46 protein-coding genes, 1 tRNA gene and 1 rRNA gene (1 of these 48 running past the window's edge) are annotated in these 50,795 nt (G+C 67.2%); 26 read left to right on the forward strand and 22 right to left on the reverse strand.

Annotation, left to right across the window (positions count from 1 at the left end; all coding sequences use genetic code 11):
• The 6 genes from ACE3QC_RS11765 to ACE3QC_RS11790 all read right to left on the reverse strand — a co-directional run.
• A protein-coding gene (locus ACE3QC_RS11765) for a PP2C family serine/threonine-protein phosphatase (protein WP_374408446.1) crosses the window boundary here: on the reverse strand, positions 1–123 show its 5' portion. 648 nt of this gene lie to the left of the window's left edge; only the first 123 of its 771 coding nucleotides appear in the window; its start codon is at positions 121–123; its stop codon lies beyond the left edge, outside the window.
• On the reverse strand, positions 120–1,130 hold the full coding sequence (locus ACE3QC_RS11770; RefSeq protein WP_374408448.1) for a type VI secretion system-associated FHA domain protein: 1,011 nt from the start codon (positions 1,128–1,130) through the stop codon (positions 120–122). Before ACE3QC_RS11770 ends, ACE3QC_RS11765 begins: the two co-directional genes overlap by 4 nt.
• A gap of 17 nt (positions 1,131–1,147) precedes the next feature.
• Positions 1,148–2,800, reverse strand: a complete 1,653-nt coding sequence (locus tag ACE3QC_RS11775) for a protein kinase (RefSeq protein ID WP_374408450.1) — start codon at positions 2,798–2,800, stop codon at positions 1,148–1,150.
• 65 nt (positions 2,801–2,865) lie between these two features.
• Entirely contained in the window at positions 2,866–3,597 is a 732-nt protein-coding gene (locus tag ACE3QC_RS11780) for a LysM domain-containing protein (RefSeq protein ID WP_374408452.1), read from the reverse strand.
• Positions 3,594–5,102, reverse strand: coding sequence for a putative bifunctional diguanylate cyclase/phosphodiesterase (locus ACE3QC_RS11785; protein WP_374408454.1), 1,509 nt, complete (start codon positions 5,100–5,102; stop codon positions 3,594–3,596). Before ACE3QC_RS11785 ends, ACE3QC_RS11780 begins: the two co-directional genes overlap by 4 nt.
• A 316-nt stretch (positions 5,103–5,418) precedes the next feature.
• The gene (locus tag ACE3QC_RS11790; protein WP_374408456.1) at positions 5,419–6,231 is read right to left on the reverse strand and encodes a 2-keto-4-pentenoate hydratase; all 813 of its coding nucleotides are present in this window, start codon (positions 6,229–6,231) and stop codon (positions 5,419–5,421) included.
• Positions 6,232–6,388: 157 nt separating this feature from the next.
• Between ACE3QC_RS11790 and ACE3QC_RS11795 the strand changes: the two genes are divergently transcribed.
• The 5 genes from ACE3QC_RS11795 (at position 6,389) to ACE3QC_RS11815 (ending at position 11,555) form a co-directional block, all read left to right on the forward strand.
• Positions 6,389–7,414, forward strand: coding sequence for a LacI family DNA-binding transcriptional regulator (locus ACE3QC_RS11795; protein ID WP_374408458.1), 1,026 nt, complete (start codon positions 6,389–6,391; stop codon positions 7,412–7,414).
• Between the two features lie 96 nt (positions 7,415–7,510).
• The gene (locus ACE3QC_RS11800; protein WP_374408460.1) at positions 7,511–8,188 is read left to right on the forward strand and encodes an RpiB/LacA/LacB family sugar-phosphate isomerase; all 678 of its coding nucleotides are present in this window, start codon (positions 7,511–7,513) and stop codon (positions 8,186–8,188) included.
• A gap of 36 nt (positions 8,189–8,224) precedes the next feature.
• Positions 8,225–8,998 carry a 2-dehydro-3-deoxy-D-gluconate 5-dehydrogenase KduD gene (gene kduD / locus ACE3QC_RS11805; RefSeq protein ID WP_374408461.1) on the forward strand — a complete coding sequence of 258 codons (774 nt, stop codon included), beginning with the start codon at positions 8,225–8,227 and terminating at the stop codon, positions 8,996–8,998.
• Positions 8,995–10,014 (forward strand): sugar kinase, encoded by a 1,020-nt coding sequence (locus ACE3QC_RS11810; RefSeq protein ID WP_374408463.1) that lies wholly within the window; start codon positions 8,995–8,997, stop codon positions 10,012–10,014. Before kduD ends, ACE3QC_RS11810 begins: the two co-directional genes overlap by 4 nt.
• Positions 10,015–10,016: 2 nt before the next feature.
• The gene (locus ACE3QC_RS11815; protein WP_374408465.1) at positions 10,017–11,555 is read left to right on the forward strand and encodes a carboxylesterase/lipase family protein; all 1,539 of its coding nucleotides are present in this window, start codon (positions 10,017–10,019) and stop codon (positions 11,553–11,555) included.
• 140 nt (positions 11,556–11,695) lie between these two features.
• On the opposite strand, the gene ACE3QC_RS11820 is transcribed toward ACE3QC_RS11815, so the two are convergent.
• Both ACE3QC_RS11820 and ACE3QC_RS11825 read right to left on the reverse strand, forming a co-directional pair.
• A complete protein-coding gene (locus tag ACE3QC_RS11820) occupies positions 11,696–12,046 on the reverse strand; it encodes a cupin domain-containing protein (RefSeq protein ID WP_374408547.1) in 351 nt (116 codons plus the stop codon).
• An 89-nt stretch (positions 12,047–12,135) separates the two neighbouring features.
• The gene (locus tag ACE3QC_RS11825) at positions 12,136–13,479 is read right to left on the reverse strand and encodes a pectate lyase (RefSeq protein WP_374408467.1); all 1,344 of its coding nucleotides are present in this window, start codon (positions 13,477–13,479) and stop codon (positions 12,136–12,138) included.
• Between the two features lie 175 nt (positions 13,480–13,654).
• Between ACE3QC_RS11825 and ACE3QC_RS11830 the strand changes: the two genes are divergently transcribed.
• The 6 genes from ACE3QC_RS11830 to ACE3QC_RS11855 are packed head-to-tail and all read left to right on the forward strand — an operon-like array spanning position 13,655 to position 21,863.
• Entirely contained in the window at positions 13,655–16,411 is a 2,757-nt protein-coding gene (locus tag ACE3QC_RS11830) for a TonB-dependent receptor (RefSeq protein ID WP_374408469.1), read from the forward strand.
• 36 nt (positions 16,412–16,447) lie between these two features.
• Entirely contained in the window at positions 16,448–17,449 is a 1,002-nt protein-coding gene (locus tag ACE3QC_RS11835; protein ID WP_374408471.1) for an alpha/beta hydrolase, read from the forward strand.
• Positions 17,446–19,071 (forward strand): family 43 glycosylhydrolase, encoded by a 1,626-nt coding sequence (locus ACE3QC_RS11840; RefSeq protein ID WP_374408473.1) that lies wholly within the window; start codon positions 17,446–17,448, stop codon positions 19,069–19,071. Before ACE3QC_RS11835 ends, ACE3QC_RS11840 begins: the two co-directional genes overlap by 4 nt.
• Before the next feature lie 19 nt (positions 19,072–19,090).
• A complete protein-coding gene (locus ACE3QC_RS11845; protein WP_374408475.1) occupies positions 19,091–20,098 on the forward strand; it encodes a TRAP transporter substrate-binding protein in 1,008 nt (335 codons plus the stop codon).
• 2 nt (positions 20,099–20,100) lie between these two features.
• Entirely contained in the window at positions 20,101–20,580 is a 480-nt protein-coding gene (locus tag ACE3QC_RS11850) for a TRAP transporter small permease (protein ID WP_374408476.1), read from the forward strand.
• Entirely contained in the window at positions 20,580–21,863 is a 1,284-nt protein-coding gene (locus ACE3QC_RS11855) for a TRAP transporter large permease (RefSeq protein WP_374408478.1), read from the forward strand. Before ACE3QC_RS11850 ends, ACE3QC_RS11855 begins: the two co-directional genes overlap by 1 nt.
• A gap of 6 nt (positions 21,864–21,869) precedes the next feature.
• On the opposite strand, the gene ACE3QC_RS11860 is transcribed toward ACE3QC_RS11855, so the two are convergent.
• The gene (locus tag ACE3QC_RS11860; protein WP_374408480.1) at positions 21,870–23,348 is read right to left on the reverse strand and encodes a UxaA family hydrolase; all 1,479 of its coding nucleotides are present in this window, start codon (positions 23,346–23,348) and stop codon (positions 21,870–21,872) included.
• A 128-nt stretch (positions 23,349–23,476) separates the two neighbouring features.
• On the opposite strand from ACE3QC_RS11860, the gene uxaC reads away from it, so the two are divergent.
• The gene (uxaC, locus tag ACE3QC_RS11865) at positions 23,477–24,877 is read left to right on the forward strand and encodes a glucuronate isomerase (protein WP_374408482.1); all 1,401 of its coding nucleotides are present in this window, start codon (positions 23,477–23,479) and stop codon (positions 24,875–24,877) included.
• A complete protein-coding gene (locus ACE3QC_RS11870; protein ID WP_374408484.1) occupies positions 24,874–26,223 on the forward strand; it encodes a mannitol dehydrogenase family protein in 1,350 nt (449 codons plus the stop codon). The genes uxaC and ACE3QC_RS11870 overlap by 4 nt, the downstream gene beginning before the upstream one ends.
• Positions 26,224–26,475: 252 nt before the next feature.
• Here the strand turns inward: ACE3QC_RS11870 and ACE3QC_RS11875 are convergent.
• Positions 26,476–26,567, reverse strand: a tRNA-Ser gene (locus tag ACE3QC_RS11875).
• Positions 26,568–26,798: 231 nt separating this feature from the next.
• Between ACE3QC_RS11875 and ACE3QC_RS11880 the strand changes: the two genes are divergently transcribed.
• Together ACE3QC_RS11880 and ACE3QC_RS11885 are read left to right on the forward strand one after the other, a co-directional pair.
• On the forward strand, positions 26,799–27,605 hold the full coding sequence (locus ACE3QC_RS11880) for a DUF1134 domain-containing protein (protein WP_374408486.1): 807 nt from the start codon (positions 26,799–26,801) through the stop codon (positions 27,603–27,605).
• A 90-nt stretch (positions 27,606–27,695) separates the two neighbouring features.
• Entirely contained in the window at positions 27,696–28,871 is a 1,176-nt protein-coding gene (locus tag ACE3QC_RS11885; RefSeq protein ID WP_374408488.1) for an aromatic amino acid transaminase, read from the forward strand.
• 9 nt (positions 28,872–28,880) lie between these two features.
• Here ACE3QC_RS11885 and ACE3QC_RS11890 read toward each other — a convergent pair whose 3' ends face one another.
• The 7 genes from ACE3QC_RS11890 to ACE3QC_RS11920 all read right to left on the reverse strand — a co-directional run bounded on the left by ACE3QC_RS11890 (position 28,881) and on the right by ACE3QC_RS11920 (position 34,173).
• Positions 28,881–30,164 (reverse strand): HD-GYP domain-containing protein, encoded by a 1,284-nt coding sequence (locus ACE3QC_RS11890; RefSeq protein WP_374408489.1) that lies wholly within the window; start codon positions 30,162–30,164, stop codon positions 28,881–28,883.
• A 116-nt stretch (positions 30,165–30,280) separates the two neighbouring features.
• Positions 30,281–30,898 (reverse strand): riboflavin synthase, encoded by a 618-nt coding sequence (locus ACE3QC_RS11895; RefSeq protein WP_374408491.1) that lies wholly within the window; start codon positions 30,896–30,898, stop codon positions 30,281–30,283.
• Positions 30,899–31,897, reverse strand: a complete 999-nt coding sequence (gene ribD / locus ACE3QC_RS11900; RefSeq protein WP_374408493.1) for a bifunctional diaminohydroxyphosphoribosylaminopyrimidine deaminase/5-amino-6-(5-phosphoribosylamino)uracil reductase RibD — start codon at positions 31,895–31,897, stop codon at positions 30,899–30,901.
• Positions 31,878–32,327, reverse strand: a complete 450-nt coding sequence (locus ACE3QC_RS11905) for a hypothetical protein (RefSeq protein ID WP_374408495.1) — start codon at positions 32,325–32,327, stop codon at positions 31,878–31,880. The genes ribD and ACE3QC_RS11905 overlap by 20 nt, the downstream gene beginning before the upstream one ends.
• A gap of 57 nt (positions 32,328–32,384) precedes the next feature.
• Complete coding sequence (locus ACE3QC_RS11910; protein WP_374408496.1) at positions 32,385–33,110, reverse strand: M48 family metallopeptidase; 726 nt, start codon at positions 33,108–33,110, stop codon at positions 32,385–32,387.
• Positions 33,107–33,580 carry a YcgN family cysteine cluster protein gene (locus ACE3QC_RS11915; protein WP_374408498.1) on the reverse strand — a complete coding sequence of 158 codons (474 nt, stop codon included), beginning with the start codon at positions 33,578–33,580 and terminating at the stop codon, positions 33,107–33,109. The genes ACE3QC_RS11910 and ACE3QC_RS11915 overlap by 4 nt, the downstream gene beginning before the upstream one ends.
• Positions 33,568–34,173, reverse strand: a complete 606-nt coding sequence (locus tag ACE3QC_RS11920; protein WP_374408500.1) for an SCO family protein — start codon at positions 34,171–34,173, stop codon at positions 33,568–33,570. Before ACE3QC_RS11920 ends, ACE3QC_RS11915 begins: the two co-directional genes overlap by 13 nt.
• A 101-nt stretch (positions 34,174–34,274) precedes the next feature.
• On the opposite strand from ACE3QC_RS11920, the gene ACE3QC_RS11925 reads away from it, so the two are divergent.
• The 5 genes from ACE3QC_RS11925 to ssb all read left to right on the forward strand — a co-directional run bounded on the left by ACE3QC_RS11925 (position 34,275) and on the right by ssb (position 38,344).
• Positions 34,275–34,886 (forward strand): ankyrin repeat domain-containing protein, encoded by a 612-nt coding sequence (locus tag ACE3QC_RS11925; protein ID WP_374408502.1) that lies wholly within the window; start codon positions 34,275–34,277, stop codon positions 34,884–34,886.
• 1 nt (position 34,887) lies between these two features.
• Positions 34,888–35,547, forward strand: coding sequence for a COQ9 family protein (locus tag ACE3QC_RS11930; RefSeq protein WP_374408504.1), 660 nt, complete (start codon positions 34,888–34,890; stop codon positions 35,545–35,547).
• A 62-nt stretch (positions 35,548–35,609) separates the two neighbouring features.
• A complete protein-coding gene (locus tag ACE3QC_RS11935; RefSeq protein WP_374408509.1) occupies positions 35,610–35,849 on the forward strand; it encodes a ferrous iron transport protein A in 240 nt (79 codons plus the stop codon).
• Entirely contained in the window at positions 35,846–37,699 is a 1,854-nt protein-coding gene (locus ACE3QC_RS11940) for a ferrous iron transporter B (RefSeq protein WP_374408511.1), read from the forward strand. Before ACE3QC_RS11935 ends, ACE3QC_RS11940 begins: the two co-directional genes overlap by 4 nt.
• A gap of 96 nt (positions 37,700–37,795) precedes the next feature.
• On the forward strand, positions 37,796–38,344 hold the full coding sequence (gene ssb, locus ACE3QC_RS11945; RefSeq protein WP_374408513.1) for a single-stranded DNA-binding protein: 549 nt from the start codon (positions 37,796–37,798) through the stop codon (positions 38,342–38,344).
• Between the two features lie 21 nt (positions 38,345–38,365).
• Here ssb and ACE3QC_RS11950 read toward each other — a convergent pair whose 3' ends face one another.
• Together ACE3QC_RS11950 and ACE3QC_RS11955 are read right to left on the reverse strand one after the other, a co-directional pair.
• Positions 38,366–38,827 carry a DUF177 domain-containing protein gene (locus ACE3QC_RS11950; protein WP_374408515.1) on the reverse strand — a complete coding sequence of 154 codons (462 nt, stop codon included), beginning with the start codon at positions 38,825–38,827 and terminating at the stop codon, positions 38,366–38,368.
• A gap of 53 nt (positions 38,828–38,880) precedes the next feature.
• Entirely contained in the window at positions 38,881–39,399 is a 519-nt protein-coding gene (locus tag ACE3QC_RS11955) for a ubiquinol-cytochrome C chaperone family protein (protein WP_374408517.1), read from the reverse strand.
• Between the two features lie 164 nt (positions 39,400–39,563).
• On the opposite strand from ACE3QC_RS11955, the gene ACE3QC_RS11960 reads away from it, so the two are divergent.
• From ACE3QC_RS11960 to ACE3QC_RS11980, 5 genes are all read left to right on the forward strand, one after another.
• Positions 39,564–40,037, forward strand: coding sequence for an outer membrane protein assembly factor BamE (locus ACE3QC_RS11960; protein WP_374408518.1), 474 nt, complete (start codon positions 39,564–39,566; stop codon positions 40,035–40,037).
• Positions 40,038–40,106: 69 nt separating this feature from the next.
• Entirely contained in the window at positions 40,107–40,667 is a 561-nt protein-coding gene (gene hslV / locus ACE3QC_RS11965; protein ID WP_374408520.1) for an ATP-dependent protease subunit HslV, read from the forward strand.
• A 28-nt stretch (positions 40,668–40,695) separates the two neighbouring features.
• On the forward strand, positions 40,696–41,997 hold the full coding sequence (hslU, locus tag ACE3QC_RS11970) for an ATP-dependent protease ATPase subunit HslU (RefSeq protein WP_374408522.1): 1,302 nt from the start codon (positions 40,696–40,698) through the stop codon (positions 41,995–41,997).
• A 49-nt stretch (positions 41,998–42,046) separates the two neighbouring features.
• Positions 42,047–42,445, forward strand: coding sequence for a GFA family protein (locus ACE3QC_RS11975; protein ID WP_374408524.1), 399 nt, complete (start codon positions 42,047–42,049; stop codon positions 42,443–42,445).
• Between the two features lie 103 nt (positions 42,446–42,548).
• A complete protein-coding gene (locus ACE3QC_RS11980) occupies positions 42,549–45,383 on the forward strand; it encodes a M16 family metallopeptidase (protein WP_374408526.1) in 2,835 nt (944 codons plus the stop codon).
• Between the two features lies 1 nt (position 45,384).
• Here the strand turns inward: ACE3QC_RS11980 and ACE3QC_RS11985 are convergent, their stop codons facing one another.
• The 3 genes from ACE3QC_RS11985 to ACE3QC_RS11995 all read right to left on the reverse strand — a co-directional run bounded on the left by ACE3QC_RS11985 (position 45,385) and on the right by ACE3QC_RS11995 (position 49,868).
• On the reverse strand, positions 45,385–47,202 hold the full coding sequence (locus ACE3QC_RS11985; RefSeq protein WP_374408528.1) for an ABC transporter ATP-binding protein/permease: 1,818 nt from the start codon (positions 47,200–47,202) through the stop codon (positions 45,385–45,387).
• Positions 47,203–47,258: 56 nt separating this feature from the next.
• Complete coding sequence (locus tag ACE3QC_RS11990) at positions 47,259–48,251, reverse strand: retroviral-like aspartic protease family protein (protein ID WP_374408530.1); 993 nt, start codon at positions 48,249–48,251, stop codon at positions 47,259–47,261.
• Positions 48,252–48,338: 87 nt separating this feature from the next.
• On the reverse strand, positions 48,339–49,868 hold the full coding sequence (locus tag ACE3QC_RS11995; protein ID WP_374408532.1) for a lipopolysaccharide biosynthesis protein: 1,530 nt from the start codon (positions 49,866–49,868) through the stop codon (positions 48,339–48,341).
• Between the two features lie 640 nt (positions 49,869–50,508).
• On the opposite strand from ACE3QC_RS11995, the gene ACE3QC_RS12000 reads away from it, so the two are divergent.
• Positions 50,509–50,795 (forward strand): 16S ribosomal RNA (locus ACE3QC_RS12000); the annotation flags it as partial.

Below are 50,795 nucleotides of genomic sequence, written 5' to 3' on the forward strand. Positions count from 1 at the left end.
TTCGAGGACACGATCCTCGTTGACCTCGCGCACGCGCCCGACATGGCTGCGAACGGTCGAGTTGCACCGCAACCCGGTTGCTGCCTGGCTGTGCGGGCCGAAGCGCCGAAAGAGCGAATTCATAGGGAATCGCCGCGATTGAGCGCTGCCTCGGTATGATCGTAAGCGGCCGTGAATGCATGATCCAGCGCCCCCGGGGCGCCGCCATCCATTTCGGCGGCAAGGCCGGCGTGGCGCTGCCCGGCCTCTTCCGTGAGCAGCGACGCGCGACTTTTCAGGAGGGTGGGGCGCGCAGCGACCGCATTTTCGATCGCCTCGGGGTCGAAGCGGCCGACGGCGTAGCGCAGGCTGCCCTGCATCCCGGCGAAAGTCGCAACGAGGTGCAGCTTGACGTCGCGAAACGAAGATTGAACCGCCGCCGGGCCGGAGAGGAATCCCGACGAGCCGGCGAGAAGCAGATCGACGGCAAGCCGCTGCGACGGCGCCCATTTGAACGGATTGTTGCCCTCACCCGAAATCGTGGTGCGGTTGAGTTGATATCGCGCGCGTGCGCGATTGCGTTCGGCCATCAGGTCGCCGATTCCGAGCACCATCTGACGGTAGAGCGCACCGGCTCGGCGCATGATCTCCTCGGGATCCTCGCTCGACAGCAGCGACGCATCGAGACCTGCCCCTTCGCAAAACGCCTCGAGCAGGGAGCCTTCTCCAGTGGCTGGTTGAGGGGCTGGTCCGCTCCAATCACTAGGAACATCGATCGATTCGCCAAGCGGGGGGCTCAATACCATGGTCAGATCGCCGTGAACTCCGGCAACGGCCGCGTGCGGCGCCACGGTCGCGACGATGCGGAAGCGCCCCAGGCGCAGCGCACCGGGCAACGAGACCGGGCTCTCGACATCGTCGGGAAACCGCGATCCTGCAATGTCGTCGAATACACCGTTGGCCCCTATCACGCGCAGAGTGAGGCCGTCGCGATCGACGCGCAGTTCGCAATGGGTGCGCGAGAGCGCGCGATCGGGGTCGGCGATCGGCCAATCCGCCTGCGGGTCGCGTCCGATCGTGAGCACGCCGGTCTGCAGCAGCCGCGCATCGATCGGCTGGATCGCATCGTCGGCATCGAACAGTTGGAGCATGTACATCGACGTGCTCCTCAGGCGGCGATTCGGGTGGCCAGCATACTGGCCTCGACGCTTTTATCGGTCGTGGTCATCCGCGCCTCTGCGGCTCCGGCGGCGCGGTTGAAAGCATCGAACACATCGCCGAATTCGTCGCGCCGCTTGTGCGAAATGCGAAATGCGAAGTCGCCGTTCGCTGCATCGTCGAGTGCCCGGCGAAGCCTTCGCAACGGACGCGCGACAAGCGCACCGCTGAGATAGCCGACCAGCAGCACCACCGCCATCACGATGGCCGACACTATCGCGAGCAGGGTCTTGGACGTGGCGATCGCGGCATCGAGCGCATCGCGCCTGAGAACCAGGTCGACCGTTCCGAACCGTGCGCCCGCGTAGGTGATCGGACGAACGAACCGCAGGCCGGCGCCCGCGCCGATGTCCGGTGCGCTGGTAACCCGCCGGCCGGCCTGCTGTATGATCGCCGGTTCCGCTGCTGCCGGGCGATAGGGTGCGCCGATCAGTGTTCCGTCGCTTGCCGCGCGGACAATCCCGTCGACATCGGCGACAACGATGTCGCGCATGCCTTCGTCCTGTGCGGCCGCAGACACGAATGCCTGTAGCGCCGTCCAGTCCTGCTCGTCTGGCGGCAACCCCGCATTGTCTGCCGCTGTGACGGCTGCATTCCCCGTAACGAATGCCGCGATGCTGTTACCCGAAACGGCTGCCATCTGCTCCAGCGCGCGCGTTTCGCGTTCGAGAATGGTATAGACGCACGCCGTGAGGGCGAGCGCCGTCACCGCGCACAGCGCCAGAGGCAGCTTGAACCGCAGCGGCAGCCCGCGCCGGGAAGATGCAGCGTCTTGCTCCGCATTCAGCTCACGCTCCATCGCCGCGACAAGCGCGGCGCCGTCGGCGAAGCGTTGGTCGGGCTTCTTTGCCAGAAGCTTGTCGATAATGAAGCAGAAGCCCGGCGGACAGTCACCGGCGGCATCGCCGATCGGAGCGACTTTCTCCTGCGCGATCTGGATTGCGAGGATGGCCAGACCGGTTCCGGGGAATGCGGGCCTGCCCGTCACCATCTCGTAGAGGACCACGCCGAGCGAGAAGAGGTCCGAGCGTGCATCGACCGGCAAGCCGAGCGCTTGCTCCGGGCTCATGTAGCGCGGCGTGCCGACGAGCTGGCCGACCTGCGTTTTGGCCAAAGCCTCCGGATCTGCCTCTCCCACGCGCGCCACACCGAAATCGAGCAGCTTCGCAGTCCTGCCGTCGGCGGAGATCAGGATATTGGACGGCTTGATGTCCCGGTGGATCACCCCGGAGCGATGGGCATAGGCAAGTGCGTCGGCCAGTTGCACCGCGATGCGCAGGACGCGCTCGTACGGCATGCGGCCATGCGCATGGAGCCATTGATCGAGCGGCTGACCTTCGACCAGTTCCATCGCGATGTAGGCGACGCCCTCAACTTCGCCGACATCGTAAATCGTCGCTATGTTTGCGTGACTCAGCGCCCCGGCCGCGCGCGCTTCGCGGATGAACCGTTCGCCCAGCGCGGGATCGCTGGCATATTGCGGCTTCAGAACCTTAATCGCTACCGTCCGTCCGATATCCGGGTCATGCGCGCGGTAGACGTCGGCCATCGCGCCTTCGCCCAGGCGGCTTTCCAATCGATAGCGGCCAAGTGTCGTCGTCATTCTTCCGCTGCGCCCCTAATCAATCACTGGGCTGCAGCTTTTATCGTCAAGGCCTTAGCAACCAATTACCGCCGCGATCGGACCGTTCTTGCGATGCGCTCCGCACGCGCGAGGTCGCTGGCGATCGTCGCGTTGCCGGGATCGAGCGTGGCGGCACGACGAAGCAACGTGAGGGCCTGCGGGATCTTGCCTTGGTTAAGTGCGGTCAGCCCCGCCGAGCGCGCGCGTTGCGCAGCGGCCGGGTCGGCGGTCGGGCGCGCGGGCGGAGCCGGCTTGGGTTCCAGGGCGACCGCCGCCGGACGCGTCCGCGGGGTTGAGGGGGGCGGCGAAGTTCGCGGCTCCGCAGCTGCACGAGGCAACTGACCGGGAATGCGCAGCTCGCTACCCGCTGCCAGATCGGACGGAACTTCGATGCCATTGTAGCGGGCAAGTTGATACGACTTGAGCCGATTGCCGAGGAACCGCTCGGCGAGTTCGGCCATCGTTTCGCCCGGCTGCACCGTATAGGGATAGTTTTTCGGGCCCAGGTCGGCCTTGGCGTCGCCTTCGATCCCCTGGAGCAGAACCATGAGCGAAGCGTTCATCGGGTCGCGCGCCAGCCCTTTCTCGATCCGCTTTTCAGCCTCGCGGCGTTCGCCCCGATCGAGCAGGGCAGCGATCTCTTCAACCTCGTCGGCACCCGTTGGCATCGCTGCCGATGCCGCCGGAAGATTCTTTGGCCCACTCGAACATCCGGCGAGTGCCAGAGCGACGACAGCCGCGGCAGCGAGGAAGGAGGGACGCCGGTAAACGGTCATGCACGGAGCCTTTCGGAGGGAGCAGAAGCAGCCGGCCGAAGCAACCGGTCGAGCGAGCCCTTATGGTGGACGAAATCGAGGAATGCCGCGCTGTCGAGCGGCCTGGAGAAATAGAACCCCTGGAACAGTTCGCAGCTATGCGCGCGCAGCCAGCCGAACTCCGCCGCGGTCTCGACACCTTCGGCTAGAACCTTGATTCCCAGCCCGCGGCCAAGCGCGAGGATGCTGGCGCAGATCGCCTGGCTGTCACGCCGCGAATCCACATCGGTAACAAAGGCGCGATCGATCTTGATCTTGTCGAACCCGACCGCGGTGAGCGATGCGAAACTCGAATAACCGGTGCCGAAATCGTCGATCGCGATGCGAATTCCGGCTCCGCGCAGCGCTTCGCACAGGCGGGGCGCACGGTCTCCATCGGCAAGCGCGACGCTTTCGGTGAGCTCAATCTCGAGCGCGTCGCCGCCGAGGCCATGCCGCGCGAGCGTTCGCTCGATCAATATCGGCAGCTCCTCGTCATCGAGCTGGTGACCGGATATGTTGACGGCCATCCGAAGATCGGAATGCCCCGCACCGCGCCAGTGCCGCGCTTCTCGCAAAGCATGATTGAGCGCCCAGAGCCCGATCTCGTGCGACAGATTGGCGGCTTCCATTATCGGAATGAAGCGGCCGGGCGGCACGAGACCGCGCTCGGGATGCTGCCACCGGACCAGCGCCTCGGCGCCGCATACCCGGCCGTGCATCGCATCGATTAGCGGTTGGAATTGCATCCGCAACTCGTCCCGCGCGACGGCTTGGCGCAAGTCCTGCTCAACCTGATAGCGCTCCCTAGCCTGGACGCCGGGATCGATACTGGCGATCTCTTCGCGTACGTCGCTAATCAAGGGGACTGAAAAGGATGACAGCGTCTGCGAAAGCAGAGCTTGCGGTGATGTGGCCGAAGGATCGAAACGACCCGTGCGGACTGCGATTTCGGGGAACATGTCCCGATCACCGTCGCTCCAGCGATCGCCCAGTGCATAGGCCATCGCAGCTATTTCGGCTTCGGCTTGAACGGGTTCTTCGTGCCCGAGCCAGATGGCCAAATGCGTGCGATCCGTTTGTGCCAATAGCCGCTCCGGCGGGAGCATCACTCCTAGCCGGTCCACAATTGCCAGCAGAAACCGCTCCGCAAGGGCGGGATCGAACGCGCACAAGCGATCGTAGTCCCTGAGTGCGAGGAGTGCGAGGATACCACTACCGTCGGCAGACATGCGAGATATCAACGGCTCGCGCGTGGGTAATCCGGATAAGGCATGGATGTGAAGGAGCCGCTGTTCCGGAACAGCGGGCCGTTCTGCAAACGCGCGCAGCGCGGCAGCAGCACGGCGAGTAATGCGGCCTTCGGTCGCTTCGCCCAACAGCTCTTCCGCGCGCTCGACCGGCGCGCGGAGACAGTGCTCACGGTAGGTTACGAGAACCGCAAAGCCGATGGAGACCACAACAGCGAGAAGGATGGCCGTCAGCATCGCTCCTCCTCCCGGAGCCCGGCTGCAACCCGCTTTCTGGCCCCGCACATGTAAGGTGATGTAACGTCCAAAGATTGAAAAAGGCTTATGCCATCAGTTCGTTACCGGACACGCGCATTAGGATGCGGAACAGCGCAACGCGACTTCAGCGGGATGAGTTATTTGGAATGCGGGTAGCTACATAAGCATCACGATGAGCCCGAGGATCGCGACGCTGCCTATCCCGTGCCCGGGATTTTCCCAATATCCACCTGGTCGAAGGGCCTGCACACGCAGGAATTCGTCAAGGGCTCGTCGCGGGCTCTAGATCAAGGACCTAAAGCAGGTCGATTTTGGCGCTCACGTGCCCCAGCTTTCCGAAATCCGCGGTGATCGATTGACCCGGCCCGACTTCGTGCACCCCGGTGATTGCTCCGCTCGAAATCCACCAGCCATCGCGCGGTTCGATTTGGCGGCGATGAAGGTTTTCGAGCAGAAAGCGCGCCGCGCCGAATGGGCCGTCCAACATGGAGAGGGTGCTTGCACGCCCCGCTTCCGATCCGTCGATCGAAAGGATCACCTCGACCGAGTCCAGATCGGCCCAGAAGCTCGGATCGACACGTGGACCGAGCACGAGGCCAGCGTTGTTGCCGTGATCGGACACGGTCACGCACGGACCGTCCCGGTTGATCCCGGGATAAGGAGAGGAGGCGATCTCGATTCCGACGCGAATCTCGCCGATCCACTCCATCGCTGCCTGCTTGGTCAAGGGGAGGGCGGCCTCAGCGGGTCGGGCGATGCGCAACATGAATTCGGCTTCGGCTGCAGCAAAACCGCCATCGAAGACCCCCATCGAGCGCGGGCTGCCCAAATCCTCGAAGATGCTGTCGGAGAAGATCGGGCCGGCAAGGCGATCCGCGCCCAATCGCTCGTCGTCGGGCGCGTTGATCCGCCCGACCTTCCACCCGCCGACCGGACGGTCCCACAGCGCGAGCGCGGCATCCTGGATGGCATAGGCCTGGCTGAGGTCGGCGGGCGCCGTCCCCGGATAAGCCGGCAGCGCACGCCCCGATCGCCTGGCATGGACGAAAGCTTCGGCAACCTCCCGAGCGGCCACACCCAAAACGGTATCTCCCCCTGAAATGCTCATTACACGACATGCTTTGGCGCATTGGGAAACCGGTGTCAAAATGTTTGTCCGGCGGCTATGACCGGGCGAGGACGACAGGCGCGCCAAGTGCGCTATACACACGGCGCCGAATCTCTATCGTCGGTCGCCAAGCCATGTTGAGGGGAAATTCGAGCCGATGGCGAAGTCCGAAAAGCAGCCGACGATCAACGATGTCGCGCGGATCGCCGGGGTGTCGAAGAAGACCGTCAGCCGGGTCATCAACCGCTCGGTGCTGCTGAAGCCCGACACGCGCGAGAAGGTCGAGGCGGTGATCGCGCAGCTTGGCTACGTGCCCAATCCACAGGCGCGCGCGCTCGCGCTGCGGCGCAATTTCCTGCTCGGCCTGCTGCACGACAATCCGAACGCGCAGACGGTACTCAACTCTCAGGAAGGCGTGCTCGACGCGATCCGCGACACCGAATTCGCGCTGGTCGTACGCCCGGTCGATCGCCACTCGCCCGACATGCTCGACGACATCCGCCAGTTTCTGGAGAAGCAACGCCTCTACGGCGTGCTGATCCTGCCGCCGGTGTCGGAGAACGACGATCTCGCGGCGCTGTGCCGGGAGATCGGCTGCGGCTACGTGCGGATGGGCTCGGCTGAGCTCGACAGCGGCGAACACATGGTCGAATCGAACGATCGCGAGGCGGTCGAGCGTGCGGTCGACTACCTCGTGGAGATGGGCCACACCCGCATCGCGATGATCCTGGGCCCCGAGGGCTTCCGTTCCGCGTACGAGCGGCGCGAGGGTTTCCTCGCGGCGATGAAGCGCCACGAGCTCGAAATCCGCCCCGAACTGATGGCCCCGGGGGAATATACCTTCGATTCGGGCATGGCCGCGGCGGAAACGCTCCTCGCCATGTTGCCGCGGCCGACTGCGATCTTCGCCAGCAACGACGAGATGGCCGCCGGCGCGCTCCATGTCGCGCGCCGCCACGACCTGCAGGTGCCCGACGACCTTTCGTTGGTCGGGTTCGACGATTCGGCGATCGCGGCGCATATCTGGCCACCGTTCACCACGGTGCGCTGGCCGATCCGGGCGATGGCGAACGCGGCCGCACTCAAGCTCATCAACCCGTCGGAAGCGGCCGAGCAGCCATCGCATTTCTTGTCCGATCTCGTGCGCCGCAGCTCGGTTTCGCGGCCCAATTCGACGGCTTGAGATGCTAGAGGTTGAAATCGAGGGGTGATCGGCGCTAATACGTCTATGACACCGGTTTCCAAATTGGCCCGGCGCGGGCCGGAGAGAGAGGTTCCCATGAAGATCGCCCTTATCACCGAGAACAGCCAGGCCGCGAAGAACGGCGTGATCCACGATGCGCTGACGACCGTCGCCGAACCCCTCGGGCACGAGGTGTTCAACTACGGCATGTACACGCCCGAAGACGCGACATCGCTGACGTACGTCATGAACGGCCTGCTCACCGGCATCTTGCTGAATTCGAAGGCGGCGGATTTCGTCGTCACCGGCTGCGGCACCGGAATGGGCTCGATGCTGGCCTGCAATTCGATGCCGGGCGTCTTCTGCGGGCTGGTGATCGACCCGACCGACGCCTTCCTGTTCGGCCAGATCAACGACGGCAACGCGATTTCGATGCCTTACGCCAAGGGCTTCGGCTGGGCTGCCGAGCTCAACCTGCAGGATGTCTACCGCAAGCTGTTCGATGGCGAGCGCGGCCTCGGCTATCCCAAGGAGCGGGCCGAGATCATGCGCGCCAATCGCGGCATTCTGAAGGACCTCAAGGCGGCATCGTGCCACGACATGCTGACAGTCCTGAAGAACGTCGATCAGGATCTGCTGAAGACGGCGATCGCGGGCGAGCGTTTCGGCGAATACTTCTATGCGAACTCGCAGGACGCCGCGATCAGCGACTATCTCCGCGGTCTCTCGGCCGATGCCGCCACGCAAGGCGTGGCCGAACCCGCCCTTTCCTGATCGCGCCCGAAGGCGGAAAAGTACGAGGGGGAGCCGATGGCAAACAGCCTTTTCGATCTGACGGGGCGCGTCGCGGTGGTGACCGGGGCCAACACCGGCATCGGCCAGGGCATCGCGCTGGCGCTGGCCGAAGCGGGCGCGGACATCGCCGCGGTCGGCCGCAGCGAGGCGGGTGAAACCGCCGAGAAGGTTCGCGCGCTGGGGCGCAAGTGCGAACTGGTTTCGGCCGACCTGTCGTCGATCGCGCCGGTGGGCGATGTCGTCGACACGGTCGTGTCGCGGCTCGGCCGGCTGGACATCCTGGTCAACAACGCCGGGATCATCCGGCGCGACGACGCGCTCGATTTTTCGGAAGTGGACTGGGATGCGGTGATGGACACCAATCTCAAGTCGCTGTTCTTCCTGTGCCAAGCCGCGGCGCGGCACATGGTCGGCTGGTCGAGCCAGGACGGCGAGCGGGCCAAGATCATCAACATCGCCTCGATGCTCACCTTCCAGGGCGGCATCCGCGTGCCGAGCTACACCGCGAGCAAGAGCGGCGTGGGCGGCCTCACCAAGCTGCTCGCGAACGAATGGGCGGCGAAGGGCATCAACGTCAACGCGATCGCGCCGGGCTATATCGCGACCAACAACACCGCCGCGCTCCAGGCGGACGAGACGCGCAACCGCCAGATCGTCGAGCGTATTCCCGAAGGCCGCTGGGGCGACCCTGCGGATATCGGCGGCGCGGCGGTGTTCCTCGCGAGCAGGGCGGCCGACTACGTCCAGGGCCACGTGCTCGCGGTCGACGGCGGTTGGCTGGCGCGATGAACGCCGCTGCCGGCAGCCCGGTCGTCTGCTTCGGCGAACTGCTGCTGCGGTTTTCGACCCGGAACGGCGTGGCGCTCGCCCGCACGCGCGAATGCGGGGTCGACGTCGGCGGGGCCGAAGCGAACGTCGCGGCCGCGCTGGCGAGCCTCGGGCAGCCATGCCGGATGGTGTCCGCGGTGCCCGACAACCCGCTCGGCCGGATGGCGCGAATGGCGCTCGCCTCGGCCGGGGCGGACACCGCGCACGTTGCTTCGCGCGTCGGGCGCATGGGGCTCTATTTCTACGAGCCGCCCGCCGGGCCGATCGCCGGGCGCGTCACTTACGACCGCGCCGGTAGCGCATTCGCGCAGGCGCGGCCGGAAGACTTCGATTTCGCCGGCGCGCTCGAAGGCGCGGCGCTGCTCCACATATCGGGCATTACGCCTGCGCTTGGGCCGGGCGGCGTCGGACTTGCGCGGGCCGCCACGGCAGCGGCAGAGGCCGCCGGGGTGCCGATCTGCTTCGACGGTAACTATCGCGCGAACCTGTGGGATGCGTGGGAGTCAGATCCGCAGGGCATATTGCAGGAACTGGTGGGGCACGCACAGATGCTGATCGGCAACCATCGCGACATCTCGCTCCTGCTCGGCAGAGTATTTTCGGGCGATGGGCCCGACCGGCGTCGCGAGGCGGCGGAGGCGGCGTTCGAAGCCTTTCCGAAGCTCGAACTGATCGCTTCGACCGCGCGGCATGTAGAGACGGGGCAGGTCCATCGCCTCGCCGCGCGCGTAGATCTGCGGGGCGGGCACTGGCAGACCGAAGAGGTGCGGATCGAGGGCATCGTCGATCGCATCGGTACCGGCGACGCCTTCGCCGCGGGGCTACTGCTACGCTACCTCGAAGGCGCGTCGGCGCAAGACATGGCGAAGTCGGCGCTGGCGATGGCGGTGATGAAGCACGGCACGCCCGGCGACATGATCCTGGCGAGCCGGGCGGAACTCGACGGGTTCGATCCCGGTGGCGACGTGAGGCGCTAAGAATGGACAGACGGACCTTCGTGAGATCGGGAGCAGCCGTCGGCGCGCTGCTCGCTTCGCAGGCGACTTTCGCGCAAGGCGACCCGCGCGTCGGGCGATACCGCGGCATGAACGCCAGCGGCGTGGCGGCTTTCCTCGGCATCCGCTACGCGCGCGCCGCCCGCTTCGCGCCGCCGGTGCCCGAGCCTTTCGCCGGCGAGCCGCTGTCCGCGACCGCCTTCGGGCCGATCGCGCCACAGCGAGGGCTCGGCGACTTCGCGCAGAGCGAGGACTGCCTGTTCCTCAACGTCTGGACGCCCGACGCCGACCGCCGCGCGCGCCGCGCGGTGATGGTCTATTTCCACGGCGGGGCCTACAATTCGGGCACGGTCACCGATCCGCTGACACACGGCCAGCATCTCGCGGCGCAAGGCGACGTGGTGGTGGTTTCGGTCAACCAGCGCATCAACGTGTTCGGCTACGGCTGGCTCGCGCCGTTCGGCGAGCGGTTCGCCGACAGCGGCAATCTGGGGCAGCTCGACCTGATCTGCGCGCTGCGCTGGGTGCGCGACAACATCGCCGCGTTCGGCGGCGACCCGTCGCGGGTGATGGTATTCGGCCAATCGGGCGGCGGGGCCAAGATCGCCACGCTGATGGCGATGCCTGCCGCCGACGGACTGTTTCATTCGGCTGCGACGATGAGCGGACAGCAGGTAACCGCCAGCGGGCCGGGCAACGCGCTCAAGCGGACCCGCGCCTTCCTGGCGCAGATCGGGCTGGGCGAGGGCGATATCGAGGCCTTGCTGACGCTGCCGGTCGAACGGCTGGTCGAAGGGCTGGAGGCGACCGATCCGGTGCTGGGCGGCGGCGTCTATTTCGGGCCGGTGCTCGACATGACCAACCTGCCGCGCCATCCGTTTTGGCCCGACGCCGCGCCGCAATCGCTGCGGATCCCCATGATCCTCGGCAACACCGCGCAGGAAACCCGTGCCTTCATCAACCCGCGCGGCCCCGTGCTCGAGGGGATCGACTGGAGCAACCTCGCGCAGCGCATCGCGCCGCAGATAAAGGTCGACCTCGCGCCAGATTGGGTCGTCGCGCAGTATCGCGCGCAGTTCCCCGCATGGTCGCCGGAGGAGGTGTTCTACGCCGCGACCACCGCCGGAAGGAGCTGGCCGGGCCAGGTGATCGAAGCCGACGAGCGGGCGAAGGCGGGCGCGGAGAAGACCTGGGTCTATCAGCTCGATCGCCCGTCGCCCGTCGATCCGTTGCGCGGGGCGGCGCATACCGACGACATTCCCTATGTCTTCGGCACGCTCGCCGCGCCCCGCAGCTATTCCGGCACGGGTTGGCGCGCACGCGACATCAGCAAGACGATGATCGCCGCATTCGCCGGCCTCGCCCGCACCGGCCGCCCGGGGCTGGCGGCGTGGACGCCCTACACCGTGCCGGCACGTGAAACGCTCGTCGTGGGCGAGGATGCCATCGCGATGCGCGACGATCCCCGCCGCTGGCAGCGCGAACTGTGGGCGACCGCGCCTTATATCCAGCCGGGAATCTAGGCCCAATCGACATTCAGCCCTGACGGCCTGCAAATGTCCGTTCTGCGCGCTTCCGGTACTCACGGGCTGAAAGCCCGCTGCGCTCCGGGTCACGCAAAACCGACATTTTCATCACGCCATCATCTGAACGTCGATCGGGCCTAGTCCGGCTTCGAGACCGGATAGGCGATGATGATCGAGAGTGGCTCGGGCCCGACCTGACGCATTCCAACCACCGCGCCGTCATAGAGATAGGCGGCCATGCCGGGGCCGAGTTCGGCCTCGACGCCGTCCGACACGACCACCCCGCGGCCCGAGGTGACGTAATAGACCTCGTCGTGCGCGATCGGATGTTCGCCGATCGCCGCGCCGGGATCGAGCACCCGGCGGCGGAATTCCATCGTGCGCGGCTGGGGCGCGGCGTCGCTGATCCGGTAGGCGGTCGACATGCCGATGGCGCCGTGGGGCGGCGCCTCGCGCACCGCCACCTCGGCTTCGGTTACGACGACCATGGGTGGGGCCGCCCCGGCCGGGGGACTGCCCGACGCGGCGGCGCAGGCGGGCAACGCGGCCACGAGCGCGACCGCGGCGATCGTGCGGGTCATTGCTCGACCTCGCGCATCGCACGGTCGCGCGGCGACAAGTGCTCCTGTGCGCCTTCGCTCTGGCCGGGGTAATGGCCGCTCTTCGGCGTCATCGTGTCGAGGTTCCAGTCCGCTTCGCGGAACGGGGCGCTGGTCGCCTCGATCTCGGGATAGCCGCCGACCTCGTCTTCCGAATCGATCACGTCGCCACGACCTTCGGCGATGAAGAAGAGCACGCGGATCTCCTCCTCTCCGCGATCCCACGGGCGCGCGCCGGCTGTGGCGAGCACCGTCGTCTCGACGTCCTGCACCGGCAGGATGTCGTAGCCCGACAGGTCGGTAAGCGGCTCGTCCGCGCGGATCAGCTCGGCCCTCGTCTCGCCGTAGCGGCCGAACTCGGGAAGCGCGTTGCCGTGCCGATCGACCGCGAGGTTGTCGCGCCCGTAGTAGGCGAGATCGCCCACCCCGCCGAGCATCAGGAACGGCAGCCCCTCGTCGGTGTCGTTGCCGCCGCGCATAACATTGCCGACCGCGGTGATCTCGCCGGTGACGTGCGGATGATCGACCCATTCGAGGTCCATCAGGTTGTAGTGTACCGCGCGGTGCTGCGGATTGTAGATCAGGTTGTTGACCATCAGCACCTGCGCGCCGCCCTTCACCAGCGGATGCCGCTCGACGTTGTGCGCCCAGACATTGCGGTCGAAGACGATGCCGGTGGCGTTGTCGTGGATCAGCGAGCCTTTCGAATGCTCGCCCTTCGGGTGGCTCGAATTCGCGAGGCCTTCGGCCGCGAGGTTGAGGCGGAAGGTCACGTTGTGGCTGGTGCCCGCGCGCCATTCCTCGACCGTGTTGCCGGTAAAGCGCGGGCCGCTGGCGGACATGTTCTCGTCCAGCGCCCACATGAAGGTGTTGTTCTCGATCAGGACGTTCGCCGCCGCTGCCGTGGAGAAGGCGTCCGCCTCCCATCCGCTCATTCGCGGCTGGCCGTCGGCGCCGGTGAGCACGCGCAAGTGGCTGATCTTCACATCGTGCGTCTTGAGGTCGATCCCGCCACGCAGCAGCGTGATACCGGGGGAGGGCGCGGTCTGCCCGGCGATGGTGACGAACGGCTCGTCGATCGACAGCACCGAACGTTCGAGGTCGATCGCGCCGCCGACTTCGAACACGATGATTCGCCGCCCTTCGGCCGCCAGTGCTTCGGCGAGGCTGCCCGGCCCGTCCTTGTCGAGCGTGGTCACGCGGATGATCCGGCCCCCGGCGCCGCCTTGAGTGGGATCGGCCGGCTGGGCCGCGAGCGGTGCGGCAAGGGCGAGCGAAAATGCTGCGATCCCCAGCGTCACGGCGGTGATTTTCTTTTTCATCGGTTCTCCTCTCCAACACAACTTGACAAGCCTTGGACGTATATGCAATGAAAAATGACACCGGTTACCAAACAAGCCGGGATGGGAGTTATCGGATGTCGGATGGGCCGGCGGGGAAGAGCCCCGTCGCATGGCCCGCCCCCAAAAGACACCGGTGCCAATTTGGGGAGGAGCTATGAACAGCCGTTTCGTTTCGCGTCGTGCCAAGGCCCTGCTGCTCGCGAGCGGCGCCGTGCTTTTGCCGAGCGCCGCAGCCGCGCAGGATAGCGCGACACTCGATCCCGCAGAAGTCGGTGAGGAGGCCGTCGCCGACGTCGCCGCCACCGAGAACGTGATCGTCGTGTCCGGTTTTCGCGAATCGCTCAACGCCGCGATCGACGCCAAGCGCGACGCGGTCGGCCAGGTCGACGTGATCGTGGCCGAGGATATCGCCAAGTTCCCCGACACCAACCTGGCCGAATCGCTCCAGCGCATTCCGGGCGTGGCCATCGAACGCGATGCGGGCGAAGGGCGGCAGATCACCGTGCGCGGCCTCGGCGCGCAGTTCACGCGTGTGCGCGTCAACGGAATGGAAACGATCGCGACCTCGGTCGACGGCGCTTCGTTCAACCGCGACCGCGCGTTCGACTTCAACGTCTTCGCGTCCGAACTGTTCAACTCGATCGTGGTCAACAAGACCGCTTCGGCCAAGCTCGACGAGGGTTCGCTCGGCGCGGTGATCGATCTCAACACCGGCAGCCCGCTCGCCTATGGCGCGGGCACCAAGCTCGTCGCTTCGGCGCAGGCGCGCTACAACACGCTGAACGAGGACATTTCGCCGCGTCTCGCCGGCCTCGCCGCGTGGACCAATGCCGACGAAACGTTCGGGGTTTCGGCCTCGGTTGCCTGGTCGAAGTACGAGACGCCCGAACTGGGCAACAATTCGGTGCGCTGGGCGCAGGCCGCATTCCGCTCGGTCGACGGGGTCGACTGCGCCGCGAACCCTGCCGACGCTGGTTGCGCCGAAGTCGCCGACGCCTTCCACCCGCGCATTCCGCGCTACGGCCTGGTCAACCACGAGCGCGAGCGCCTGGGCGCCACCGGCGCGATCCAGTTCCGCCCATCCGACCGCACCAACATCGAGGTCAACGCGCTCTATTCGAACTTCAAGGAAGATCGCGACGAATACTGGGGCGAAGTCTTGCTGCGCTCCGAGGAAGACGGGATCGACGTCACCAACTACACCATCGATGGCGACAACAATCTCATCCGCGCGGATCTGAACAATGCCTATATCCGCAACGAGCGCTATCACCGCGAAAGCGAAACCGATTTCTACCAGATTTCGGGCAAGCTGGAGCAGGGCTTCGGCGATTTCAACGCCACCCTGTTCGGCGGGATTTCCAAATCCGATGCGTCGATTCCGGTCGAGACGAGCCTGATGTTCGACGATCTCGACGGCGTCTACAGCTACGATTACACGGACATGGAATTCCCGCTGCTGGTGTTCGGCACCGACGTGACCGATCCGACCAATTTCGAGCTCGCCGAATTCCGCGACCGCCCGAGCAGCGTCGAGAACAAGTTCAAGACCGTTTCGTTCGACCTCGAGTGGGAGGCGACCGACGGGCTGGTGCTGTCGGCCGGGCCGTTCTTCCGGCAGTACGACTTCTTCACCACCGGCGCGCGGCGCGACAGCACCTATTGCGCCGCCTTCGACTGCGCGCCGGGCACCAACGGGCTTCCCGTCACCGCCGATATCGCCGAACTGTTCGAGCTCGGCGACGCCGGGCAGCCCGACGGCAACACGAATTCGTGGGTCGTCCCCGATCTCGACGCGATCACCGACCTGATCGATCTCTACGGCATCCCCGCGGTCACCGCGCAGGGCGACGAGCGCGAGGTGCGCGAGCAGACGAAGGGCGGATATTTCCAGACCGATTTCGACATCGATCCGGGCGTGAGGATAACGGGCAACTTCGGCGTCCGGTACATTCGCACCGACCAGCGCTCGCGCGGGTTCGTCAGCGGGCAGTACGTCACGATCGAACGCGATTACGACGATTTCCTCCCCGCGGTGAACGTCAACGTCTTTCCGACCGACGATTTCATCATCCGTGGGGCGATCGCCAAGGTGCTCACGCGTCCGTCGCTCGGCAGCCTCACGCCGGGCGGCTCGGTCGACCAGTTCAACTTCCGTATCTCGACTGGCAACCCGTTCATCGAGCCCTACCGAGCGACCAACTACGACCTGTCGTTCGAATGGTACTTCGACCAGGGGGCGCTGCTCTCGCTCGCGCTGTTCCAGAAGGACGTCGAGAGTTTCCCGATCGGCGATTCGATCGAGATCACCTACGCCCAGAGCGGGTTGCCGCTCTCGCTCCTCACGCCCGGCACGCCCGCCTACCAGGCGGTGGTCGACGGCGAAGATCCGGGGCGACTGTTCGAATCGCGTACGACGATCAACGGCGAGGGCGCGAGTATAAAGGGCGCCGAGCTGGGCCTGAACCTGCCGTTCTCGGTCTTCGGCGACGCGTTGAGCGACTTCGGTGTGCTCGGCAACGTGACGTATGTCGACAGCTCGGCGGATACGGATTTCGGTGGCGATGTCGGGGTTCTCACCCGCTCGTTCTTCGGCGTGTCGAAGTATTCGGCGAACGGCACGGTCTATTACGACAACGGCCGCTTCTCGGTCCGCGTCTCGGGCGCCTACCGCAGCGAGTACATCACCGGCAGCAGCGGCAACAACAACATCTACGAAGGGTTCGACCCGACGTTCAACCTCGATGCCTCGATCCGCTACAAGCTGACCGACAACATCGAACTGACGCTCGACGGGAACAACCTGACCGACGAATACCGCTATCGCTGGGTCGACGATTTCGCCCGCCGCAATTACGAGAACAACCACTTCGGGCGGATCATCATGGCCGGCGCACGCGTCGAATTCTGACGGGCCCCGAGGGTCGCAAACAAGGCGGGTCTGCAGATGAAGAGCGATCGCAGGACACTGCTCGGAGCTGGCGTGCTCATGTCGATCTTCGGGTCGGCCAGGCTTGCGGCGCAGACCGCGCCGCCGGCGGCCGGGGGGGAGCTTCCCCCCGGCCTGCCGCAGCCCGGGGAAACCATCGATCTCTGGCCGAACGGCGCGCCGGGCATGCCCGCGCAGCCACCGGTCGAGACAACCACCGAGCGATCGGAAGACGCGCTCGTGACCGACCGCGCGGTGCTGGGTATCACGGTGCCCCGCATGGCGGTGTTCCGGCCCGACCGGCCCAACGGGGCGGCGGTGCTGTTGATGCCGGGCGGCGGCTACCGTCATGTCGTGGTCGACAAGGAGGGCTACGAGATGGCCCGCTGGCTGACCGCGCGTGGTTTCACCGCTTTCGTGCTGTTCTATCGCTTGCCCTACGACGGCTGGGAGGCAGGGCCCGATGTCTGCCTGTCGGACGCGCAGCGCGCCATGCGGCTGATCCGCCATCGCCACGCCGACTTCGCGATCGATCCCGAGCGCGTGGCCGCGATGGGCTTTTCCGCCGGCGGTCACCTCTGCGCCGATCTCGGCACCCGCTTCGCGCGCAGGACATACGCGCCGGTCGACGATGCCGATGCGCTGAGCGCGAAGCCGGTCTGCGCCGCGCCGATCTATCCGGTTGTATCGATGAGCCTGCCGCACGCGCACCCCGGGTCGCGCGAATTGCTGCTCGGTGCCGACCCGTCGCCAGAGCTGGAGGCGGCGCATTCGCCCGACCGCATGATGCCCGGCGACGCGCCGCCGTTCTTCCTGCTCCATGCGGAAGACGACGACGTTGTGCCGGTCGAGAACACGCTGCTGTTGCGTGCCGGGCTGAAGGCGCGCGGCATTCGGGTGGAAACGCATCTGTTCGAGCATGGCGGACACGGCTTCGGGCTGCGCAAGGCGGTCGGCAAGCCGGTGGAGGCGTGGCCCGAACTCTGGCGCGCATGGACGAAAGGGGCGGGACTGGGATGAATTTTCGCGCAGACAGGCGATCGCTTCTGGCAGGGGCAGGTGCGGCGGGGTTCGCTTCGGCGGTCGGCTTTGCACCCGGCGCGGCGCGCGCGCAGGCGTCGGCGCAAGGCGCTTCGACAGAGCGCTCCTACCGCCGCGGTTTCGACAACCAGCGCGTGCCCGATCAGGGTGATGGCACGTTCCTCAACCCGCTGATCTCCGGCGATCGGCCCGATCCCGCGGTGCTCAAGGACGGCGACGACTACTATGTCACGTTCTCGACCTTCGATGCCTATCCGGGGCTGACGATCTGGCATTCGCGCGATCTGGTGAACTGGCGGCCGCTCCAGCCCGCGCTCTACCGCAACATCGGCTCGGTCTGGGCGCCGAGCCTGCACAAGGATCGCGGGCGCTACCTGCTCTACATCCCGGTTAAGGCGCAGCCGAACGATACGTTCGTGACCTGGGCGGACAGCATCGAAGGGCCGTGGAGCGATCCCGTCCCGCTGGGCCTGCCCGATCACATCGACCCTTGCCATGCCGTGGCGGAAGACGGCAGCCGCTGGCTGTTCCTGTCGGGCGGCGACCGGGTGCGCCTGTCCGAAGACAACCTCTCGCTCGCGGGCGAGATCGAGCACGTCTACGATCCCTGGCGCTATCCGTCGGACTGGGTGGTCGAGGGCTTCGCGCCGGAAGGGCCGAAGATCCATCGCATCGGCGACTGGTTCTACATGCTGACCGCGATCGGCGGGACCGCCGGGCCGCCCACCGGCCACATGGTGATCGCGGCCCGCTCGCGCTCGCTGCACGGGCCGTGGGAGCATCACCCGGGCAATCCGCTGGTGCGCACGACCTCGATCGACGAAGCCTGGTGGTCGCGTGGCCACGCCTCGCTGGTCGAAGGGCCGGACGGGAGCTGGTGGTCGCTCTATCACGGCTATGAAAACGACTTCTGGACGCTGGGCCGCCAGTGCCTGCTCGATCCGGTGCGCTTCACGCCCGACGGCTGGTTCGAGATGACCGGTGGCGACCTGTCGCGCCCGATCGCCAAGCCCAAGGGCGGCGAGGCGCAGCCGCACGGCATGACGCTGAGCGACGATTTCTCGGGGCCGCTGGCGCTCGGCAGCAAGTGGGCGTTCTTCCGCCCCGGCGCGGACGAAGAGGCGCGCGTGCGCGTGGCGGACGGCGCGTTGCACTTCGCCGGGCGGGGCGAGGCCCCTTCGACCGGCTCGCCGCTGCTGCTCACCGCGGGCGACCGCAGCTACAGCTTCGAATGCGACATCGAGATCGCGCCGGGCGGACGCGCTGGGCTGATCCTGTTCTACGACGACAAGCTCTATTGCGGGCTGGGCTTCGACGGCGAGCGGTTCGTGACGCACCAGTACGGGATCGAGCGCGCGCGCCCCGATAACCCGCACGGTGGCCGGATGCGAATGCGGGTCACCAACCGCGAGAACATCGTGACGTTCGACACGAGCGGCGACGATGGGCGCACCTGGCACCGGTTCGACCGCGGGATGGAGGTGTCGGGCTATCATCACAACGTGCGCGGCGGGTTCCTCATGCTGCGCCCGGGGCTCTATGCTGCCGGTCCGGGCGAAGCGAAGTTCCGCGATTTCCGCTTCACCGCGCTCGACGACTGAAAAGGACGCTCACCCACCGATGCCGGACCGTAGCCACATCTCGCGCCGCTCGCTGCTGGCAGGCGGCATCGCGCTTTCGGCAGCCGTGGCGCTGCCCGGGTGCAAGGCGCAGATGACCGGGCTTCTCACCAGCGCCGACGCGCATCCGGCAGACTATCCCACGGTGCGCGCGGTCGAATTCATGGGGCGTTGGCTGGCCGAGCGGACCGCCGGACGGCTAGGCATCAAGGTCTTCCCCGGCGGACAGCTCGGCAGCGAAACCGACACGCTCGAGATCACCAGCTTCGGCGGGCTCGACATCAACCGGGTGAACTTCGCGCCGCTCAATTCGGTCGAGCCGATGACGCTGCCGTTCTCGTTGCCGTTCGTGTTCGAATCGGTCGCGCACATGCGGCGCGTGGTCGACAGCGCGGTGGGCGACGAGGTGCTCGCCGCGATGGAACCGCACGGGTTGATCGGGCTGTGCATCTACGATTCGGGCGCGCGCAATTTCTACAACACCCGCCGCGCGATCCGGACCCCGGCGGATATGGCTGGGCTCAAGCTGCGGGTGCCCGCGTCGGACCTCTATGTCGCGATGATCAACGCGATGGGCGCGAACGCGGTGCCGATCCCTTACAACGAGGTTTACCAGTCGCTCGCCCAAGGCGTGATCGACGGGGCGGAGAACAACTGGCCCTCGTTCGTCAGCGCGCGGCATTACGAGGTGGCGAACTACCTGAGCCTGTCCGAGCATCTGCTCACCCCCGAAGCGCTGGTGATGAGCAAGGCGAGCTGGGACAATATGCCGCCCGGCGATCGCGCGCTGGTGCGGCAGGCCGCGCAGCTGTCGGTCGCCGAAATGCGCCGCCTGTGGGACGCGCGCGTCGAGGAAGCGAAGGCGACGATCGCGCAATCGTCGGTCGAGGTGAACGAGGTCGACAAGGAGGCCTTCTCGGCGCTGATGCGGCCGGTGTGGGACCGGTTCATCACCACGCCGGCGCAGAAAGCGATGGTCGCGCGGATTCTCGAAATGGGGGAGGGGTGAAAATGGCCGCGACGATTGCGCGCCTGCTGGTGGCGTTCGGCTCGGCCGGGCTGGTCGCGATGACCGCGGTCATCGGCTGGCAGGTCTTCGGGCGCTTCGTGCTCGATGCAAGCCCTTCGTGGACCGAGCAGGCCTCGCTCGTGCTGATGATCTGGTACGTCATGTTCGCGTCCGCCGCGGGCGTGTGGGAAGGCTTCCACATCCGCATCGCGTTGCTCGAGGAACGGCTGGGTGAGAAGGCGCGGCCGCTCGCGCGGATCGTCGCCACGGTGGTGGCCGCGATCGGCCTCGTATTGCTCGTCTATGGCGCGCAGATGTGCTGGATCGTGCGCGGCAACGTGATCCCCTCGCTCGGGATCAGCCGCGCGGTCGCCTATTTCCCGCTGCCCGTTTCGGGCCTGCTGATGGCGCTGTTCGCGCTGCCGCAGATCCTCACCGGGCGGCATCCCGCCGACCGGGCGGCAGAGGAAGGGGCCGCCTAATGGAACTGCTGATCCTCTTCGGCGTGCTGTTCCTCATGCTCGCGATCGGCGTGCCGGTCGCGTTCTCGCTGCTCGCCGCCTCGCTCGCCTGCTTCCTCGCGATGGGCATTCCCCCGATCGTGGCGGTCCAGCGGGTCGGCGCGGGCATCAGCGTGTTCACGCTGATGGCGATCCCGTTCTTCATCTTCGCGGGCGACCTCATGTACCGCGCAGGCATCGCCGAGCGGCTGGTGCGCGTTGCCGACGCCGCCGTCGGGCGCGTGCGCGGCGGGCTCGGCATCGTCGATGTCGGCGCCTCGATGATGTTCGGCGCGGTGTCCGGCTCGGCCATCGCGAGCGCCTCGGCGATCGGATCGACGATGGTGCCGCTGATGAAGGACAAGGGCTATCCGGGCGACTATGCGGTCAACGTCACCGTGACCGCGGCGATCGTCGGGCTGCTGATCCCGCCGTCGCACAACATGATCATCTATTCGGCCGCTTCGGGTATCGGCGTGTCGATCGGCGACCTGTTTCTGGCCGGCGTATTTCCCGGCCTGCTGACCGGCCTGATGTTGATGGCGATGGCCTGGATCGTCGCCAAGCGGCGCAGCCTTCCGTTCGGCCGGTTCCCCGGGTGGCGCGAATTCGTCCGCGCCGCCGCCTATGCCTTCCCCGGCCTGATGACCGCGGTAATCATCATGGGTGGCATCCTGAGCGGCTTCTTCACCGCGACCGAAAGTTCGGCGATCGCGGCGATCTACACCGTGCTGATCGGCGTCTTCGTATATCGCAGCCTCGGCTGGAAAGGTTTCTGGGAAGCGGCGGGCAAATCGGTGCGCACCGCGTCGATGGTGCTGTTCATCATCGCGGCGGCGACGGCTTTCGGCTTCGCGCTGGCGCTGCTGGAAGTGCCCGCGGCGCTCGGCGCGCTGATCGGCTTCATCACCGAGAATCCGCTGCTTACGCTGCTGATCATCAACCTGATGCTGCTGGCGCTGGGCACGTTCATGGACATGGCGCCGCTGATCGTGATCACCACGCCGATCTTCCTGCCCGTGGCGATGGGCGTGGGGGTCGATCCGGTGCACTTCGGGATCATCATGATGCTCAATCTCGGTATCGGTCTGGTGACGCCGCCGGTGGGATCGGTCCTGTTCGTCGGATCGGCGGTGGGGGGCATTCCGGTGACCGCGCTGGTGCGCACGATCTGGCCGTTCTACGCCACGTTGCTCGCCGCGCTGGCGCTCGTCACCTACGTTCCGGCCCTGTCGCTGTGGCTGCCGGGGGTGATGGCGCAGTAGTGGCCGTCAGAGCGTGACGCCGCGCTTCCAGATGGAGATCACGCGCTGCCCGCTGCGCTCGGCGGCGGTCGGCTCTCCGCTGGCGATGGCGAGCAGGTGATCGGCGAAGGCGTCCGCCACGGCATCCTGGCCTTCGCTCAGCACCCGCCCGGCGTCGAAGTCGATCCAGCGCGCCTTTTCCTCGGCCAGCTTCGAGTTCGATGCGACCTTCACCGTCGGCACGGGAAAGCCCAACGGGGTTCCGCGCCCGGTGGTGAACAGGATCATTGTCGCCCCGGCCGCCGCCAGCGCGGTCGAGGACACCGCGTCGTTGCCCGGGGCTTCGAGCAGGGTAAGCCCGGGCTCCGTGGCCTGCGCACCATAGTCGATCACGTCGACCAGCGGCGCCTGTCCGCCCTTCTGCACCGCGCCGAGCGACTTTTCCTCGAGCGTGGTGATCCCGCCCGCGATATTGCCCGGCGAGGGGTTTTCCGAAACCGGCTGCCCCTGATCGAGGAAATAGCGTTTGAAGCGGTTGAGCAGCGCCGCCGCATCCTCGAACACCTCGGGCGAGGCCGCGCGCCCGAACAGCGCGTCTTCCGCGCCGAAGATTTCCGGGATTTCGGTGAGTATCGCCCGCGCGCCCGATGCGGCGAGACGATCGCTAAAGCGTCCGAGCAGCGGATTGGCCGTGAGCCCCGAAAGCGCGTCCGAGCCGCCGCATTTCAGGCCGATCGCGAGCGCGGAGGCGGGCGCTTCCTCGCGCCGGGCCAAGGCGAGGTCCTCGGCCAGTTCGCCGACCAAGGCCAGCGCGCGGTCGCGCTCGTCGCCTGGCTCCTGCGCGCGCATGATCCGCAGCTTGCTCCGCGCTTCGGCGGGGACGGCGGCCACCAGGTCGTCGAGCTGGTTCGATTCGCAGCCGAGCCCGATCAGCACGACACCGCCCGCATTGGGATTGGCGCAGAGGCCCGCGAGCGCGCAGCGGGTGCCGGCGAGATCGTCGCCGAGTTGCGAGCAGCCGTGCGGATGGCCGAATCCGGCCACCGCATCGACTTTGCCCGAATGCAACAGCGCGGCCTCGCGCGCCACGTCCTCGGCCAGCGGCGCGACGCAGCCCACGGTGGGCAGGAGCCAGATCTCGTTGCGCGTGGCGAAGCGGCCGTCGGCGCGCCGATAGCCGCGCCACGAAGGCAGCGGGGGGGCGTCGCCGGTGGTGCCCGTCGCCGCAACGGGGCGGTAGGCGAGTTCGCCCGAGAGGCAGGTGGCGAGATTGTGCGTGTGGACGTGATCGCCCGCCGCGATTGCCTGCGTGGCGCGCCCGATCCGCGCGCCGAAACGGTGGACCGCTGCTCCCGCGGCGACGGGCGTCAGCGCGAACTTGTGACCCTGCGGAATTTCCGAGCGCACGCGGACGCTCACTCCGTTGGCCTCGACGTCCGTGCCGAGTGGGATCGGTCGCAGTGCGGTTGCGACATCGTCCACCGGATGGGCGCGAATTGCCTCCACTGGTGTCTCCCTACCGATGGGGTGCCATAGCCATAGAATCGCGGAATTGCGTTTATGATACCGGTTTCCATATGCTTCGCCAAGTGGCATATGGGACAGGCTTCGAACCGGCGCGACAGAGGACATTCATGCTCCGCGAATTGCATCTCCACCCCGACCGGCTGCTGCCGACCGAATCCGGCATCCGCGATCTGGCGCGCGAACTCTACCGCTCGGTCGCGGATTTGCCGATCGTCAGCCCGCACGGCCATACCGACCCTTCGTGGTTCGCGACGAACGCGGCGTTCGGCAATGCGACCGAACTGCTGCTGGTGCCCGACCATTACCTGTTCCGTATGCTCTACTCGCAAGGGGTCCGGCTCGCGGATCTCGGCATCGGCGGCAGCGAGGCCGATCCGCGCGCGGCCTGGCGGATTCTGGCGGAGAACTATCACCTGTTCCGCGGCACGCCGTCGCGGCTGTGGCTCGACTGGGTCTTCGCCGAGGCGTTCGGTATCGACGTGCGGCTGGATGGCGAAACCGCCGATCATTACTACGACACGATCACCGACATGCTGGCGACCGAGGCATTCCGCCCGCGCGCGCTGTTCGACCGCTACAACATCGAGGCAATCGCGACGACCGAGAGCCCGCTCGACACGCTCGACCACCACCGCGCGATCGCCGCGAGCGACTGGGGCGGGCGGGTCCTGACCGCCTACCGGCCCGATCCGGTGGTCGATCCCGAGTTCCAGGGGTTCGCGCAGAACCTCGCCCGGTTCTCGCAGGTCTCGGGAAAGGATTGCGACACCTGGGCCGGTTATCTCGCCGCGCACCGCGCGATGCGCGAAATCTTCAAGGATGCCGGGGCGACTTCGACCGATCACGGCCACCCGACAGCGGCCACCGCGAACCTTTCCGCGACCGAGGCGGAGACGCTGTTCGACCGCGTGAAGGGCGGCGATGCGAATGCCGCCGATGCCGAGCTGTTCCGCGCGCAGATGCTGACCGAGATGGCCGCGATGAGCCTCGACGACGGGCTGGTCATGCAGATTCACCCGGGCAGCTTCCGAAACCACAACGCCCGCCTGTTCGAGAGCTTCGGGCGCGACAAGGGCGCGGATATTCCGACCCGGACCGATTACGTCCATGCGCTCAAGCCGCTGCTCGACCGCTTCGGGACCGAGAGCGACCTGTCGATCATCCTTTTCACGCTCGACGAGAGCGCGTATGCGCGCGAACTGGCACCGCTCGCGGGCCACTATCCGTGCCTCAAGCTCGGCCCGGCGTGGTGGTTCCACGACAGCCCGGAAGGCATGCGGCGTTTCCGCCGGATGACGACCGAGACCGCCGGGTTCTACAATACTGTCGGGTTCAACGACGACACGCGGGCTTTCCTTTCGATCCCCGCCCGCCACGATGTCGCGCGCCGGATCGACTGCGGTTTCCTGGCCGAACTCGTCGCCGAACACCGGATCGAGGACTGGGAAGCGGCGGACCTGGCGCGCGAGCTCGCCTGCGATCTGGCGCGCAAGGCCTACCGCTTGTGAGGCTCTTGCCCGAAACGATCGAGCGGCTGCCCAGCGAAGTGATGCGGTTCGGATACGACCGTGACCGGCAGGCGATCGGCATCGTCCATTTCGGGATCGGCGCGTTCCACCGGGCGCATCAGGCCTGGTACACCGATCTCGCGATGAGCGCGGGGGAACGCGACTGGGCGCTCAGCGGCGTTTCGCTGCGCTCGCGCGCGGTCGCGGAGCAGTTGAACCCGCAATCGGGGCTCTACACGCTGACGGAGCGATCCGGCGAAATGGCGGAAACGCGTGTCGTGGGGGCGGTGCGCGAAGTGCTGTTCGCGCCCGAGGATGCGCGGGAGGTTATCGACCGCATCGCCGCGCCGGAATGCCGAATCGTCAGCTTCACGGTGACCGAGAAGGGCTATTGCCGCGCCGAGGGGGGCGAACTGGACCTCGCGCTGGCCGAAGCGAGCTTCTATCCGTTGCTCGGCGAGGCGCTGGCGCTTCGCGCGAGCCGCGGCCTTCCCGGCATCACCCTGCTGTGCTGCGACAATCTGGCGGACAATGGCGCGGTGCTCGGCCGCCTGATGCGCGATTGGCTCGGCGCCCGCACGCCCGATGCGATCGACTGGTTCAAGGATCGCTGCACCACGCCCTCGACGATGGTCGATCGTATCGTGCCGCGCTCTGCGTCCGACGATCTCGCCGATCTCGAGCGCCGTCTGGGGCAGAAGGACGAAGGCGCGATATTCACCGAACGGTTCAGCCAGTGGGTGATCGAGGACCGGTTCGCCAATGGCCGGCCCGCATGGGAGCGGCACGGGGCCGAAATGGTGGACGATGTCGCGCCCTACGAACTGGCCAAGCTGCGGATGCTCAACGGCGCGCATTCGCTGCTCGCCTATTGCGGCCTGCGCAAGGGATATACGTTCGTCCACGAGGCGGTGGCCGATCCCGAACTGCGCACGCTGGCGGAACGGCTGATGACCGACGAAGCCGCGCCGACAGTCGAAGCCGCAGAGGGGCAGGATCTCGCCGCGTACTCGCACCAGTTGCTGGCGCGCTTCGCCGATCCCGCGCTGCGCCACCGGCTCGCCCAGATCGCGATGGACGGGACGCAGAAGATTCCCCAGCGCTGGCTCGATACTGTGCTCTGGCACAGTGACCGGGGCGGCGATACGCCGGCGATCCGCGAAGCGTTCGACGCGTGGTGCTGGCACCTCGCCGATGGCCGCTTCGTCGACGATCCGCACGGCGTTGTGCTCCGTCAAGCGGCACGCGCGGGCAAAGACGAAATTCTGGATTTAAGCCTGGGGCGCACCGAAAAGGCTCTATGGCCGGGCTATCGGGTCATACGAACCTTGCTAGCGGCCGCGTGAGCACCAGCGCAATTTCGGCATGGCCGAGCGATCTCCGAATACCGGCTTCTGGCTGAAGATATCGAAGCGTCCATCGCGCGCCGTCGACGGAATGGCGACGCGACTAACCGACCGCATCGCATGCAGGCCCGCTTACGCCTCACTTGCGTCCGGACGGTACTGGCCCCGTCGGATCCTGAGGGAATCCTAAAGCCGGAGAATATTGGAGGAAATCCGCGGGCAGGACCTCCTCGGTCCCCTCGGAACGGTTGCTGGCGGAGACGGAGGGATTCGAACCCTCGATACCCGGTAAAGAGTATGGTTCCTTAGCAGGGAACTGGTTTCAGCCACTCACCCACGTCTCCGCATGCCGGTCGGCATCGCGAGGGGCGCGCTATAACGGCGGTGGCGGGCCGCTGCAAGCGGGCTCTGACCGGGATGCGATGCAGCGGCGGACGAGGCCGATCCGACTCGGTTCGCCGTAATTTCGATTCGCTTCGTCGCCGGTTCATTGCCGCTTCACGCGCAAGGGATTCTCTTGGCGGCTGGACAGGTCCGGATTTCCGGGCCCGGGTTTTTCGAATCAGGAGGGGCAAATGAAGAGCTTTCCCGTCATTCGCCGCACGATCGCCGCGCTGGCCGCGGCTGCCGCCGTCGCGGCCACGCCGCTTGCCGCGCAATCGATCGAGACGTTCGATCCCGATACCGCGATCGACGCGGATCTCGAGGAAGCGCCCGGCGCGCAGCCGGTATATTCCGACCCCGCCCCGCCGCAGGACAATTCGGTCACTTACTCGCAGACGCCGCCCGCCGACACCGATGTCGCGCCCACATGGTCCGACCCGGTCGTCACGACGAGCGAGCCGTCCGCGGCCGCGAGCCAGGCCGCGGGCAACCCGGAAGTCGCCGCCGCGCAGGGCGACACCTACAAGGAAGACGATCTGATCGGCGCCGCCGAGGGCGTGTTCGGCAAAGGTGCGGAAGGCGTCGCGCGGATGATCGAGAACCTGCTCGACAAGCAGGGCGAGCCCAACGGCTACATCGTCGGGCGCGAAGCCGGGGGCGCATTCGTCGTCGGCGCGCGTTACGGGTCGGGCACGCTCTATCACAAGGTCGAAGGGCAACGGCCGGTCTACTGGACGGGCCCGTCGATCGGCTTCGACGTTGGGGCCAACGCGGGGAACACCTTCGTGCTGGTCTACAACCTCTACGACAGCGAGGAGCTCTACGAGCGCTATCCGGCGGGCGAGGGTCAGGCCTATGTCGTCGGCGGGCTGACCGCGAGCTATCTGCGCAAGGGCGATGTCGTGCTGATCCCGATCCGCGTGGGTGCGGGGCTCCGGCTCGGCATCAACGCGGGCTACATGAAGTTCTCCAAGGAGCAGCGCTGGTTGCCCTTCTAGTCGCGGGCCAAGAAAAAACTCTGCCGGAGAAGGAGGGCCGCGACGGGATTCCTGTTGCGACCCTTCCCACGTCTGGGCATGGCGCTGGCCATGCTCGACAGACTCGAACCCCAGGCCCCCGACGCGCTGCTGGCGCTCATCAAGCTCTACGCGGGCGACGACCGCGCCGACAAGATCGACCTCGGCGTCGGCGTCTATCGCACCGACGATGGCGAGACGCCGGTGTTCGCGGCGATCAAGCAGGCCGAGGCACGACTGCTCGAAGAGCAGGATTCCAAGTCGTATCTCGGGCCCGAGGGCGACATGGGGTTCGTCAATGCGCTGATGCCGCACGCTTTCGGGCGCGACGGTGCGATGGGCGGCCGGCTGGAAGGCATGCAGACGCCGGGCGGCACCGGCGCGGTGCGGCTGGCGGTCGCGGCGGCGCAGCGCGCGGGCGTGGCGCGCGTGCATCTCGGCGCGCCGAGCTGGCCCAACCACGCGCAAATCCTGGCCGACGTGGGGGTCGAGGCGGCGAACTTCGACCATGCCAATGCGGACGGCACCGCCAACGCCGAAGCCGTGCTGACGGCGATCCGCGAGGCGGGCGCGAACGAAGCGGTCCTGCTCCACGGCTGCTGCCACAACCCGACCGGGATCGACTACACGCCCGAAGAATGGGACGCGATCGCCGAGGCCTTCGCCGACAGTGCGGCGCTGCCGATCCTCGATCTTGCCTACCAGGGGCTCGGTCACGGAATGGACGAGGATGCCTACGGTCTGCGCCGCGTGCTCGCCGCAGTGCCCGAAGCACTGATCGCTTATAGCTGCGACAAGAACTTCGGCATGTACCGCGACCGGGTCGGCGCGCTTTATGTCCTGGCGAGCGAGGCGGGGCAGCTCCCGGTGATCCAGTCGAACCTCAACGCGCTGGCCCGTGCGGCGTGGTCGATGCCGCCCGATCACGGCGGCGCAGCGGTGCGCGTGGTGCTGCGCGATCCTGACCTGACGGCACTGTGGCTGGAAGAACTCGACACGATGCGCGCGCGGATGCGGCAAGTGCGCGAGCGGCTGGCCGGGGCGGGGCAGGCGGGCTCGATCGACCTCGCGCCGCTGGCACGGCAGAACGGGCTGTTCTCGATGCTGCCGGTGACCAAGGACCAGGTCGAGCGGCTACGCACCGAGCATGCGATCTACATGGCGGGCTCGGGGCGGATCAACGTCGCCGGACTGCACAAGGGCAATATCGACAGGTTCGTCGAGGCGCTCAGCGCCGTTACCGGCTGATCGCGGCGGTCAGCTCCGGCAGGCAGCCTTGAGCAACCGTTCCTGCAAGGCCGCAGACGCGGGCATCGCGATATCGGTGAGGTCGGCGATCCCCTCGATCGCATCGGCGCCCCAGCATTGCGCGAGCCGGATCGTTTCGCCGCGCACCGGCTTGCCGCTGGCGAGCGAGTGAAACGTACGCACCACCGGCAGAGCGTGATCGTCGGGGTCGATATCCACTACCATGGCCAGCCGTTCCGAACGCAGCCGCACGAAGGCGCCGATCGGATAGACACCGACGCTTTCGATGAAGGTGCGCAGGATGTCCGGATCGAACGTTCCGCTTTCGGCGACCAGCGCCTCGATTGCTGCGGCCGGATCGAGCGGAGGCCGCTCGAAGCCGCCGCTCACGAGATAATCGAATTCGTCGCAGATCGCCGCCATGCGCGACAGGAGGTCAATCTCCTCGCCGCGGAGCCCCTGGGGATAGCCGCTGCCGTCCATCCGCTCGTGATGGTTGCGCGACACCGCGAGCACGGCTTCCGGGATATCGCCCGCGACGCACAGCATGTCGTGACCGAACAGGACATGCTGGTCGAGCAGCTGCTGGCGGAGCGAGCGATAGTCGCCTTCGACCGAGGCCAGCGATTCGGGGAGTTGGCCGACGCCGACGTCCATCAGCAAACCCGCCATGCCCGCTTCGCACGTTTCCGTATGTGACAGCCGCATGCGACGCGCGAGCGCGATCATCAGCGCGCAGACGGACAGCGCATGGCGATAGGTTTCCTCCTTGTCGCGCTGGCAGCGCAGCAACCCGGAAAAGGCGTAGGGGTTGCGCTGTACAGTGCCGTAGATTTCCTCGACGACCGGCTCGACGTCGCCCACGGCGACGCCCTTGCCGAGCCGCGCCTTGAGGAAGGCCTGCGAGATATGGCGGCGCGAGCGGTCGGCGATCTTGCGGGCCGCGCCGAACTCGCGCGCGATGGGCGGCGGGCCCCCAGCATCCTTGCTCGCCGCGCGGGCGAATCCGGTTCGCGCAGACGGCACGTTGCGGTGAAGCGGGGCTTCGTGCGCCGCGAGTTGCGCGGGCGCGGGGGATGTCGCGGATGCGGCGGCGTCAGGCATGCGCGACGTGGCGCCGAGCGTGTCGTCGATGACCACGCCGGCGACGGAGCTGCAGCGCAGCGCCGCGAGATCGCTGGGATCCTCGAGCACGAACCGGCGCTTCCAGAACGGATGTGAAAACCAGCTTCCTTCGAGCTTGTGGATGAACATCCCCAGTTCGACGTCGGACGGTTCGATACGCCGCAGCATTGGCATTGCCTCCCGGACGTCGAGGTATCCGAAAATAGCCAATTTTGGGTAAACGCCTGCGTGCAGCGAACCGTAAAGTGCCGCGATTTCTTCGGCGTGATGGTTTGCCGGCCGGACTAGACCTGAAGGTTCTGCATGCGCTTGAGATAGCGTGCGAGCACATCGATCTCGAGATTGACCCTATCGCCTTCGGCGAGATCGCCCAGCGTGGTGACCTCCGCGGTGTGCGGGATGAGATTGAGCAGAAAATCGCACGCGCCGTCTTCGCGGTCGCGCACGTCGTTGACCGTCAGAGAGACGCCGTCGACCGTGATCGAGCCCTTGGGCGCGACGAACGGAGCGAATTCGGCGCGCACGCGGATCGCGACGGTGGTCGAGCCGCCTTCGGCGCGCGCGAGGCGCACTTCGCCCACGGTGTCGACATGCCCGGTGACGATATGGCCACCGAGTTCGTCGCCCAGTCGCAGCGCGGTTTCGAGATTGAGCTTGCGCCCGGCGGCCCACATGCCCGGGACGGTGCGCGAGACGGTTTCGCCCGAGACGTCCACCGCGAACCACGCGTCGCCCGCCGTACCGCCGCGTTCGACCACCGTCAGGCACACGCCCGAGCACGCGATCGATGCGCCGATGACGATCCTTTCGGGATCGTAGGGGCAGGCGATGCGCAGGCGCAGATCGCCGCGCTGCTGCGCATCCTCGATCGTGCCGACCGCGCTGACTATTCCGGTGAACATCTACTCGCTCCCTGTTCGCGCGCGCTCATAGGCTTCCCAAGTATCGCTGCCAAGCTGGCGGCGGTCGGCGAGCCGCCAGCGGCCGTGCGTGTCGGCCAAGGCAACTGGGGCGGGGGTGGGAAGGCCGATGTCGCCCAGCGCTGCGGTGCCGCCGCCGATCAGGATCGGCGCGCGGTAGAGTTCGAGCCGGTCGACCAGATCTGCGGCGAGGAAAGCCGCGGCGGTTTGTGCGCCGCCTTCGACATAGAGATATTGCACGCCCTCCAGCCCGGCGATCGCGGCGGGGGCGGCGATGGTCGTCACTCCGTTGATCGCCCCGTGCGACAGGACCACGCGGCGCGGGCCGCGCGCTTCCAGCCCGGCCAAGCGCACGTCGAGCCGGGGGGCGTCCGCGCGCCATGTGCCGCCGCCGACGAGGATCGCGTCGGCCCGTGCGCGGCGCGAATGGACGTGCGCGCGCGCGATCTCGCCGGTGATCCAGCGGCTTTCGCCGGTAACCGCCGCGATGCATCCGTCGAGCGAGGTCGCGAGCTTGAGCGTGACATGCGGGCGGCCGTGTTCGGCGCGCACGAGATATCCGGCGAGGCTGGCGCGCGATGCCGCACAATCTGCCGTCTCTATGGCGATACCCGCCGCGCGCAGCCGCTCGATGCCTTGGCCGGAAGTGCGCGGATCGGGATCTGTCACGCCGACCACCACCCGCGCCGGGGCCGCCTCGGCGATCAGGTCGGCGCATGCCGGTCCGCGATCGGAGCGATGGGCACACGGTTCGAGCGTGACATAGACCGTCGCGCCGCGTGCGGTATCGCCAGCTTGAGCGAGTGCGACGGCTTCGGCATGGGGGCGTCCGCCCGGCTGGGTCCAGCCTCGCCCGACGAGCCTGTCGTGTGCGACGACGAGGCAACCGACGGCGGGGTTGGGGCGGCTTAGTGGGCGGCCACGCGCGGCGAGACGCGCCGCCGCGGCGAGCCAGCGCGCGTCACTCGGGTCGGTCGGCAATGGAATCGCCGGTCATCGCCTCGCGGCGCGCCTGCTCGGCCGCCTGTTCCTGCGCGCGTTCCTGTGCCGCTTCGCGCTCGATTTCCTCGACATCCATGCCCGCGGCGCGGCCGAAGGCGCGGTAGATCTCGCGTCGGGTTTCCTCGCGTTCGGCCTGCTCGGCAGCGAGCGCTTCCTTGCGGGCCTGGTTCTCGCGGTTGGAGGCGATGATCTCCGCATCGGTGCGGTCCGGCGCGAAGCTGGTGATGTAGGACACCCGGGGGCGCTCGGGCGGAAGGTAGTATTTTTCGCCCATGACCCAGAACAGCAGCGTGCCGCTCATGAGGATGGAGACCCCCAGAATCGGCCAGCGATAGGGCTGCGGGCGGCGGATATAGGCCCAGAAGTCGCCGATGCCTTCGGCGGGATTGAGGCGGCTGATCAATCGCATGGGTAGCAAGATAGGGCTTCGCGGCGCGGAGCGCCAGTGGCTCGTTGCCCTCGGGACCTATCCGAACGCCGCGTAGAGCGTGCGGCCATGCGCTTTCAGCCAGCGGTCGGCTGCGGGAAGATCGCCTTCGTAGATGCGCGCAAGCGCGGCGTGGAACGCCGGGCCGTGATCGAAGTGTAGCAGGTGCGCGACCTCGTGCGCGACGACCGATCGGCGCACCGCGTCGGGCGCCATGACCAGCCGCCAGTTGATCCGCACGGTGCCGTCGTGCGCGCAGCTTCCCCAGCGCCGACGCGCGCGCGACAGGCGCAGCGCGGGGGCGGACACTCCGGCGGCGGCACAGTATCCGGCGAGGTCGGCGGCCATCAGCCGCTCCGCCTCCGCGCGCAGCCAGCGTTCGAGCCGGGGGACGAGGTGGTGTTCGGGGCCCCCGATCAACAGTGTGTCGCCGGTCAGCCGCGGCGTGCGCGGCGCGTCCGCCGACCAGCCGATGGGGATCTCCGCGCCGCGATAGGCCAGCGTTCCGCCCGGTGCAGGCGGCGCGGCGCGCGGCAGCACGGCGATCTGCGCCGCGAGCCATTCGGCGCGCGAGCGGGCGAAGGCGACCGCGTCGGCGGTGCGGCCCCAGCGCGGCACGGTCACGCGCACCGCGTCGCCTTCGGGCGCGAGCCGCAGGACCATGCGCCGCGCGCGCGGATGGCGCACGATCACGATCGGCAGGCGGTGCGTGCCCAGTTCGACCTCGGGCGCGTCGTCCGGATCGCGCCGCAGCCAGTCGATCATGCCGCGTCCGTGCGGCCGGAGGGCCATTCGACGATGTGGTGTTCGAGCGGCCCCGCCTCGGTTTCGCCGATCACCCGGCCCGCGACCGAGACGCCGGCGCGCTTCACCGCGTCGCGGTCGCCGCTGAGCAGGTAGTGCCAGTCGGGTAGCGGCTGGCCTGCCGCACGGCGACGATAGGCGCAGGTTTCGGGCAACCATTCGACCTCGCCGACGATCTTCAGCGTCAGGCGCAGGCAATCGGGCACATAGGCCTTGCGGTGGCGATAGTCGCTGCAGCACGCGGTCTGCGTATCGAGCAGCTTGCACGCGACGTTGGTGTCGGCGATCTCGCCGGTGTCGGCATCCTCGATCTTGTGCAGGCAGCAGCGGCCGCAGCCGTCGCACAGCGCCTCCCACTCCTCGCGCGACAGGTCGGCGAGCGGCAGCTCCCAGAAACGGGGCCTTAGCGAACCCCCCGTCACCGGACCCATCGGGCGAGTTCGGCGGCGACCGCTTCGGCCCCCTCGTCGGTCGGCAGCAGCGCGACCGGCGACCCGTCCGGCGCGAACAGGTAGGTCTGGTTTGAATGGTTCATCAGATAGGCGCCGTTCGCGCCTTCCTCTCCGCGCGAATAGAACGCGCCGAAGGCCTTGGCCGTCGCGGCGATCTGTTCGGGCGTGCCCGTCAGCCCGACGAGGCGCGGATGGAAGTTCGAGACGAACTGGCCGACCACCCCGGGCGTATCGCGTTCGGGGTCGATGCTGATGAAGATCGGCGTGATCTGCGCGCCGAGCTCCGGGTGCTCTTTCTCGAACAGGCCGAGGCCCTGCGACAACCGCTGGACGTCGGTCGGGCAGATGTCGGGGCAATAGGTGAAGCCGAAATAAACGATCCGCCACTGGCCTTCGAAATCGGCCCAGCGGCGCTGCTGGCCGTCGGCGGCGGTCAGCGTGAACGGACCGCCGATCGCGGCCCCGTGCAGCGGCGCGGTTTCGAGAGGGGGCTGCTGTTCGCCGCCGCAGCCGGCGAGCGTGAGGGTGGCGGCGGCGAACAGCGAAGCGATGGCGTTTCGGGGGAGAAGCATGGCGCGGTGCTTCATGCTCTGCTAATCCGTGTCGGGCAAGGGCGGGGCGAGGATTTTTGAACGCTCCCATGAAGACGACAAGACGAAAGGCAGGCACGCATATGGCTCGCGCCGCAATGCGCATGGCGATCGCCATCGGACTGGCCGCAGCGGCGATGCCCGCGGCGGCGCAGATGAAGTCCGAAGGCTACGAATTTCTCGAGGCGGTGCGCGATCGTGATGGCACGGTCGCGACCGACGCCTTGCGGCAGCCGGGTTCGGTCGTGGTCAACTCGCGCGACCAGACGACGGGCGAAACCGGGCTGCACATCGTCGCCAAGCGCCGCGACGCGGTGTGGATCAAGTTCCTCACGCAGAATGGGGCCAATCCGAACATCGCCGACAAGAACGGCGTCACGCCGCTGGCCATCGCCTCCAACCTCGGCTTCGTCGAAGGTGTCGAGGCGCTGCTCGAGGCGGGTGCCCGGGTGGACGAGCCCAGCGCGACCGGAGAAACCCCGCTGATCGCAGCGATCCACCGGCGCGACGCGGCGATGGTGCGCATGCTGCTGGCGAACGGCGCCAACCCCGATCGGACGGATAATTCGGGGCGTTCGGCGCGTGACTATGCCGAACTCAGAGGGCCCGGCAATCGCATGCTCGCGGAAATCGCCGAGGCCGAAGCTGCCGGCGACGGCGGCGTCGCACAGAAGACCTACGGGCCGGAAATCTGACATGGCGCTATCTGCCGACCTGACGCTCGACGAACTGCGCGTGGCGCTGGCGCCCGCGGTCGCCGACGCTGCGGTGTTCGACGGCTGGAGCGATGCCGCAGTGCGTTCGGCGGCAGAGGCCGAGGGCGTCGACCCGGATGTCGCCGCGCTCGCCTATAACGGCGGCGCGATGGAGATGATCGACGGCTGGATCGAAGCGGTCGACGCGGCGATGGTACAGGCGCTGCCGCCCGAGCGGCTGGCGGCGATGAAAGTGCGCGAGAAGATCGCGGCGCTGGTGCTCGCCAGGCTCGATGCGATGGCCGGCCGCGAGGAGGCGCTGCGGCGCGCGCTGGCGGTGCTCGCCATGCCGCAGAACGCGGGCCGCGCGCTGCGATTGGGCTGGCGCAGCGCCGACCGGATGTGGCGGCTCGCGGGCGATACCGCGACCGATTACAACCACTATACCAAGCGGGCTCTGCTGGCGGGCATCTACGGTGCGACGCTGACGGTGTTCGTTGGCGACGACAGCGACGGAAAGGCCGAAACCCGGGCGTTTCTCGATCGGCGGATCGAAGGGGTGATGCGGTTCGAAAAGGCCAAGGCGCAGCTGCTGGGCGGAGAGCGCGAGCATTTCAGCATGGCGCGCTTCCTCGGGCGCCTGCGCTATCCCGCAAGATAGGCCCCGCGCCTCTTATTGACAATCAGTTGCAAACATACCGCGCATCCCATAGCGCGGCGGGCATGACACTCGATCAGCTCGACCGCGGCCAGCGCGCGACCGTACTCGCGGTCGACTGGTCGGCCATCGCTCCCGACGATGCCAAGCGCCTGCAGGCGATGGGGATCGACGCTGGCGCGCGTGTGGCGGTGGCGCATCGCGGCGTGTTCGGCGGGGCCGATCCGATCGCGCTGATCGTGGGCCGCATGACGGTGGCGGTCCGCCGCCTCCACGCCGCGGCTATGGAGATAGACCCGGCATGACCCGCCAACGCACCGCCGCGCTGGTCGGCAACCCGAATGCGGGCAAGAGCGCGCTGTTCAACGCGCTGACCGGCGCGCGCCAGAAGATCGCGAACTATCCGGGCGTGACGGTGGAACGCAAGGCGGGGCGGCTGGTGCTCCCCTCGGGCGAGCCGCTGGAACTGATCGACCTGCCGGGCAGCTACTCGTTCGACGCCGCGAGCCCGGACGAGGAAGTGACCCGCCGCGTGGTCCACGGCGAATTCCCTGGCGAAGCGGTGCCCGAGGTTATCGTGCTGGTGCTCGACGCCAACAACCTCGAACATCATCTCGTCTTCGCGCAGGAGGTGATCGAACTCGGCCGCCCGACGGTGGTGGCGCTCAACATGATCGACCTCGCCGAACGCGACGGGCTGACGCTCGATCCGGCGGCGCTGGAGCAGGCGCTGGGCGTGCCGGTGATCCCCACGGTCGCGGTGCGGCGCAAGGGGCTGGCGGAACTGGCTGAAGCCATCACGAAAGCCGAGGTGCGCGCTGCCGACGATCCCGCGGCGCACCCGCGCCAGCACCTCACGCTGCCCGAACGGCGGCTGGCGGCGCGGCACATGGCCGATGGCGCGATCCTGTCCGAAAGCGCGCAGCGCCGGCTCCACGCCGGGGTCGACAAGGTGCTGCTCAATCCGTGGACCGGCCCGGTCTTCCTGTTCGGCCTGCTGTTCGTGATGTTCCAGGCGGTGTTCGCCTGGGCGACTCCGTTCGCCGATGCGCTTGACGGCGGCGTCGGCGCGATCTCCGAATGGGTCGTGGCGACCTTCCCCGGAGGTTTCCTGCGCGATCTGGTGACCGAAGGCATCCTCGCGGGTGTGGGATCGGTGGTGGTGTTCCTGCCGCAGATCGTGATCCTGTTCGCCTTCATCCTGGTGATGGAGGCGAGCGGATACATGGCGCGCGCCGCGTTCCTGATGGACCGGATGATGGCGTATGTCGGCCTGTCGGGCAAAAGCTTCATCCCGCTGCTCTCCAGCTTCGCCTGTGCGATTCCCGGCATCATGGCGACGCGCAGTATCGCCGACCCGAAGGACCGGCTGACGACGATCCTGATCGCGCCGCTGATGACCTGTTCGGCGCGGCTGCCGGTCTATGCGCTCATCATCGCCGCGGTGATTCCACGCACCACGGTCGGCCCCGGCATCGGCTTGCAGGGGCTGGTGCTGTTCGCGCTTTATCTCGCGGGCATTGTCGGGGCGATGGCGGCCGCGTTGCTGCTGCGCCGCACGGTGGCGCAAGGGGCGGCGAGCGGGTTCATCATGGAAATGCCGCGCTACCAGATGCCGCGCCTCGGCGATCTCGCGATCGGACTGTGGCAGCGCGCATGGGTGTTCCTGCGCCGCGCGGGAACGATCATCTTCGCCGCCACGATCGCGCTGTGGGTGCTGCTGAGCTTCCCGCAGGCCGAGCCGGGCGAAAGCCAGATCGACGCCTCGTTCGCGGGCACGATCGCGACCTGGGTGCATGCGGTGGTCGAGCCGATCGGGTTCAACCGCGAGATGTCACTCGCACTGGTCCCCGCGATGGCCGCGCGCGAGGTGGCGGTGTCGGCGCTCGCCACGACCTATGCGGTCGATTCGGAGGACGAGGAGGCGACCGCAATCGCGCTGGAGGAGCAGGTCGCCGCGCGCTGGAGCCTGCCGACCGCGCTCGCCTTCCTCGCCTGGTTCGTGTTCGCGCCCCAGTGCCTCTCGACCATCGCCGTCGCCCGGCGCGAGACGAACGGGTGGAAATGGCCGATGTTCATGGTCGGCTACCTGTTCGCGCTGGCCTACGTGTTCGCCGGGCTGACTTACTGGATCGCAGTGGCGGCGGGGCTGTAGCGGAAATATCCGCAGCTTGCCTAGGTGCCGGGGTGGCGCCGCCGGTAGCCAGCGGTTAAGCCGCTGGCCGGAATTTCAAGAACGAAAGCGAGTCCCATGGCCGGCAGCCTCAACAAAGTCATGCTCATCGGCAACCTCGGCGCCGATCCCGAAGTGCGCGAGTTCCAGAACGGCGGCGCGGTGTGCAACCTGCGCATCGCCACCAGCGAACAGTGGAAGGACCGCAACACCGGCGAGCGCCAGGAACGCACCGAGTGGCACAGCGTGGCGATCTTCTCCGAAGGGCTGATCAACGTCGCCAAGAACTATCTGCGCAAGGGCAGCAAGGTATTCATCGAAGGCCAGCTCCAGACCCGCAAGTGGCAGGACCAGAACGGGCAGGATCGCTATTCGACCGAAATCGTGCTGCGCGGCTTCGGCGGCACGCTGACGATGCTCGACGGTGCTCCGGGCGGTGGTGCCGGGGGTGGCGGCGGCCAGCGTGGCGGCGGCGGATGGGACCGCGGCGGCTCGGGCGGCGGCAACAGCAACAACAATGCTGCCGGCGGTGGCTGGAACCAGGGTGGCGGCGGTTCGTCGGGCGGTAGCCAGGGGTCTGGCGGCGGCTCGAACTACGACGATCTCGACGACGACATTCCGTTCTGACGATCTGGGGCGCCCCGCCAGTCAGTCCTTCTTCAAGGCTCTGAGCGCTTCGGCGAGCGGGCCGCTGGGCGTGTCGTCGGAGGCAAGGCCCGCTTCCTGTCGCGCAGCGTCGGCATTCGGGCCTTCGGCGTAAGGGTCGATCGCCAGGCCGAGGGTCTGGGCGATCGCTTCGCCGAGGTCGAAGGTGTCGCCGGCATATTCGATCTCGTCGAGGTCGCCTGCCTCCAGTTCGATCTCCTCATCGCCGGGGCCGCGCGCGATTTCCGGGACGAAGCGCAGGGCGATCGGTTCTTCGATGCGGACGGGAAAATCCTCTCCCGAAACACCGCAGGTATGGGTTATGTCCGCCTCGATCCGGCCCGTCGCCGCGACCTCGTCGCCTTCGCGTTCGAGCGAGATTTCGGCGGCGAGGCGTTCGACCGCGACCACGCCGAAGCGTTCGGCCAGCGCCGCGCGCTCGCCCGCGCCGGCCGTGATTTGCATCGTTTCCCCGGCGATCTGGCGGAGCTTCACCGGGCGGGGCATCTCGCTCGCAGTCATCGGGCGAACTCCGCCGCAAGCAGGGCGTCGTCGGACAAGGCGGTCAGCGCTTCGTGCAACCTGCGCAGCCGTGCCGCCACGCAAGCGGGATCGCCGTGCTCTGTCAACGTGACGTTGCGCGCTGCCGCTTCGGCCAGCGTGCCGTCGTCATCCCGGGCGAACCCCGCGCGGTAAGCGCCGATGCGCCCGCCCAGCGTGCTCATCAGCCTGCCCATGCGCTTGCCGAGCGTCGGATCGCCGATGCCCTGCTGGCGCAGCTGCCCCTCGATATCCTCGACGAACAGCTCGGTCAGCAGCGATGCCGCCGGGCGCAGATCCTCGCTCGCCTCCATCCGCAGGATCACCATGCTGAGTGCGGCGCTGAGCATGTCGAAACGCCCTTCCTCGGTATCGGCGACGCCGCATTCGGCATACCATTCCGGCTGCCGGGCGAGGGCGACGACCGCGTGGTAAAGCGGCACGAAGTCCGCTCTCGGATCGGGCGCACGCCCGAAAATCTTTGCAAGAAATGACATCGCCGGTTTCGCTCGCCTCAAATGTTCAGCGGCAATTCAAGCCGCGGCGGTGAAGGCGCGCGCGGCAAAGTTGCAAGCGCGCGCGCATCGCCGTAAGGCTCGCGCCGATAGACAGTTTCGCCGCCCGTGCAAAGCCGCGGGCGGCCGGCGTGGAAGGTTTCTCGATGAAGGCAGGTAAGGCTTTGGGCGTGGCGGCGGTGCTGGCAGTCGCGCTGGCGGCGGGCGGGTGCAGCTCGATCCGCGAGAGCCGCGGCTACATCCGCGACGCGACGCTCGTGTCCGCCGTTCAGCCGGGCATCGACAACCAGCAATCGGTCGCCGCGACGCTCGGGCGGCCTTCGTTTACCAGCCAGTTCGGCCAGCCGACCTGGTACTACGTCTCGAGCATCACCGGCCGGCGGCCCTTCGTGAGCCCGTCGATCAAGGAGCACTCGGTGCTCGCGGTCAAGTTCGATACACAGGGCAACGTGGTCTCGGCCGAGGAGTCGGGTCTCGAACAGGTCGTGTTCCTCGATCCCGACGGCAAGGAAACTCCGACGCTGGGCCGCGAGCGCGGCTTCTTCGAGGATCTGTTCGGCAATATCGGGCAGGTCGGCGCGGGCGGCATGGGCGCTCCGGCGGGCGGCCCGGGCGTCTGATCGGGCGCATCGGCCTTTCGCGCGCCCGCTTCGCTTGACCGGCGCGCGCATGCCCCCATATCGCGCGGCATGAGTGACGACAAAGCAAGCCACGGCCTGGTCCAGTGGCACGGCACCACCATCATCGGGGTGAAGAAGGACGGCAAGACCGTCGTTGCCGGTGATGGCCAGGTTTCCATGGGCAACACGGTGATGAAGCCGAACGCGCGCAAGGTGCGCCGCATCGGGAAGGATGGCGCCGTCGTGGCCGGCTTCGCGGGTGCGACCGCCGATGCCTTCACCTTGTTCGAGCGGCTGGAAAAGAAGCTCGAACAATACAGCGGCCAGCTGATGCGCGCCGCGGTGGAACTGGCCAAGGACTGGCGCACCGACAAGTATCTGCGCAACCTCGAAGCGCTCATGATCGTCGCCGACAAGGACAGCCTGCTGGTATTGACCGGCAATGGCGACGTGCTCGAACCCGAAGCGGGGATCGCCGCGATCGGATCGGGCGGCAACTACGCGCTCGCCGCGGCCCGCGCGATCGACGCCTACGAGAACGACGCGGAGCAGATCGCGCGCAAGGCAATGGCCGTCGCGGCCGATATCTGCGTGTTCACCAACGGCAACGTGACGGTGGAAACCGTCTGAACTCCGCTTACCGGAAATCTCTGAGAATATGACCGAAGCACTGACCCCGAAGGCGATCGTCGCCGCGCTGGACGAACACATCGTCGGCCAGAAGGAAGCCAAGCGCGCCGTTGCGGTGGCGCTGCGCAATCGCTGGCGCCGCCAGCGGCTCGCGCCCGACCTGCGCGACGAGGTGACGCCCAAGAACATCCTGATGATCGGCCCCACCGGCTGCGGCAAGACCGAGATCAGCCGCCGGCTGGCGAAGCTCGCCGATGCCCCGTTCGTGAAGGTCGAGGCCACCAAGTTCACCGAGGTCGGCTACGTCGGCCGCGATGTCGAGCAGATCGCGCGCGATCTCGTCGAAGAGGCGATCCGGCTGGAGAAGGACCGCCGCCGCGAGGCGGTGCGCGAGGCGGCGAGCAAGGCGGCGATGGACCGGCTGCTGAAGGCGCTCGTCGGCGAGAACGCCAGCGAGGCGACGCGCGAGAGCTTCCGCGCGCGCATCGTCGAGAACGCGATGAACGACACCGAAGTGGAGATCGAGGTCGAGGACAGCCCGCAGATGCCGTTCGAGATGCCGGGGATGGGCGGCAATGTCGGCATGATCAACCTCTCCGACATGCTCGGCAAGGCAATGGGCAAGCAGAACATGAAGCGGCGCAAGCTGAAGGTGCCCGACGCCTGGGACAAGCTGGTGGAGGAGGAATCCGAACGCCGGATGGACCAGGACGACGTGGCGCGCGTCGCGCTGGAGAACGCTGAGACCAACGGGATCGTGTTCCTCGACGAGATCGACAAGATCGCCGTCAGCGACGTGCGCGGCGGCTCGGTCAGCCGCGAGGGCGTGCAGCGCGACCTGCTGCCGCTGATCGAAGGCACCACGGTTTCGACCAAGTACGGCCCGATGAAGACCGACCACGTGCTGTTCATCGCCTCTGGCGCGTTCCACGTCGCCAAGCCGAGCGACATGCTGCCCGAATTGCAGGGCCGCCTGCCGATCCGGGTCGAACTGCAGGCGCTGACCGAGGCGGATTTCGTGCGGATCCTGTCCGAAACACGGGCCAATCTCGTGACCCAGTACAAGGCGCTGCTCGGCACCGAGCAGGTCACGCTGACGCTGGGCGACGATGCTGTGGCCGAGATCGCGCGGATCGCCGCGCAGGTGAACGAGAGCGTCGAGAACATCGGCGCACGGCGCTTGCAGACGGTGATGGAAAAGCTGCTCGAGGAATTGAGCTTCGCCGCCGAGGAGCACACCGGCGAGACGATCACGATCGACGCCGCTTACGTGCGCGAGCGGCTGGAGGAACTCGCCAGCGACAGCGACCTGTCCAAATACATCTTGTGATATAGCTTTGTGCCCGATATGTTCTCATCGTGAGTCGAGGAGAACGATGATGGCTGACGGTGGATGTCATTGCGGCGCGGTGCGCTATCGCTTCGAGGGTGAGCCCAGGCACGCCTCGGTCTGTCATTGCGAGGATTGCCGCAAGTGCGCTGGCGCGACCGGGGTCGCGTGGATGGCGGTAGCGAGCGACAAGTTCTCGGTGGTCGAGGGTGAGCCGGCGCTCTACCGCTCCTCGCCCGACGCGGAGCGCTATTTCTGCGGCACGTGCGGCAGCGGGCTCTATTACGTCAACGAGAAGGTTCTGCCCGGGCTGGTCGACATCCAGATCGCGACGCTCGACGACCCGGAACGCCACCCGCCGCAAATCCACGTGCAGACCGCCGACGAGCTGACGTGGGAAGGCAAGCTGGCCGATCTGCCGCGCTTCGATCGCTATCCCTCGGCATGAGATCACCGTTCACAGAGTGAGGTGCGCCCTTCGTCGAACTCGGCGGTTGATCGGTGCAGCGCGTGCGGGTTAGGCTGACTGCCGAGATATCAGGGGGACATCGATGCTTCGTACCGTATTTGCCGCCGGCACCACGCTGGCCGCGCTTGCCGCCGCTGCTCCGGCTCTGGCCCAGAACGCCGAGCCCGCAGCGGTTTCCGCGCCCGAGATCGAATTCACCGAATGGACGCTGGACAACGGGCTCAAGGTCATCGCGCTGCCCGATCCCAGCACGGCGACCGTCACCACCTCGATGTGGTACGATGTCGGATCGAAGCACGATCCCGAAGGGCGCAGCGGATTCGCGCACCTGTTCGAGCATATTCTCAGCCGCAAGACCGAGAACATGCCCTATAACATGATCAATCGCCTGACCGAGGATGTCGGCGGCCAGCGCAACGCCTCGACCGGCGACGACCGCACCAATTACTACGAAACGGTTCCGGCCGAATATCTCGAAACGATGCTGTGGACCCATGCCGAGCGCATGGCCCGCCCGGTGGTGGACGACGAGGTGTTCGAAAAGGAACGCTCGATCGTGAAGGAGGAACTGCGCCAGCGTATTCTCGCCCCGCCGTATGGCCGGGTGCGGCTGGTGTTCGCCGAGAACGGTTACGACGTGCTGCCGCAGCGGCGACCGGGAATCGGCAATCTGGAGGAACTCGATTCGTCCACGCTCGCCGATGCGCGCGCGTTTCACCAGGCCTACTACGGGCCCGACACCGCGACGCTGATCGTGGCGGGCAATTTCGAGGTCGATCGCCTGCGCGCGCTGGTGGACGAATACTTCGGCGACATCGCGCGGCGCGCCGACCCGATATCGCTCGCGATCGAGGGCGAGGAACCGGCGCGCACCAGCCCGCGCACCGTGGTCGCCACGGCGCCCAACGTGCCGCTGCCCGTCGCCGGATCGCTGTGGAAGGTGCCGGGAGTCGATCATCCCGACAGCGCCCCGCTGGAGGTGCTCGACATGATCCTGTCGGCCGGCGACAACAGCCGCATGCACAAGGCGTTGGTGCGTTCGGGCAAGGCGGTCGATTACAGCGAATTCGTCAATGCGAGCGAGGAGGGCGGCTATCTCGCCGGTTTCGCGATCCTCAACCCCGCCGCCGACAAGGCAGACGTCGCCGCGACGATCGCCGCGGAATTCGCGCGTATGCGGGATTCGACTGTGAGCGAGGCCGAACTGCGCGAGGCGAAGAACGAACTGTTTGCTTCCGCGCTGCGGCGGCGCGAGACGGCGCGCGGGCGCGCATTCGAACTGGGCGAAGCACTGGTTTCCACCGGCGATCCGCGCGCGGCGGACGTGCGGCTGGAACGGATCGCGGCGGTGTCCGCGGCCGACGTGCAGCGCGTGGCGCAGACCTATCTCACGCCCGAAAGCGTGGTCGATATCCGTTATGAGCAGGGCGCGGACGATCCGCAGAGCTGGGCCAATCCCGTGCCGATGCCGACTTTCGCCACGGTGCCGCCCGCAACGGGCGAACCGGCCGTACTGAACGCCGAGGGCGAGCGGCAGGCGCCGCCCGGTCCGGGCGAGGTTCCGGCGGTAGACCGCGCAGCGCTGACCGAAACCACACTGTCGAACGGCATTCCGTTGGTCGCGGCGCAGACCGGCGAGGTGCCGATCGCCACGATCACCGTCGTCTTCCCCGGCGGCAGCGCGACCGTGCCTGCAGGCGACGCGGGGCTGACCGACATGGTCGCGGCCGTCGCGGACAAGGGCACGCCCACGCGCAGCGCGACCGAGATTGCCGCGACGCTGGAAGGGCTGGGCGCCTCGATGGGGGCGAGTGCCGGGGTGGATGGTACGTACGTCAGCCTTACCGCGCCGACCGCGAACCTTGCCGAAGCGGGCGCCGTGCTGGCCGATGTGATCCGCAATGCCGATTTCCCCGCCGCAGAACTCGACCGCGAACGCAAGCGCGCGGTCGACAGCCTGCAGGTGGCGCTGAAAGATCCGGGCGCGCTCGCGGAACTGGTCGCCACGCGCGTCCTCTACGGCGACGCGGCTTACGGTTCGGTGACCACCGTCGATACCCTGCCGCAGGTTACGAGCGACAAGCTGATCGCGTGGCGGCAGGCCTGGTGGCATCCGGGCACCGCTAAGATCGTGGTCAGCGGCGGCATCGCGCCCGAACAGGCGCGTGCGATAACCGACGGCCTGTTCGGCGACTGGGCGAGCGCAGCTCCGGCTCCGACGCCCCCGGCCGATCCGGCGGGCGAGCCGTTGCCGGTCCGCACGCTGGTGATCGACATGCCCGATGCCGGGCAGGCCGCGGTCCTCGCCGGCGTGCGCGCGCCGTCGCGGCAGAGCGACGATTACTACGCGCTGTCGCTGGCGAACTCGGTGCTCGGTTCCGGCTCCAACGGCCGCCTGTTCGAGGAAGTGCGGACCAAGCGCGGCCTCAGCTACGGCGCCTACAGCGGCTTCGGCGACCGGGCCGACGATTCGATCCTGACCGCCAGCGCGCAGACCAAGAACGAGAGCGCGGACGAGGTGGCCGCAGTCATCCTCGGCGAGATGGAGCGGCTCGGCGCCGAGCCGGCAGACGAGGAAGCGTTGCAGAAGCGGCGGCTGTTTGTCGGCGCGTCATACGAGCGGGCGCTGGAAACAAGTTCCGGTTTCAACGGGATCGTCGCCGGGCTGATGCTGCAGGGCATCGAGCCGGACGAGGCGGGGATGATCGCGGAGCGGCTCGCGGCCATCTCGCCCGACTTGGCGGCGGACGTCGCGCGGCGGCTGGTGACGCCCGAGCAGGCTTCGCTGGTCGTGGTCGGCAACGCGGCGGCGTTCGTGGACGACCTGCGAGCGATCCGGCCCGACCTCGAAGTGATCCCGGCGGCCTCGCTCGATCTCGGCAGGGCGGACCTGACGGGCGCGGCTACGGCGGAATAACCTACTCCGCCGGCGCGCTCTCGGGTTCCTTCCCGGCGCGCTGGCGGGCCCACATCTCGGCATAGAGGCCGCCCGCGCGCAGCAGTGCCGGGTGGCTGCCGCGCTCGGCCAGCCGCCCATGCTCCATCACCAAGATTTCGTCGGCATCGGCCACGGTCGACAGGCGGTGCGCGATCGAGATCGAAGTGCGATGCTCGCTCACCCGGTGGAGGGTGGCGAGGATGTCCTGCTCGGTGCGCGAATCGAGCGCGCTCGTCGCTTCGTCGAGCAACAGGATCGGCGGGTTTTTCACCAGCGTGCGGGCGATGGCGACGCGCTGTTTCTCTCCGCCCGACAGCTTCAGCCCGCGCTCGCCGACCTCGGTTTCGAAGCCGTCGGGCAGGCGTTCTATGAACGGCAGAATCGCGGCATCGCGCGCGGCGCGCACGATCTCGTCGTGCGTCGTGCCGTCGCGGCCGTAGGCGATGTTGTAGCCGATCGTGTCGTTGAACAGCACGCTGTCTTGCGGCACGATGCCGATCGCGGCGCGCAGGCTGACTTGCGAGACCTGCGCGATGTCCTGCCCGTCGATGCGGATGCGGCCCGACCACGGATCGTAGAAGCGGAACAACAGCCGCGCGATGGTCGATTTGCCCGCGCCCGATGGGCCGACGATGGCGACATGAGCACCGGCGGGGACCTCGAAGCTGAGGCCGTGGAGGATCGTGCGGTCGGGTTCGTAACCGAACGTCACGTTCTCGAACGCGAGCGCGGGGCGACGTACGACCAACGCGGGCGCGCCGGACGCGTCCTCGATTTCCGCCTCGGTATCGATCAGTTCGAACATCGCCGCCATGTCGATCAAGCCCTGGCGCACGGTGCGATAGACCCAGCCGAGCATGTCGAGCGGGCGGAAGAGCTGGACGAGGTAGCTGTTCACGAACACGAGGTCGCCGGTGGTCAGCTCGCCCCGGCTCCAGCCCCATACTGTATAGGCCATCGCGCCCGCCATCAGCAGGTTGGTGATGACCGACTGGACGACGTTGAGCAGGCCGAGCGAGTTTTCGCTGCGGATCGCCGCTTCGGCATAGGCGCGCGCGGCGCGGCCGTATCGCTCGCGCTCCCGGCTCTCGGCGCCGAAGTACTTCACCGTCTCGTAATTCAGCAACGAATCGACCGCGCGCGAAAGCGCCTGCCCGTCGAGATCGTTCATCTCCTTGCGCAGCTTGGTCCGCCATTCGGTGATCCAGCGGGTGACGGCGATATAGGCGGCGACGGTCACCGCGGTCGCCAGCACGAGGCCCCAGCCGAAATTGAGGTAGAAGATCACCCCAACCGCCACGAGCTCGATGATCGTCGGTGCGATGTTGAACAGCAGGAAATAGAGCATCGAATCGATGCTCTTGGTTCCGCGTTCGACCGTCTTGGTGACCTCGCCGGTGCGGCGCGAGAGGTGGAAGCGCAACGACAGGCGGTGCAGCCGGTCGAAGGTGTCCTCGGCCAGATGGCGTGTGGCCTCCTGCCCGACGCGCTCGAACGCGACGTTGCGCAGATTGTCGAACACCAGCGAGCCGAGCCGCCCGGCGGCGTAAGCGATCACCAGCGCCAGCGCGAGCGAGGTGGCCGCGTCGCTCGGCGTGGCCATCGCGTCCACCGCGCCCTTGTAGGCATACGGCAGCGCGAGAGTGACCGCCTTGGCCGCCAGCACCAGTACGACCGCGAGCACGATCCGCCGCCGCAGCGACGAATTGTCCTTCGGCCAGAGGTAGGGGAGGAAGCGCCGGATCGTCGCCCAGCCGTCGTATCGGGCAAGGTCGGGGGAAGGCTTGGCGCGCGGCATGGCGCGCTATGTGGCGACGGGCCGTGCCCTTCGCAACGGGATGCTGGCAGCCTGGGCTAGAAGCGCACTGGGTCGCGCAGCCCACGCATACGGCTGCCGTGCGCGACCCCGCCCGGCAGATCGAACAATACGGAGCGCGACTCGAAATCGATCGCGACGCGGTCGAACAACCGCAGGTCGCGCATGCCCAGGATCAGCGCCGGCCTGCGATCAAGCCCCAGCGCCGCGAAGGCCGGGCCGTCGGCAAACGCGATCGGCAGGTTGCGAAGCTCGAAATCGTCAATCCTGAACGACTCGACGAAATCGAGATTGCCGATCAGTTCGACCCCGTGGACGTCGGTCGTGCTCACCTGTTCGAGTTTCTTCGCGCGCAGTCGCTTCTGCAAAGCGAGGTTGCCGAGGTTCCCCTGCGCGCCGGTGTCGATGACCACCGATGTCCTGACCCCGTCGATCCGCGCATCGGCGATGATCAGCCGGCCCAGCTTGCGCTTGGCGCGCACGACGATTTCGTAGCCGCGGTTGCCGCCGAGCGACTCCGCGTCGTCGACCGATATCGAGCCGTCGCGGAAATCGATCAGGACCCGCAGATCCTGCAAGCTGTCCAGCCCCAGGATGCCATCGGCGCCGATGTGCTGCGCCTCGAGCAGCGGCGCATGGAGATCGTCGAAGGTGCGGGCGGCGAATTGGAGGCCATCGAGCTTGACCAGTTCCACCTGCCGCCTGCTGGCCATCCCGACCACGGTGGCACTGCCGAGCGGTTGGAGCGCCAGCCGGTCGCTCAGTCCGCGGGTCACCACCGTGGCCTGCGCGCCGGTGTCGATCATGAAGCGGAAAGGGCCTTCGCCACCGATCGTAACCGGCACCGTCATTCGCTCGTAGTAGTCGGTCATGCTCTCGATCGTGTCGCCGCCGGCGCCGACGAGCTGCTCGATCAGCGAGCCAGGTTCGATCGGCGCGGGCGCGGGCACAGGGCTGTCGACGGGCGGTTCGGTCGGCTCGGGGCTCGACATCTGGATCAGAGCGCCGGCGGCGAGAGCGAGAAGCGACATGGCGATCTCCCATTCGACAGTCGGGGGACAGAATACCACAGCGCGCGGGGAGTCGCCAGCAAGCCGGAACGCCGTTCGTCGATCGGATCAGCCTTGCGCGGTGCCGAGCGCAACCGCAGGCGGCTCGGTGGGATCGTGCGGTATCTCCGGCTGGCGGCGCAGCATCGTCCAGGCGTCGCGCACGACGGCCGGACAGGCCAACCACAACGTGAGCGCATAAGCCGTCGCTCCGAGAACGGCGAGCGCGGCTAGTTGCGCGACCGGATGGAAGCCGCTTACCAGCCCACGGGCAGCGAGCACCGCCAGCGCCATCAGCGCGCACGCCGCTGCAGCCGGAGCGATCGCTATGACGAGATCGCGTAGCCGCGCGCCGATCGCGGGCAGGGTGAGCGCGAGCGTGACCGCGAGCAGGGTGGGCGCGGCGATCCACCAGGCATGGACCAGCCCCATCGGGCCGAACCGGATGCCGATCAGGAACAGCGCCGGGAAGACGATCGCGCCGGTGAACGCGGTCGTCAGGTAGATTCGCGGGCGCCCGATCGCATTGGTCGCCGGCGAGCAGATGATCTGCAGCGCGAAGAACGGCATCGCCAGCGCGAGGCCGGCGACGAAGGGGGCCATCTCGGCCCACTTGTCGCCGAACAGCGTGAGGATCGCCGGTTCGGCGGTGAGCGAGAGGCCGACGTAGATCGGTGCGACCACCAGCATCACGGTGCGCGCGGTGCGCAGGAAATAGGGTGCGAGCGCACGACCGGCCTTGTGCAGCTCGGCATAGGCGGGAAACGCGACCTCGTTGATCGGCGGCAGGAACCGGCCGGTGACGATCAGCGTGAGAAACAGCGCTTCGGCATAGAGGCCGAGATCGTGCGTATCGAGCATGCGGCCGGCGATCACGATGTCACTCTGGCTCTGGACGATCCAGAATAGCTGACACAGCGTGAGCGCTCCGCCGAAAGTGATGAGATCGCCCGCACCGCGCAGGTCGAACACCGGCTTCACCAAGATGCGCGCGGCCACCGTAAGCCCGATGGCGCGCGTCACGAACATCGCGATCGGCGCATAGACCAGCGCCCAGACGCCGAAGCCGTGCCACGCCAGCACCAGCGCGGTGCTGGCCCCGATCGCCGCGCAGGCGAGATTGACGAGGCCTTGGTTGCGGAACTCGATTCGCCGCGCGAGCAGTTCCTGCGGGAGCGCGGAGAAGGGGATGGTCAGGAATATCACCGCCTGGATGCGCAGCATGTCGGCGATCAGCGGCTGATTGTAGTAGTCGGCTGCGAGCGGAGCCATGAGGAACTGCGTCGCGGCGAGTGTGCCGTTCAACATCAGCAGCAGTGCGAAGACCTGCCCGATTCGCCGTTCGTCGATCTTGTCGGCCTGGATCAGCGAGGTCGCGAAGCTTTGTCCGTTGAGGAAGGCGAGCGCGGTGATGACCGTCTGCGCCATGGCGAACAGGCCATAATCGGTCGGATCCAGCAGCCGCACGACGAGAATCGTCGAAGTCCAGGTGATCGCCTGCGCCAGCACCTGCGTCCCCCAGCGCCACGCGAGCGCGCGGCGCACGCGCTGCGCGAACGCGGCGTCGCCTGCGGTCACGGAAGGATTCGTATCGCTCACGCAGCGCGCGTTACCGGGCAAAGGTGAAGAATTGCTGGCCGGAGGCGCGAACGCGAGGTGGCCGACCACGATTCCCTCTCTCGGCAGACTCGGATTCGAGACGGCATTCGGGGTTTCCGGTGCTGCAGATGGCGTATTCTTGCGGACGTCCGTCGCTCCGGGCGACTGGTGGATCCCAAATGAAGCGAAAATATCCTCATGTTTTCAGCTGGTTAATTCGCTGGCGAAATAAAATTGCAAAAAGCCGTTGACCGAATCCCGACCCCCGCCTAGATGGCTCTCACCGACGCGGCGCTGGCGGCTTCCACCGCCCACCGCATCGGTCGCCAACAGAACGGACAGCCGGTCCCCCGGTGTAAATCGGGGAACCATTCGCTGTCCGCTATAACTGTCTCGGCGGCTCTTTGACATCGTTGGTTTTTGATGAAGGGACATGTGGGCGACGGCGCCCGGTCCGGGGACCTCAAGGCTCCGGTAACCGGTCAACCTAAGCCGACGCCACATCCTTCGCTCGCACCACGCGGGCGCTGGGTGATGCATGTCCATTCGTATCCATTACGTTTGACAGTGCAGGTATCGGCTCCTTGAAGCTTATGCCTCGTCGGATAGCGGTTCGCCGTGCCGACAAGGTGTATGACACAAACTTGAGAGTTTGATCCTGGCTCAGAACGAACGCTGGCGGCATGCCTAACACATGCAAGTCGAACGCCCTCTTCGGAGGGAGTGGCGCACGGGTGCGTAACGCGTGGGAACCTGCCCTTAGGTTCGGAATAACTCAGAGAAATTTGAGCTAATACCGGATAATGTCTTCGGACCAAAGATTTATCGCCTTTGGATGGGCCCGCGTTGGATTAGCTAGTTGGTGGGGTAAAGGCCTACCAAGGCGACGATCCATAGCTGGTCTGAGAGGATGATCAGCCACACTGG

This window comes from Pelagerythrobacter sp. (genome assembly GCF_041912895.1).
GTDB lineage: Bacteria > Pseudomonadota > Alphaproteobacteria > Sphingomonadales > Sphingomonadaceae > Pelagerythrobacter.

What these genes read in the sequence shown, in the direction of transcription:
- ACE3QC_RS11770 (WP_374408448.1), bottom strand. Translation starts at nt 1,130, where the DNA reads ATGCTCCAACTGTTCGATGCCGACGATGCGATCCAGCCGATCGATGCG.
- ACE3QC_RS11775 (WP_374408450.1), bottom strand. Translation starts at nt 2,800, where the DNA reads ATGACGACGACACTTGGCCGCTATCGATTGGAAAGCCGCCTGGGCGAA.
- ACE3QC_RS11780 (WP_374408452.1), bottom strand. Translation starts at nt 3,597, where the DNA reads ATGACCGTTTACCGGCGTCCCTCCTTCCTCGCTGCCGCGGCTGTCGTC.
- ACE3QC_RS11785 (WP_374408454.1), bottom strand. Translation starts at nt 5,102, where the DNA reads ATGCTGACGGCCATCCTTCTCGCTGTTGTGGTCTCCATCGGCTTTGCG.
- ACE3QC_RS11790 (WP_374408456.1), bottom strand. Translation starts at nt 6,231, where the DNA reads ATGAGCATTTCAGGGGGAGATACCGTTTTGGGTGTGGCCGCTCGGGAG.
- ACE3QC_RS11795 (WP_374408458.1), top strand. Translation starts at nt 6,389, where the DNA reads ATGGCGAAGTCCGAAAAGCAGCCGACGATCAACGATGTCGCGCGGATC.
- ACE3QC_RS11800 (WP_374408460.1), top strand. Translation starts at nt 7,511, where the DNA reads ATGAAGATCGCCCTTATCACCGAGAACAGCCAGGCCGCGAAGAACGGC.
- kduD (WP_374408461.1), top strand. Translation starts at nt 8,225, where the DNA reads ATGGCAAACAGCCTTTTCGATCTGACGGGGCGCGTCGCGGTGGTGACC.
- ACE3QC_RS11810 (WP_374408463.1), top strand. Translation starts at nt 8,995, where the DNA reads ATGAACGCCGCTGCCGGCAGCCCGGTCGTCTGCTTCGGCGAACTGCTG.
- ACE3QC_RS11815 (WP_374408465.1), top strand. Translation starts at nt 10,017, where the DNA reads ATGGACAGACGGACCTTCGTGAGATCGGGAGCAGCCGTCGGCGCGCTG.
- ACE3QC_RS11820 (WP_374408547.1), bottom strand. Translation starts at nt 12,046, where the DNA reads ATGGTCGTCGTAACCGAAGCCGAGGTGGCGGTGCGCGAGGCGCCGCCC.
- ACE3QC_RS11825 (WP_374408467.1), bottom strand. Translation starts at nt 13,479, where the DNA reads ATGAAAAAGAAAATCACCGCCGTGACGCTGGGGATCGCAGCATTTTCG.
- ACE3QC_RS11830 (WP_374408469.1), top strand. Translation starts at nt 13,655, where the DNA reads ATGAACAGCCGTTTCGTTTCGCGTCGTGCCAAGGCCCTGCTGCTCGCG.
- ACE3QC_RS11835 (WP_374408471.1), top strand. Translation starts at nt 16,448, where the DNA reads ATGAAGAGCGATCGCAGGACACTGCTCGGAGCTGGCGTGCTCATGTCG.
- ACE3QC_RS11840 (WP_374408473.1), top strand. Translation starts at nt 17,446, where the DNA reads ATGAATTTTCGCGCAGACAGGCGATCGCTTCTGGCAGGGGCAGGTGCG.
- ACE3QC_RS11845 (WP_374408475.1), top strand. Translation starts at nt 19,091, where the DNA reads ATGCCGGACCGTAGCCACATCTCGCGCCGCTCGCTGCTGGCAGGCGGC.
- ACE3QC_RS11850 (WP_374408476.1), top strand. Translation starts at nt 20,101, where the DNA reads ATGGCCGCGACGATTGCGCGCCTGCTGGTGGCGTTCGGCTCGGCCGGG.
- ACE3QC_RS11855 (WP_374408478.1), top strand. Translation starts at nt 20,580, where the DNA reads ATGGAACTGCTGATCCTCTTCGGCGTGCTGTTCCTCATGCTCGCGATC.
- uxaC (WP_374408482.1), top strand. Translation starts at nt 23,477, where the DNA reads ATGCTCCGCGAATTGCATCTCCACCCCGACCGGCTGCTGCCGACCGAA.
- ACE3QC_RS11880 (WP_374408486.1), top strand. Translation starts at nt 26,799, where the DNA reads ATGAAGAGCTTTCCCGTCATTCGCCGCACGATCGCCGCGCTGGCCGCG.
- ACE3QC_RS11885 (WP_374408488.1), top strand. Translation starts at nt 27,696, where the DNA reads ATGCTCGACAGACTCGAACCCCAGGCCCCCGACGCGCTGCTGGCGCTC.
- ACE3QC_RS11890 (WP_374408489.1), bottom strand. Translation starts at nt 30,164, where the DNA reads ATGCTGCGGCGTATCGAACCGTCCGACGTCGAACTGGGGATGTTCATC.
- ACE3QC_RS11895 (WP_374408491.1), bottom strand. Translation starts at nt 30,898, where the DNA reads ATGTTCACCGGAATAGTCAGCGCGGTCGGCACGATCGAGGATGCGCAG.
- ACE3QC_RS11905 (WP_374408495.1), bottom strand. Translation starts at nt 32,327, where the DNA reads ATGCGATTGATCAGCCGCCTCAATCCCGCCGAAGGCATCGGCGACTTC.
- ACE3QC_RS11910 (WP_374408496.1), bottom strand. Translation starts at nt 33,110, where the DNA reads ATGATCGACTGGCTGCGGCGCGATCCGGACGACGCGCCCGAGGTCGAA.
- ACE3QC_RS11915 (WP_374408498.1), bottom strand. Translation starts at nt 33,580, where the DNA reads ATGGGTCCGGTGACGGGGGGTTCGCTAAGGCCCCGTTTCTGGGAGCTG.
- ACE3QC_RS11920 (WP_374408500.1), bottom strand. Translation starts at nt 34,173, where the DNA reads ATGCTTCTCCCCCGAAACGCCATCGCTTCGCTGTTCGCCGCCGCCACC.
- ACE3QC_RS11925 (WP_374408502.1), top strand. Translation starts at nt 34,275, where the DNA reads ATGGCTCGCGCCGCAATGCGCATGGCGATCGCCATCGGACTGGCCGCA.
- ACE3QC_RS11930 (WP_374408504.1), top strand. Translation starts at nt 34,888, where the DNA reads ATGGCGCTATCTGCCGACCTGACGCTCGACGAACTGCGCGTGGCGCTG.
- ACE3QC_RS11935 (WP_374408509.1), top strand. Translation starts at nt 35,610, where the DNA reads ATGACACTCGATCAGCTCGACCGCGGCCAGCGCGCGACCGTACTCGCG.
- ACE3QC_RS11940 (WP_374408511.1), top strand. Translation starts at nt 35,846, where the DNA reads ATGACCCGCCAACGCACCGCCGCGCTGGTCGGCAACCCGAATGCGGGC.
- ssb (WP_374408513.1), top strand. Translation starts at nt 37,796, where the DNA reads ATGGCCGGCAGCCTCAACAAAGTCATGCTCATCGGCAACCTCGGCGCC.
- ACE3QC_RS11950 (WP_374408515.1), bottom strand. Translation starts at nt 38,827, where the DNA reads ATGCAAATCACGGCCGGCGCGGGCGAGCGCGCGGCGCTGGCCGAACGC.
- ACE3QC_RS11955 (WP_374408517.1), bottom strand. Translation starts at nt 39,399, where the DNA reads ATGTCATTTCTTGCAAAGATTTTCGGGCGTGCGCCCGATCCGAGAGCG.
- ACE3QC_RS11960 (WP_374408518.1), top strand. Translation starts at nt 39,564, where the DNA reads ATGAAGGCAGGTAAGGCTTTGGGCGTGGCGGCGGTGCTGGCAGTCGCG.
- hslV (WP_374408520.1), top strand. Translation starts at nt 40,107, where the DNA reads ATGAGTGACGACAAAGCAAGCCACGGCCTGGTCCAGTGGCACGGCACC.
- hslU (WP_374408522.1), top strand. Translation starts at nt 40,696, where the DNA reads ATGACCGAAGCACTGACCCCGAAGGCGATCGTCGCCGCGCTGGACGAA.
- ACE3QC_RS11975 (WP_374408524.1), top strand. Translation starts at nt 42,047, where the DNA reads ATGGCTGACGGTGGATGTCATTGCGGCGCGGTGCGCTATCGCTTCGAG.
- ACE3QC_RS11980 (WP_374408526.1), top strand. Translation starts at nt 42,549, where the DNA reads ATGCTTCGTACCGTATTTGCCGCCGGCACCACGCTGGCCGCGCTTGCC.
- ACE3QC_RS11985 (WP_374408528.1), bottom strand. Translation starts at nt 47,202, where the DNA reads ATGCCGCGCGCCAAGCCTTCCCCCGACCTTGCCCGATACGACGGCTGG.
- ACE3QC_RS11990 (WP_374408530.1), bottom strand. Translation starts at nt 48,251, where the DNA reads ATGTCGCTTCTCGCTCTCGCCGCCGGCGCTCTGATCCAGATGTCGAGC.